At 34.1% G+C, this 40,955-nt stretch carries 28 protein-coding genes; 24 read left to right on the top strand and 4 right to left on the bottom strand.

Features of this window, described 5'->3' with window-relative positions:
• Positions 1-394 precede the first annotated feature (394 nt).
• Positions 395-1,978: a glycerol-3-phosphate dehydrogenase/oxidase gene (locus AC1DVP_RS14070; RefSeq protein WP_477184113.1), complete on the bottom strand. Its 1,584-nt coding sequence runs from the start codon at positions 1,976-1,978 to the stop codon at positions 395-397.
• A 340-nt stretch (positions 1,979-2,318) separates the two neighbouring features.
• On the opposite strand from AC1DVP_RS14070, the gene topA reads away from it, so the two are divergent.
• From topA to AC1DVP_RS14035, 7 genes are all read left to right on the top strand, one after another.
• Positions 2,319-4,838 carry a type I DNA topoisomerase gene (topA, locus tag AC1DVP_RS14065; protein ID WP_477184112.1) on the top strand — a complete coding sequence of 840 codons (2,520 nt, stop codon included), beginning with the start codon at positions 2,319-2,321 and terminating at the stop codon, positions 4,836-4,838.
• A gap of 73 nt (positions 4,839-4,911) precedes the next feature.
• Positions 4,912-6,063 (top strand): formimidoylglutamase, encoded by a 1,152-nt coding sequence (locus tag AC1DVP_RS14060; RefSeq protein ID WP_477184111.1) that lies wholly within the window; start codon positions 4,912-4,914, stop codon positions 6,061-6,063.
• A gap of 267 nt (positions 6,064-6,330) precedes the next feature.
• Entirely contained in the window at positions 6,331-7,734 is a 1,404-nt protein-coding gene (gene porK / locus AC1DVP_RS14055; protein ID WP_477184110.1) for a T9SS ring complex lipoprotein PorK/GldK, read from the top strand.
• 65 nt (positions 7,735-7,799) lie between these two features.
• Positions 7,800-8,429: a type IX secretion system motor protein PorL/GldL gene (gene porL / locus AC1DVP_RS14050; RefSeq protein WP_477184109.1), complete on the top strand. Its 630-nt coding sequence runs from the start codon at positions 7,800-7,802 to the stop codon at positions 8,427-8,429.
• A gap of 50 nt (positions 8,430-8,479) precedes the next feature.
• Complete coding sequence (gene porM, locus AC1DVP_RS14045; RefSeq protein ID WP_477184108.1) at positions 8,480-10,039, top strand: type IX secretion system motor protein PorM/GldM; 1,560 nt, start codon at positions 8,480-8,482, stop codon at positions 10,037-10,039.
• 46 nt (positions 10,040-10,085) lie between these two features.
• Positions 10,086-11,075, top strand: a complete 990-nt coding sequence (porN, locus tag AC1DVP_RS14040) for a type IX secretion system ring subunit PorN/GldN (protein ID WP_477184107.1) — start codon at positions 10,086-10,088, stop codon at positions 11,073-11,075.
• 78 nt (positions 11,076-11,153) lie between these two features.
• Entirely contained in the window at positions 11,154-12,212 is a 1,059-nt protein-coding gene (locus AC1DVP_RS14035) for an NAD(P)/FAD-dependent oxidoreductase (RefSeq protein WP_477184106.1), read from the top strand.
• Here AC1DVP_RS14035 and AC1DVP_RS14030 read toward each other — a convergent pair whose 3' ends face one another.
• Complete coding sequence (locus tag AC1DVP_RS14030) at positions 12,213-12,593, bottom strand: DUF983 domain-containing protein (RefSeq protein WP_477184105.1); 381 nt, start codon at positions 12,591-12,593, stop codon at positions 12,213-12,215.
• Between the two features lie 74 nt (positions 12,594-12,667).
• Between AC1DVP_RS14030 and AC1DVP_RS14025 the strand changes: the two genes are divergently transcribed.
• Entirely contained in the window at positions 12,668-14,575 is a 1,908-nt protein-coding gene (locus AC1DVP_RS14025; RefSeq protein WP_477184104.1) for an ABC-F family ATP-binding cassette domain-containing protein, read from the top strand.
• 90 nt (positions 14,576-14,665) lie between these two features.
• Here AC1DVP_RS14025 and AC1DVP_RS14020 read toward each other — a convergent pair whose 3' ends face one another.
• Positions 14,666-15,817 (bottom strand): GNAT family N-acetyltransferase, encoded by a 1,152-nt coding sequence (locus tag AC1DVP_RS14020; protein ID WP_477184103.1) that lies wholly within the window; start codon positions 15,815-15,817, stop codon positions 14,666-14,668.
• Positions 15,818-16,317: 500 nt separating this feature from the next.
• On the opposite strand from AC1DVP_RS14020, the gene AC1DVP_RS14015 reads away from it, so the two are divergent.
• Positions 16,318-16,599 carry a 4a-hydroxytetrahydrobiopterin dehydratase gene (locus AC1DVP_RS14015; protein ID WP_477184102.1) on the top strand — a complete coding sequence of 94 codons (282 nt, stop codon included), beginning with the start codon at positions 16,318-16,320 and terminating at the stop codon, positions 16,597-16,599.
• 53 nt (positions 16,600-16,652) lie between these two features.
• Here the strand turns inward: AC1DVP_RS14015 and AC1DVP_RS14010 are convergent, their stop codons facing one another.
• The gene (locus AC1DVP_RS14010) at positions 16,653-17,141 is read right to left on the bottom strand and encodes a DUF1761 domain-containing protein (protein WP_477184101.1); all 489 of its coding nucleotides are present in this window, start codon (positions 17,139-17,141) and stop codon (positions 16,653-16,655) included.
• A gap of 182 nt (positions 17,142-17,323) precedes the next feature.
• Between AC1DVP_RS14010 and AC1DVP_RS14005 the strand changes: the two genes are divergently transcribed.
• The 15 genes from AC1DVP_RS14005 (at position 17,324) to drt3b (ending at position 40,928) form a co-directional block, all read left to right on the top strand.
• Positions 17,324-18,178, top strand: a complete 855-nt coding sequence (locus tag AC1DVP_RS14005; RefSeq protein WP_477184100.1) for a leucine-rich repeat domain-containing protein — start codon at positions 17,324-17,326, stop codon at positions 18,176-18,178.
• Between the two features lie 834 nt (positions 18,179-19,012).
• Positions 19,013-22,144 (top strand): SusC/RagA family TonB-linked outer membrane protein, encoded by a 3,132-nt coding sequence (locus AC1DVP_RS14000; RefSeq protein ID WP_477184099.1) that lies wholly within the window; start codon positions 19,013-19,015, stop codon positions 22,142-22,144.
• A 16-nt stretch (positions 22,145-22,160) separates the two neighbouring features.
• Positions 22,161-23,633: a RagB/SusD family nutrient uptake outer membrane protein gene (locus AC1DVP_RS13995; RefSeq protein ID WP_477184098.1), complete on the top strand. Its 1,473-nt coding sequence runs from the start codon at positions 22,161-22,163 to the stop codon at positions 23,631-23,633.
• Positions 23,634-23,658: 25 nt separating this feature from the next.
• Positions 23,659-25,227 (top strand): arylsulfatase, encoded by a 1,569-nt coding sequence (locus AC1DVP_RS13990; RefSeq protein ID WP_477184097.1) that lies wholly within the window; start codon positions 23,659-23,661, stop codon positions 25,225-25,227.
• Between the two features lie 58 nt (positions 25,228-25,285).
• On the top strand, positions 25,286-27,202 hold the full coding sequence (locus AC1DVP_RS13985; protein WP_477184096.1) for an arylsulfatase: 1,917 nt from the start codon (positions 25,286-25,288) through the stop codon (positions 27,200-27,202).
• A 233-nt stretch (positions 27,203-27,435) separates the two neighbouring features.
• Positions 27,436-28,494, top strand: coding sequence for a sterol desaturase family protein (locus AC1DVP_RS13980; RefSeq protein ID WP_477184095.1), 1,059 nt, complete (start codon positions 27,436-27,438; stop codon positions 28,492-28,494).
• 11 nt (positions 28,495-28,505) lie between these two features.
• Complete coding sequence (locus AC1DVP_RS13975; RefSeq protein WP_477184094.1) at positions 28,506-29,219, top strand: rhodanese-like domain-containing protein; 714 nt, start codon at positions 28,506-28,508, stop codon at positions 29,217-29,219.
• A gap of 435 nt (positions 29,220-29,654) precedes the next feature.
• Positions 29,655-30,737 (top strand): formylglycine-generating enzyme family protein, encoded by a 1,083-nt coding sequence (locus AC1DVP_RS13970; RefSeq protein ID WP_477184093.1) that lies wholly within the window; start codon positions 29,655-29,657, stop codon positions 30,735-30,737.
• A 31-nt stretch (positions 30,738-30,768) separates the two neighbouring features.
• Positions 30,769-32,031 carry a YeiH family protein gene (locus tag AC1DVP_RS13965; protein ID WP_477184092.1) on the top strand — a complete coding sequence of 421 codons (1,263 nt, stop codon included), beginning with the start codon at positions 30,769-30,771 and terminating at the stop codon, positions 32,029-32,031.
• Between the two features lie 62 nt (positions 32,032-32,093).
• Positions 32,094-32,918 carry a serine O-acetyltransferase EpsC gene (gene epsC / locus AC1DVP_RS13960; RefSeq protein WP_477184091.1) on the top strand — a complete coding sequence of 275 codons (825 nt, stop codon included), beginning with the start codon at positions 32,094-32,096 and terminating at the stop codon, positions 32,916-32,918.
• 147 nt (positions 32,919-33,065) lie between these two features.
• Entirely contained in the window at positions 33,066-33,986 is a 921-nt protein-coding gene (cysK, locus tag AC1DVP_RS13955) for a cysteine synthase A (RefSeq protein ID WP_477184114.1), read from the top strand.
• A 137-nt stretch (positions 33,987-34,123) separates the two neighbouring features.
• Complete coding sequence (locus tag AC1DVP_RS13950) at positions 34,124-35,041, top strand: family 2A encapsulin nanocompartment shell protein (protein WP_477184090.1); 918 nt, start codon at positions 34,124-34,126, stop codon at positions 35,039-35,041.
• Positions 35,025-37,064, top strand: a complete 2,040-nt coding sequence (locus AC1DVP_RS13945) for a family 2A encapsulin nanocompartment cargo protein cysteine desulfurase (RefSeq protein WP_477184089.1) — start codon at positions 35,025-35,027, stop codon at positions 37,062-37,064. Before AC1DVP_RS13950 ends, AC1DVP_RS13945 begins: the two co-directional genes overlap by 17 nt.
• Before the next feature lie 206 nt (positions 37,065-37,270).
• Entirely contained in the window at positions 37,271-38,773 is a 1,503-nt protein-coding gene (drt3a, locus tag AC1DVP_RS13940) for an antiviral reverse transcriptase Drt3a (protein ID WP_477184088.1), read from the top strand.
• Positions 38,766-40,928 (top strand): antiviral reverse transcriptase Drt3b, encoded by a 2,163-nt coding sequence (gene drt3b / locus AC1DVP_RS13935; protein WP_477184087.1) that lies wholly within the window; start codon positions 38,766-38,768, stop codon positions 40,926-40,928. Before drt3a ends, drt3b begins: the two co-directional genes overlap by 8 nt.
• The last annotated feature ends 27 nt before the right edge of the window (positions 40,929-40,955 follow it).

Here is a 40,955-nt window from a genome sequence, read left to right as displayed (position 1 = left end):
AAAACATGGGATTAAAATGAAAGGATGTGTCGCCGTTCAGAGAAAGTTATTGGAATTGATTTATGTTCTTTATAAAAACAAAACAACTTACGACAAGGATTATAAAAAAAATAGCGTGCAAGCACAAAAGGCATAAGCACGCTATACAGTCTAGCTCTATGGCCGACTTAGAGGACAAATTTAATGATAAAAATTAAAAAATAAAATTTAGATTTATTAGAAAATCAACACAGAATCTTTCCGTTACAAGTCCTCGCAAAAAAGTAAAGTTTCCAAGTCCTAGAAAGAGCTTCCGTTGGTCGCTTTTCTAGAACAGGAAACTTTTACTTTTTTTGCTCCGGGCTTTTTACTTCACTCGGGGCTAGGGTATTTCGTTTTCAGAATTGTATTTTATTTATTTAACCCGAAACTCTTTCAATAAAAAGCCATTGGCAACAGTTTTGAACTCTGTTAATTGATTTTGAATCCAGTTTTCATCGTGTCCTAATTCTTTTGCCAGTAAATGTGCCACTTTATCGGCGCATGCAATAGCAACTCGTGCGTCTAAAAATAATAACCGAACACGTCTTGCTAAAACATCTTCAATAGTAGTAGCCATTTCTTCTCGAATAGCCCAGACAACTTCGGCTAAAGTGTAATTGTAATCAAGATGCAGTTTCTCTTTTAACTCGGGTTCGTTTTCCTGTAATTGCAGAATGGCTTTACTGTCCGTTCCGTAAATGAACAGGTGGTTTTCAAAATCGGTGTTACTGTTTTTCTTATTGCCGTGAATAGCCAGATGTTCGGTCACACATTTGTAATTGGGTAATTGATGAATGGCAATGGCTTTATTTACAATGTCTTCAGCAATTTTTCGGTAGGTGGTCCATTTTCCGCCGGTAATGGTGATTAATCCAGTCTCGGAAACAATTATTTTATGGCTTCTGGAAACTTCTTTAGTGCTTTGTCCTTTTTTTTCCGGCGCTGCCAAAGGTCTTAAGCCAGCAAAAACCGAAAGGACGTCTGCCCGTGTTGGTTTTTTTATCAAATATCTTTGCGCTGTTTCCAGCACAAATTCGATTTCTTCTTCCAAGGCTATTGGTTCAATATCCGATTTTTTGACTAAAGTATCGGTTGTGCCTACAACAATTTTATCATGCCAAGGAACTGCAAAAAGTACTCTTCCATCACTTGTCTTTGGAATCATTAGTGCATGGCCGCCTGGTAAAAAGGATTTATCAAATACCAAATGAATCCCTTGACTGGGAACGATGTATTTTTTATAAACTGTGTTATTCATTTTCATTATGGCATTGGTAAACACTCCCGTTGCATTAATTATAGCTTTGCCTTTTATGATGTGTTCTTCTTTTGTTTCCTGATCAACGGCAACAACTTCAGTGATTTGGTTTTTGTCGTTCTTGATTAATTGAATCACTTTGAAATGATTAAGTACGCAAGCTCCATTTTCAGCAGCGGTTTGAGCCAAATTAATAGCTAATCTGGAGTCGTCAAACTGTCCGTCATGATAGAGTACGCCGCTTTGCAGTTTGCTTGATTCAATTGAAGGGATTAATTTGAGTGTTTTTTTTCTGGATAAATATTTGGAACTTCCGAGACTTAATTTGCCAGCTAATAAATCGTATAATTTTAAGCCAATGGTATAAAAATAGCCAGCCCACCAATTGTAATTTGGTATAATGAAAGATTCATTTTTTACCAAATGGCCTGCGTTCTTTTCCATTAATCCTCTTTCTTTTAAGGCTTCGATAACTAGGGAAAGATTGCCCTGCTCCAAATAACGGACGCCTCCGTGAACCAATTTAGTACTTCGGCTTGATGTTCCTTTTGCAAAATCTACTGCTTCCAATAGTATGGTTTTAAACCCTCGGCTTGCAGCATCAACTGCAACTCCTAGTCCATTGGCGCCACCGCCAATAATGATAATGTCCCAATTTTGGTTTTGCTTGAGTTTCTCTAGCTGTTCGATTCTGTCCATTGGCTAGTTTTGTAGGTTCAACTTGGTTGTTTGTAGTAAATTTAACTAATTATTTAAAAGCATTAGCTTTTTGAAAATTTAAATTAGGATTTCTTTTTTATACCTATTTATATATACGTGAAATAGAATTATGTATTTTGTTGTTTTAAAGGGGTTTCTTGAGGTTAATGATTTTATTGGTTTAAAGTTGAAATCTGAATTGAATTATAATAAAGGATTGAGAATTGTGAAACTTTGTATTGTTTAATTAGTTCATTTACCGATTTAAAGTGTTTTTAAAATCAATGAAAGGTTGATATTTAAAAAAAAAAATTACTTTTGCGGTTCAAACAAAAGCAAAATGGCAAAGAATTTAGTGATAGTTGAGTCACCAGCTAAGGCGAAAACAATCGAAAAATTTCTAGGAAGTGAATATCAGGTTGAGTCAAGTTATGGGCATATCGCCGATTTACCTTCTAAAGAAATTGGTGTTGATGTCGAAAACGGATTTAAACCTAAGTACGAAGTTTCTTCGGATAAGAAAGCGTTAGTGTCCAAGTTGAAAACCTTAGCTAAAAATGCCGACATGGTATGGTTAGCAAGTGATGAGGACCGCGAGGGAGAGGCTATTTCTTGGCATTTGGCGGAAGAATTGAAACTTAAAAAAGAGAAAACAAAACGTATTGTTTTTCATGAGATTACAAAGACAGCTATTCTTAAGGCTATTGACAAACCTCGTGAAATTGATTATAATTTAGTTAATGCGCAACAAGCGCGAAGAGTTTTGGATCGTTTGGTTGGATATGAATTGTCACCTGTGCTTTGGAGAAAGGTAAAAGGCGGTTTGTCTGCAGGTCGTGTTCAGTCTGTTTCTGTTCGGTTGATTGTTGAAAGAGAACGCGAAATTCAAAACTTTACTGCAGTAGCATCTTATTCTGTAGTAGCTGAATTTACCAATGAAACAGGGAAGTCTTTCAAAGCAAAGCTTCCGAAAAATTTCAATACTAAAAAAGAAGCCGAAGATTTCTTAAAACAAAATATCGGTTCTATATATAAGGTAGCAGATTTAGAAACTAAACCTACCAAAAAATCTCCAACGGCTCCTTTTACAACTTCGACTTTGCAGCAGGAAGCGGCCAGAAAATTATATTTGCCTGTTGGGATCACGATGCAATTGGCACAGCGGCTGTATGAAGCTGGACTAATAACCTATATGAGAACGGATAGTGTAAATTTGTCCAAAGAAGCTATGGATGCAGCGCAGGCAGAAATTATTAAGTCTTATGGTAAAGAGTTTTCGAACCCAAGAATTTTTGCCAATAAAAGCAAAGGAGCACAAGAAGCTCACGAAGCAATTCGTCCTACTGATATGTCTCGTCATACCGTTAATATTGATAGGGATCAAGCGCGTTTGTATGATTTGATTTGGAAGAGAACTTTGGCTTCTCAAATGAGTGATGCCAAGCTGGAACGCACGAACGTTAAAATTGAAGCTAATAATCATGATGAAGTTTTTACTGCTTCGGGTGAGGTTTTGCTTTTTGAAGGATTTTTGAAAGTATATCTTGAAGGTCATGATGACGATGAAGAAGAGCAAGAAGGAATGTTGCCTGCAATGAAAGTCAATGAGAAGCTTGAAAACAATTATATTACTGCTACCGAAAGATATTCCAGAGCTGCAGCACGATACACAGAGGCTTCTTTGGTAAAAAAATTAGAAGAGCTAGGAATTGGGCGTCCTTCTACTTATGCGCCAACTATTTCTACTATTATCAACAGAAATTATGTTGAAAAAGGAAATTTAGAAGGCCAAGAACGAAATTATACGCAACTGACTTTGCAGTCAGGTAAATTTGAGGAGAAGTTACTCAAAGAAAATACAGGTTCTGATAAAGGAAAATTAGTTCCTACAGATATTGGTACGATTGTTACAGATTTTTTGGTTAAGAATTTTGGCAATATTTTGGATTATAATTTTACGGCCAAGGTAGAGCATGATTTTGACGAAATCGCTGAGGGAAATATTGAATGGACCACTATGATGCAGGAGTTTTACAATACATTTCACCCAACAGTGAAAGACGTTGAGGCCAATGCAGATAGAGAAAGCGGAGAAAGAATACTGGGGATTGATCCGGTATCTGGTAAGCCAGTTTCAGTTCGTTTAGGAAAATTTGGGCCAATGGCACAAATCGGAGATGCCGAAGACGAAGATAAAAAGTTTGCCAGTCTTAGACATGAACAAAATATTGGTAATATTACTTTAGAAGAAGCATTGAATTTATTTTTGCTTCCGAAAAATTTAGGTATATATAAAGGAGAAGAAGTAGAGGTGAGTAATGGCCGTTATGGTCCTTATGTACGACATGGAAGTGTTTTTATTTCTTTGCCAAGAGGGGAAGATCCTTTGGATGTGTCGATGGTTAGAGCTCAGGAATTAATTGATGAAAAAGCCATTGCAGATGCGCCAATCGCTGTTTACAAAGGTGAAGGTGTTCAAAAAGGGACTGGGCGTTTTGGTCCGTTTATCAAATGGAATGGCATCTTTATAAATGTAAGCAAGAAATATAATTTTGATAATCTTTCTCAATCGGATGTAGAAGCTTTGATTGAAGATAAATTGCAAAAGAATATTGATAAAGTGCTTCATAATTGGGAGGACGAAGGAATATTGGTAGAAAAAGCACGCTGGGGGCGTTCGGTTATAACTAAAGGCAAAATAAAAATTGAACTAAGCAAAGATGTAGATGCTGCAAAATTGACATTAGAAGAGGTCCAGGAAATGATTGCCAAAAAGACGCCGGCTAAAAAAGTGGCAGCTAAGAAAGCAGCTGCGGCAAAGAAGCCTGTTGCTAAAAAAGCTGTAACCAAGAAGAAATAGAGAATTTGATTCAGTTAATCTTGATTTTGTTTCAAGTAGTTAAAAGGATTAAGACGATAAAGAAATATAAAAAATGGAGTTTGATTTTTTAGTACCATTAGATAGTGAAATTCTAAAGCATATACAAGAATTGTCTGCTCAGTATTTGGGCAGCAAGATTGTATTGCATACTAATGATTCGATTCCTGATTTAGATAAAATTAACATTGCGATAATTGGTGTTCTTGATAACAGAGGTGATCGAAATGCTAAAGCAGATGTTGATTTAAATGCAATCCGAAAAGAATTGTACAGTATGTTTCCTGGTAATTGGAAGGCAAGTATAGCTGATTTAGGGGATGTCCTTGCTGGGAATTCAAAAGAGGATACTTACTTTGCGGTAAAAAAAATTACATCTGGATTAATAAAAAGAAAAATCATTCCAATAGTTATAGGCGGATCACAAGATATAACTTATTCACTTTATAGGGCTTACGATGATTTGGAGCAAATGGTGAACTTGGTTTCGATAGATAGTAAGTTTGATTTTGGAAAAGAAAACGAAGCAATAAGCTGTGATTCTTTTTTAACAAAAATTATTATTGATGAGCCTAATAATCTGTTTAATTTTTGTAATATTGGATATCAAACTTATTATAATTCTCAAGAGGAGATTGACTTGGTTGAGAAATTGTTTTTTGATGCTTATCGATTAGGGGAGGTCTCAAATAATATTTCAATTTCAGAACCAGTTTTTAGAGATGCTGATTTAGTAAGTATAGATTTGAAAGCTGTAAAATCTTCCGATTCGGGGAATTTTGTGGATTTTAATCCGAATGGTTTTAATGGTAAGGAAATATGTTCTTTGTCCAGATATGCAGGGATAAGTGATAAAGTAACATCATTTGGTGTTTTTAATCATAATTGTTCCAAGCAAGAGGCAGTAATTATTGCGCAGATTTGCTGGTATTTTATCGAAGGCTATCATTATAGGTCAAATGAATACCCTTTTGGAAGCAGAGAGAATTATTTGAAATATATTGTGCCGCTTGAAGAAGAGGATTTAGTATTTTATAAAAGTGATAAAACAGAGAGATGGTGGATTGAGATTCCACATGTTTTGAGCTCAAACAATAAATTGAAAAAAAACACGTTATTACCGTGTTCATATGAAGAGTATTTGGCAGCCTGTAATCAAGAAATGCCTGAAAGATGGTGGAAAGCACAAAGAAAAAATGTTGTGTGATTTTTTTGATTATTTATGATTAATAGTTTTTTAGCAAAAGCGTTAATTTTATGTGAATATTTTAATTAAATGAGTAATACTTACATTTTTTTCAAAAGTATGTTTTTTGTCGTTCTTATTTAGCTCTTCGGCGATAAAATATTTTTTTTTAAGAATTTTTAACATACATTTGACCAAATAATTTAAGGCTCTAAAAAGAATTGTTTTTTTAAAAAAAAATAAATAGGTTTACAGTCTGATAATAATGAATAGATAACCCCAATTTTTATGAAGAATTTCATTGCATTTACGGCAATTTTAACAGTATTGATTAGCTGTGGCAGATCAAGCGACAAAGGTGAGTTGGTTGGTGTGAAAGGAGCAAAGTGGCATCCTGAAAAACCTTATGGAATGACACTAGTACCTGGCGGATCGTATATCATGGGTAAATCTGATGATGATGTTGCCAATGTTGGTGACGCCCCAACAAAAACTGTTACTGTTAGATCCTTTTATATGGACGAAACAGAAATTACAAATAACGAGTATCGTCAGTTTGTGGAATGGGTTAAAGATTCTACAATCCGTTTGCGCTTGGCTATTTTGGCAGAAGACAGCGGACAGGGTGCAGCAACTGATGGAAAAGGTAAAGGAAAAAATTCAGGCAGTATAGCTGATTATTCTTTTAAAGATTCTAATCCTGAAAAAATGACTGCATACGATAAGTATATGTATGATAATTATTACAGTATTGGTACTGATAAGGATGCTAATGCTTTTAAAAGATTGAATAAAAAAGCAAAGCTTATAAAAGATGTTAAAAAATACCCAGATGAATATTATGTTGAAGTAATGGATTCTATGTATTTGCCACTTGAAGCTTCATATAATGGTTTGAGAACCATGGATGTGAATAAACTTAAATTCCGTTATAATTGGATGGATATTCAAGCTGCTGCAAAAGCGAAAGTTGGTAAGAGACAAGATTTTATAAGAACCGAAGAGGTAAAAGTATATCCTGATACTACAGTTTGGATTAAAGACTTTAGTTATTCGTATAATGAGCCTATGCATAATGATTATTTTTGGCATAAAGCTTATGGAGAATATCCAGTGGTAGGTGTAACATGGAAACAGGCAAAAGCTTTTTGTGAATGGAGAACCTTAAATAAGAATATTTGGCTGAAATCTAAGAAAAGCCATTTTGATAATGTAAATTCATTCAGATTACCTACAGAAGCTGAATGGGAGTATGCTGCCAGAGGAGGTTTGGAATCAGCAACTTTTCCTTGGGGCGGACCATATACAAAAAGTGACAGAGGCTGTTTCTTAGCTAATTTTAAACCTAATAGAGGTGATTATGCAGCGGATCAGGCTTTATATACAGTAGAGGCTAAATCTTATGAGCCGAACGGATATAATTTGTATAATATGGCAGGTAATGTTTCTGAATGGACAGATTCTGCTTATGATTCAAATTCATATGAGTTCATGTCTACAATGAATCCAGCAGTTATTGATAATTCAAATAAACGTAAAGTAGTAAGAGGAGGATCATGGAAAGATGTTTCTTATTTCTTGCAGGTAAGTACACGTGCATTTGAGTATTCGGATTCGGCAAGAAGTTATATCGGTTTTAGAACAGTACAAGATTACATGGGTACTCAAACTACTAAAAACGGTAAAAAATAATAAAAAAAAATCCTAAATCACTTAAATAAAAATAACCTATAAATTAACTTTAAAATTTTTAAAAGATGGCATTATTGAGCAAAAAAGCAATGAATTTTACCTATGGTATGGGAGCGGCAGTAGTAATTATTGGAGCACTTTTCAAAATTCAACATTATCCTGGGGCAAGTGCGTTATTAATAGTTGGTCTTTGTACTGAAGCTTTTATTTTTGCTCTTTCAGCATTCGAACCTGTAGATCATGAATTAGACTGGTCTTTAGTGTATCCTGAATTAGCGGGTGGTGAGAAAGCCGATAAAAAAGAAGTTGTTTCTGATGATGCTGACGGAATGTTATCTTCAAAATTAGATGCTTTATTAAAAGAAGCAAAAATTGACGGTGAATTAATGAGTAGTCTTGGTAATAGCATCCGTAATTTCGAAGATGCTTCAAGAAATATTTCTCCAACTGTTGATTCAATTGCTGCAACAAAAAAATACAGCGAAGAATTATCTATGGCAGCTGCCCAAATGGAATCTTTAAATAGTTTATATAAAATACAATTAGAAAGTGCTTCCAGAAATACTGAAGCAAATAAAGAAATAGCTGAAAACGCAAGCAAATTAAAAGAACAAATGCAATCAATGACTGCAAATATTGCTTCTTTGAATAATGTTTATGGCGGTATGCTTTCTGCAATGAGTAATAAAGGATAATTAGTTTTTTAACTATATTTTAATTTTAATAAATAAACTAATTAGAAAAAATGGCAGGAGGAAAATTAACCCCTAGACAGAAGATGATTAACCTTATGTATTTGGTTTTCATCGCGATGTTAGCATTAAATATGTCCAAAGAAGTTTTATCTGCATTTGGATTAATAAACGAGAGATTTGAAACTGCAAATGGTTTAGCATTAACTTCTAATGAGGCTATTTTAGCTGACTTAGATCTTAAAGCTCAAGATAAACCAGAGCAATATCAAGTTCCTAATGAAATTGGAAAAAAAGTAGCAGCAGCTACAACCACTTTTTATAAATATGTAGAATCGCTTAAATTAGGTTTTACTAAAGATATTGTAAGAGAAAAAGACGGTAAATTACCATATGAGACTATGGATAATTCATCAAAATTAGATGAATCATGGTTTAGCGGTGATGGATTGTCAGCAAAAGGTAAGGAAGTTGTAAATGCAGTTGAGACATATAAAACGGCCATTAAGTCTGCATTGGGTTCTGATCCTAAATTCCAGGATATCCTGACTGAATTTAATACTAAATTTAATACGGGTGATGTTAAAGATAAAGAAGGTGTTACTAAAAATAATTTAGATTATAATTTTAAGCATTTTCCATTAATCGCTTCAGTTGCAAAATTAACAGCTATTCAAAATGATGTTAATACTATTGAAAATCAAATTTTAGGCAGATTAACTGGTTCAACAGCTGTGGCTGCTGCATCGATGAAAAACTATACTGCGATTGTAATTCCTGAAAAATCAGCTTTCTTTGCTGGTGAAGCTGTAAAAGGAAAAATCGTTTTAGGACGTTTTGATAAATCTACAGTGCCAACTAAGGTTGTTGTAAATGGAGGTAATTTAAATTTGGCAACAGCATTACATGATGGTCAAGTTGATTTTAGTTTTGGTGCTGGAAATGTTGGAGAACACGACATTAATGGTAACTTTACTTTTATGGAAGACGGGAAGCCAGTAGCAATTCCTATTTTAGGAAACTATGTAGTTGTGCCAAAACCAAATTCAGCAACTATTTCTGCTGATAAAATGAATGTTGTTTATAGAGGTGTTATTAACCCAATGACTATTTCATTTGCTGGTGTTTCCGATGATAAAGTGAGTGCTTCTGCACCAGGATTAAGTCGTGCTGGTAAAGCTGGTAGTTATAACATGAATCCAGGTCAAGGTTCAGAGGTTGTAATTAATGTTACAGGAACATTGCCTGATGGTTCTAAAGTGTCTGATAAAAGATCTTTCAGAATTAAAGGTATACCTGCTCCAGTTGGTGCAATTGGAGGAGAAATGGGTATTGTTAAAGGTGCAAAATCCCGTTTAGAAGTTTCACAAGTTTCTGCTAAATTGCCAGATTTCGATTTTAATGTTAATTTGAATGTTGTTGGATTTACTTTAAAGGTAACTGGTCAGGCTGCAGTAATTGTATCAGGAGACAGAGTTAATGCTCAATGTAAAACAGCTTTAGCGAGAGCAACTAGAGGTGATCAAATCACAATCTCTGATATTAAAACTAAATTGGTTGGATCTGATATCATGCTTTCAAGAACTGCACCAGTAATTTACGAAATACAATAAATATTTAAGTTACTATTTTACTTAAATAACTTAATAATTAATAAAGATGAAGACTAAAAATTTAGTAGTGGTTATTGCATTAGTTGCAGGGAGTTTTTCTTCATTTGCACAGTCTAATTTGCTTAATGCTAAAACTCCTGAGCAAATAGGTGTAAAAACTAAATCTCAAATATCTCTTGATAATGATAAGCCTTTGGCTTATGGTTATGTTGATGATAGAGATATATTAATGGGAAAAACTACTTGGGAGATTATTGATTTGAGTGAAAGGTTTAATTTCCCTCTTTATTTTCCAATTGATTCTACTAATATAGGAAAAGACAGGAGATCATTATTTGATGTTTTAATTAAAGGTATTAAAGCTAATAAAATAACTGAAGTGTATGCTGATGATTATTTTAATACTAAAAAGACATTCAAAGACATGAGCAGTTCTTTTACTTACATTGATACTACAAATGCTGGTAGAGAAGAAGTAAATGCCAATAGAGATTTGTATTACCCAAAAGCAAAACCGTCGATTACTTATAAAACTGTTAAAGGTAAAAAAGTAAAAGTGGTTGGTCCTGCTACTGTTCCCGTTGCTAAAGTTTTAGATCCTCAATTTATTGATAAGAGAGAGCTTACGGCACAAGATATCACAGGATACAAATTAAAAGGGTATTGGTATTTTGATAAGCGTCAAAGTGAATTAAAGTATCGTTTATTAGGTATTTGTCCGATTGCTCCGGAAGCTAGAGAAGTTGGAAGTGAAAACCCTGATTATATCGATTTATTTTGGATATTTTATCCATCGATTCGGGATTATTTACATCAGTATTTAGCATTCAATGAGAAAAATTCTTCAATGCCAATATCTTTTGACAGAATTTTGGATTCACGTTTGTTTAGCGGAGTTATATACAAAGAAGAAAATGTTTATGGTGACCGTCTGATTACTGAGTATGTGAATGAAAACGCTTTGAACCAATTATTGGAATCGGATAGAATCAAAGATAAAATTCGTGACTTTGAACACGATATGTGGAATTATTAATTTCATAAATTATTCTAAAAGAAACTCTTACTTTATTTAAGTAAGAGTTTTTTGTTTTTCTTTAATATTTTTTTATTCATGATAGATTATATAATTGTTGGAGCTGGTTTGGCTGGGATTTCATTCTGTGAAAGAGCATTTTTACATGAAAAAAGTTTTATTGTTTTTAATAATAACTCTCAAAATTCATCGAAAATTGCTGGAGGGTTATACAATCCTGTTATTTTAAAACGATTTAGTGAAGTATGGCAAGCTCAAGAACAATTGGAATTAATGGCCGATTTTTATTTTAATTTATGTAATAGAATAGATAATAAGTTTGATTTTAAAATGCCCATATTGAGAAAGTTCTTCTCTATTGAGGAGCAAAATAATTGGTTTGCAGCCTCTGATAAAAAAGAGTTAGCTCCTTTTTTATCAACATCTTTATGTTTTAATAAATATGAGGGTATAGATTCTCCTTTCGGCTATGGCGAAGTGCTGCAGACTGGATTTGTAGATACTGCTTTGCTGCTTTCTGAGTATCATAATTTTCTGTTGTCTCGCCAACTTTTGCGAAACGAAACTTTTGATTATGATGCTTTAATTATTGAAGATGATAAAGTTTTATATAAGAATCTTGAAGCTAAGCATATTGTCTTTGCGGAAGGTTTTGGTTTACATGCTAATCCCTTTTTTAATGAACTTCCTTTAGATGGAACCAAAGGTGAATTGTTTATCATTAAAGCTCCTGATTTGAATCTTGATGTCATAGTCAATACGAGCGTTTTTATTTTGCCTTTGGGGAATGATTTGTTTAAAGTTGGGGCTACTTATAATTGGAAAGACAAAACTGATTTGCCCACAGAGGAAGGGAAAAAGGAATTAATTGACAGAATTAAAGAAATTATTTGCTGTGATTTTGAAATAATAGAACATTATGCTGGAGTCCGTCCAACTGTCAAAGACCGGAGACCATTAGTAGGGACGCATTCTGAGTATAAAAGGGTTCATGTATTGAACGGATTGGGAACTCGTGGCGTGATGCTAGGTCCGGCAATGGCCAAAGCATTGTATGATAATATCGAAAACGGGATTTTGCTGGATAAAGAAATTGATATCAAAAGATTTACCAATAAGCGAAAAAGAAAACCGTAATTAAATTTTAGTTGTCGGGTCGTATGAAATAAACATGTTTATGTAGATATTTCGGGACCAGCGCAATACAATTGGGAATAATAGAATCAAAGTAGCAATAATTGCAATAAATGATGTTTGTATGCTAGATTTAAATATAAGATAGGATATGATAAATGTTGCAATTCCAACTCCAACATTCAAACCATAGCTTACATACATTGCTCCATAAAAGAAAGAAGGCTCAATCTGATATTTTAGTCCGCAATGACTGCAGTGATCATTCATTTTGAGCACAGATCCTAAATGTAAAGGGTTTTTGTCAACATACATACTCTCATTCATGCATTTTGGACAAGTTCCTGTTAAAATGCTATATAGTTTGGATCCTTTTTTTAACATTTGCAAAAAATTTAATTTTTCTAATTTTAGAAAGTACAAATTTACTAATTCATAAAGGAATAAAACAATAATACATGCTTAATATACACAATTTATCGGTTTCGTTTGGTGGCTCTTATTTGTTTGAGGAAGTAACTTTTCGATTGGGCGCGGGTGACCGTGTGGGTCTTGTAGGAAAGAATGGTGCAGGGAAATCGACAATGCTTAAAATGTTGGCTAGAGATTTTGCTCCGGATTCTGGAGTGATTTCTCAAGAGAAGGAAATACGTTTAGGTTTTTTACGTCAGGATATCGATTTTGAGAGAGGAAGAACCGTTTTGGAAGAAGCTTACGAAGCATTTACCGAAATCAAAATTGTAGAGAAAAAGTTAGCTGAAATAAATCATCAATTGGTAACCCGAACCGATTATGAAAGCGAAGAATATAGTCAAATTATTGAAGATCTCTCTGATTATACTCATCGTTTTGAATTATTGGGAGGATATAATTATGTTGGAGATACTGAGAAGATTCTTCTAGGGCTTGGCTTCAAGCGTGAAGTTTTTGACAACCAAACCGAAACTTTTTCAGGAGGATGGAGAATGCGTATTGAATTGGCCAAATTGTTATTGCAGTCAAACGATGTATTATTACTGGATGAGCCAACGAATCACTTGGATATCGAAAGTATAATTTGGCTGGAAAGTTTTTTGCGTAATTACCCTGGAGTTGTTGTTATTGTTTCTCACGATAAAATGTTTTTGGATAACGTGACCAATAGAACTATTGAAATTTCGCTTGGTAAAGCTTATGATTTCAATAAACCGTATTCCCAATATTTAGAATTACGTCATGAAATTCGCGAAAAACAATTGGCTACCCAGAAAAATCAAGCAAAGAAAATTGAAGAAACTGAGAAGTTAATTGAGAAATTTAGAGCCAAAGCTTCTAAAGCCTCGATGGCGCAATCGTTAATCAAAAAGCTGGATAAAGTAGAACGCATAGAAGTTGATGAAGATGATAATTCGGTTATGAATATTTCATTTCCTGTTTCTAAAGAGCCGGGAAGGGTTGTGGTTGAGGCTGAAAATGTCACTAAAAGCTACGGTGATAAAACGATTCTTAAAGATATTAGTTTACTTGTAGAGCGCGGAAGCAAAATTGCTTTTGTCGGTCAAAACGGTCAAGGAAAATCAACCTTTATTAAGGCGATAGTTGATGAATTTGAATACCAAGGTTCGATTAAATTAGGACATAATGTACAATTAGGCTATTTTGCCCAAAACCAGGCCGAATATTTGGACGGCGAGATTACCTTGCTGCAGACTATGGAAGATGCTGCGATGGATACAAACCGAATGAAAGTGCGCGATATGCTGGGATCTTTCCTGTTTCGCGGAGATGATGTAGAGAAAAAGGTAAAAGTGCTTTCTGGAGGCGAAAGAAACCGTTTGGCGCTATGTAAATTGTTATTGCAGCCCATTAATGTTTTATTGATGGATGAACCAACGAATCACTTAGATATTAAGTCTAAAAATGTTTTGAAAGCAGCTTTGCAAAAATTTGGCGGAACATTGCTATTGGTTTCTCATGATAGAGATTTTCTTCAGGGAATGTCAAATATTGTTTACGAATTCAAGGATCAAAGAATAAAGGAATATTTAGGAGATATTAATTATTTCTTGGAACAGCGTAATTTGGAAAACATGCGTGAAGTTGAGAAAAAAGATATTGCAAAAGCTACGGCTCCTAAAGAAAGCAATAAAGCTTCCTATGAAGATCAGAAAAAAGGAAAGGCTTTGCAAAACAGATTAAGTAAAGTTGAAAGTCAGATTAAGCAATTGGAAAAAGACATTCTGCATGATGATAAAATGCTGGCCTCTAATTATGATAAGCATATTGAAGACGCTTCTTTTTTTATAGCATATAACAAAAAGAAAGCAGAGTTGGATAAATTGCTTTTAGATTGGGAAATCGTTCAGGAGGAAATAGATGCTTTATAGGCAATAGAATAAAGAAAATAGAACATAGAGAATAGAAATTAGATGTGAAATCTATATTCTATTCTCTTTTTTATTTATTCTAAAATCGGATTACGCCTTAAATGGATTTCTCTCCTGCCACACAATTTCAGGTTCCAATTTTGGAAATATTTTAGGGACATGTTTGTTTATTTTGGAATTGCTGTGTTCCATAAAACCAAACATTTCCATTGGCTTTGCCCCAACAGAACTTTTAATTTCCAAAGCCGTTCTGGAGAAAATAATTTCTTTGAATCCTTTGTTGATCGAATAGGCAATCATGTCATAAAGCATGTTTAAATACAGCATTTTTTCCCTTTGAACGGTATCGTCATAGCCTAAAAAATAGGTGTCTATCGTATTTCCATTTTTAATCAATGTGTTGAAACCTATGAGTTTGTCATCCAAAAAATAACCATAGAATAAGAAATTGTCTTTCAAAATTTCTTTAAAAATTCTAAAATGGTTTTTGGTCAGAAAAAAAGTATTGAAAGGCGCATTTTGGGCAACATGGTGGTATAGGTCATAAATAGCCGCTTCATACTTGATAATGTCTTCCAGATGTAATTTTCTTTTTTCAATTCCTTCCGCTTTTTTTCGAGCCCTTTTGTACTGATCCCGGTATTTTTTTGTCAATGAATTGATATAATCCTGTTCAGTCCTCCATTCATTCAGAATGGTAAAAGTCATGTTGGGCTGAATACGGTATTTATAGTCTTTTCTAAAGGCGTCTGTGGCGAAGTTTTCGGCATCTTTTTGTGTATAATCTTTAAAAGTGGTGATATGCACTTTTTTGCCCATCGATTTAAACTTTAATTTCAAATCGGCAGTTGCTTTTTTTAAGGTTTTAATGCCTTCTACTGGAGAAATTGAGTCCGAAAAAACATAAGAGTTTTGACCGGTAAGCATGTTGTTGCCTATAAGCAGCACATGAGAAGCAAAATTTTTCAGAACAAATTTCCGAACGCTGGCTTTAACGCATCGGTCTCTGTCGCCAAAAGATTCCAATTTATTTAAATCCAAAAATTGTGAGATTGCTATTCCTACTAAATCTCGATCTCTAAAAAGGCCGATATAATGGCAGATCATGTTACATGGAGCCGATTTTTCTAAAATTTCAAAATACTCCTTGGACAAAAAAATATTTTTACAGCCCAATTCATTCCAGTTTTCTGGAAGTTGAGCTGTGGTTTCGTAAATCTGATATGAAAGAGTTGTTTTCAAGCTGGGAAAGTATATTTTTCAAATTTAGCAATAAAGTTAGTTTAATGGAGAATAGTTTTAAAGTTTGTGAGTTACTAAGATTCTATGTCTCTAAGCTTAATTTGGAGCAGAAACATTTGGATTTTTTGGCAATATCATCCCGTTTTATGTTACAAACGAAGTTCACTGAACTCCTATGAAAATAAAAATTGAGTGAAGTAATCTATTGAGCCAAACCTCGGCACAATAGGATTTTCACTTCAATCGAGGCTAAGGGTTGTCATTTTTGCTTTTTTGCCATTATATAAAAAAAGAAAGATAGTAAACTAGTTACAGTATCTGGCAATTCTAAAAAATTAACCGCAAAGGGCGCAAATCGTTGCGTGCATAGCGCTTTCTTTTGTGTCTTTTAGATTAAAAATATTCGCTATAATTTTTTTAACTCGGAATTTAGCTTTTCAAAAACGCAGAGACTTAGCTTCTTAGAATCTTTTCCTTAACTTTATAGAAAATAAACGATTATGGAAACATTTACAGAAGAATCAGCAAGCCCTTTTTTGGATAATTTAAAAGATTGGCATTTCAAGAAAAATGCAATAGAAAAAGATTTTAAATTCAAGAATTTTACACAGGCACTTGGTTTTATAGTGCAGGTGGGGGTGTTGGCCGAAAAGATGAATCATCATCCTGAGCTTTTTAATGTATATAATAAAGTGAATATTCGTTTGAATACACATGATTCTGGAGGAGTGACATCAAAAGATTTTGAATTGGCCAGTCAAATAGAAGCGTTATTTCAATAAAAAAAGCCTTATTTCTATGCAACAAGAAATAAGGCTTTCTTTTTTACTTTGATTTAAACCCATCCGCAAATCAAAGATCCTATGATAGTCAAGCTAACTATCCAAAATCCTGCATGAATCCAAATATATTTCCAAGATTTTCTTTCAAATAAACCGTTTATTCCAATTATCGGTAAGGCAAAAAATAAGCCGGATATGAATCCATGTAAAGCGCCATGCTTGAATGTTCTGTAGGCGGTACCGTAATCGTCCATAAAAGCTTTAAAGGAAGGAAGTGCTTCATTAATTTTCTGTGGTCCTCCAATCATTCCCATCGCTCCAGTTTGGTGGATTGTTAATGACATTTCAATCATGACAATAAATAAAGAGAAAATATAGGTCAGACCAAAAATCTTCAGCATGTTTCCCTTTTGAAGTTCCTCTTGAGTGAGACCATTTTCTTTCATCCATATAGTTCCAAATACTTTTGGGTTATACCAGATAAATCCAACTACCAATGTGGTTAATGCGCTTACAAAAATTGCAATCCAATTCATTTCCATAATTAAAGTTTTAAGGTTATAGCCTCAAATTTAATTAAAATTTTGATACATAGTCATATTTTATTAAATATTGTAGCTATTGGATTATAATAAAAAAATAAAAGTGTATTTTATCGATAAAATTTGCATTTTAATGAATTTAAGAGTTACTTTATATAGTTATAACCTAAAAAATAAAGATGATGAAAAATTTTATTGCATTATTTTTGACGGTTTCGTTTTCTATTTCCTTATTAGCAAATGTTTCAAATAATGAGAGAAATATTTTGGTTAAGTTATATCAGAAAACAAATGGCAGTCAATGGATTGTAAAATGGGATTTAAATGCTCCTGTTTCGACTTGGCATGGAGTTAAAATCGAAAATGAACAAGTGGTAGGAATCAATCTTTCGGATAATAATTTAGTTGGGATTTTACCGATTGAGATAACTAATTTAAAAAATTTAACAGAATTAAATTTATTTAAAAATCAAATTTCAGGAACAATACCGCAAAATATTGGTAAATTAAAAAAACTGCAACAGTTAAATCTATCGTTTAATAAATTGACTGGCTCTATTCCAAATTCTATTTGTGAAATCCAGCATTTAAAAACTTTAATCCTTTTCATGAATAAGCTTTCTGGAGAATTGCCAAATGAAATAGGAAATTTAAAAGAACTGGAAGTTATTTCTTTATTTAATAATCAATTAACTGGAGAATTCCCTGTGTCATTATATGAATTGAAGCAGTTAAAAGAATTATCTGTAAGCAGCAATGAATTTTCAGGACATATTAGCAAGGATATTGAAAAGTTAGTTTTACTAGAAAAATTAAGCTTATTTGATAATAAAATGAGTGGACAAATCCCTTTCAATATTGCTAAGTTGGAGAATTTAGAAAAAGTGAATTTAGCTTATAATTCTTTTTCAGGTTACGTGCCTGCTATTTTGGCGGAAAAAAATGGTTTCAATCTTACAATGAGAAGTGAATCTGGCGTTGCATTCAAATTGGAAGTTATGAATACATCCAAAGGAGTTTTGGCAGTTGATGAATAAAAAAGGATGGTTTATAAAATTTATAAGTTATAACTTATAGTTTGATTTTGAGTTTTAAGCGTTATAATTTTTTTTTAAAATTATAACGCTTTTTAATTTAATATACTTCAGTGAGATTTGTGTCCATTCATTCTTTAAAAATTTACTTTTTTAGAAAAGAAAGGATTTTAAAATCAGAGATTTTTAAAATGTTTTAATGAAAATCCTACTTTATGTTTTTTTTCTTATAAATATTTTATTTAATAAAAATATTTAGTAACCAATTGTTTTTCAGTTTTTTAAGTCTTTAATTGGCCTGTATTAGTTTATTGCTTTGTCCTAATTAACAATTGGTTGGCAAAATGTTATGATTTTTTTTGGTGGTTTTAAATTTTAATTATAAGTTTGTCTATAGAAATAGTAGAGTTTAAAAAGCGATATTAATCATTAATACTAATATTTTGAAAACAATCAAAAGCACCTCTTTTTTGATCATGCAAGGATCCTTTTCATTCGACACTCTCCGTCGAATGTGTTGTTGCTGTTAGAGTTTTTCAATATATCTCTTTTATATTTATATACCAATTTACATTTTTTTGAATAATCTTTTTAAAGTAATTTATTTTGACAGATAAATTGTTTTGCAGTTTGTTTATATGCCTTTTCCTAAAAAATCAAATACTAATAATTAAAATTGAAATAAAATGAAAAAACTAATGTGTTGTAGATAAAAAAAAGCCATTTCTGCGGCAACAGAAATGGCGAGTTTAAAAAAGAAATGTTCATCTCAAAAAGGATAGAAAGCTGATTTAATCTGCCTTCAGGACTCCTTATTTATTAAACCAAAACAAAGTAATGAAAAAAATATTATATAATCTTTCTTGGCTAGGTATTTTTCTGTTTTCATTTGGAATCCAGGCACAAGATACGAAACCCCTTATTCAGTCTAAACTTGACGGAACAGTAGTTAATAAAATCTCAAATTTACCAGTAGCAGGAGCCTCTGTAATTATTAAAGGAACCACCCACGGCGTGGTAACCGATGCAGAAGGTAAATTTTATTTTCAAACTGGACAAAAATTTCCTTATACCTTAATCATAACTTATATTGGCTATAAAAAAGCTGAAGTTATTGCAGACGGAAGCCCACTTATTGTGAATTTGGAAGAAGATCTCCAAGAATTGAACGAACTTGTGGTTGTAGGGTATGGAACTCAAAAGAAAAAAGATATCACCGGTGCAATATCATCGATTCCAAAAGCAAATTTGGCACAAGTTACTTCTTCTGCAGATAATTTATTGCGGGGAGCGATTCCAGGAGTAGTTGTAACCCAAAGTTCTGGGCGTCCTGGTGCAACTTCAAGTGTTCGTATTAGAGGAGGCAATTCAATTACAGCAGGTAATGAACCGCTTTATGTTGTGGATGGAGTATTAATCTACAATGACAACAGCAATGGTACGGCTGGAGTAACTTATGCCGGAGCAGGAGTGAATGTACTGTCAACTATCAATCCTGCCGATATTGAGTCTATTGATGTATTGAAAGATGCATCGGCAACTGCAATTTATGGTTCTCGCGGGGCGAATGGTGTAGTACTTATCACAACTAAAAAAGGGACTAAAGGACAGGACAACATTTCCTATCAAGGCTATTTTGGAATTCAAAATGTTTCAAAAAAGATAGGCTTATTAGACGCGAGCCAATGGGCAAGCCTGCGCAATGATGTTCAGGCGAGCATAGGCCAAGCGCCTTCTTTTACGGCCGCCCAAATTGAAGCTCTTAAAACTTCTGGAGGATACGACTGGCAGTCGGCGGCTTTTAATTCGGCAGCTCCGGTTCAGAATCACCAATTGACATTCTCGGGTGGTGATGACCGCTCCAGATATGCAGTTTCATCAGGTTATTTTAATCAGGAAGGAATTGTAATTGGGTCAGATTTTAAACGAATTTCGCTTCGTGCCAATTATGAAAGAAATTATTCTCAGGCTTTTAAATTTGGGGTAAATGCCAATTATAGCAATTCAATATCAAATGGAGTGGGAACTAATGGAGGTGCTGCTGCCGGCAGAAATCCAAATCCATTGGTTAGTATTCTGCTAACGGCGCCGGTAGTTCCAATCAGAAATGCTGACGGGAGCTATAATGTGACTAATAATCCTTATGCTACATCAGTTAACGGTTACGTACCCAATCCAATTAATGATTTGGAAAACACTGTAAACGAAACTAAAATCAACAGAATTTTGACCAGTTTGTTTGGAGAATACAAAATCAACAAAGAAATTACGGCCAAAGTTGCAGTGAGTGGAGACGTAATTAATACCAAACAAAACTATTATGCGCCATCCAATACTACCACTGGCGCTCCAACCAAAGGGCTTGCATCTTCCGGTGACAGATTGGTAAGTTCTGTATTGAATGAAAACACGCTGAATTACAATACTCATTTTGGAGAAGATCATAAATTCTCTGCTTTGGCAGGTTATACGCTTCAATATACACAAGGAGAGGTGGTTAATGCTGGAGCCAATACTTTTGTAAATGATGCTAATACTTACAATGCGTTACAGGATGGTGTGGCTGTAAAACCCTACACTGAAGCCTTCGAAAGCGTATTGAAATCGTGGCTGGCCAGAGCGAATTATTCTTATAAAGGGAAATACAATTTAACGGTATCAGCTCGTGCGGACGGTTCTTCTAGATTTGGTACTGAATCACTTTGGGGTTATTTCCCTTCAGCTGGATTTTCTTGGAACATCATTGAAGAAGATTTCGCCAAAAACATTAAAGGTTTAAGTGATGCAAAACTTAGGCTGAGTGCAGGAACTACAGGAAATCAGGAAATAGGTAATTATCTTTCTTTAGCTTCTATAGGTTCTGTTAATTATTCTTTTGGAGGTACAGTGCAAACTGGATTGGCGCCAACCCGTTTGGCAAATCCAGATTTGAGATGGGAAAAAACAGATCAGTATAATATTGGTTTAGATTTATCATTATTGGACAGAAAAATAAATTTTGTTTTTGATGCATATTACAAAAAAACAAATGATCTGCTTATCAATGTGCCAGTTCCATTGACTTCAGGATTTGCTACAGTTCTTCAAAATATTGGGGGTGTAGAGAATAAAGGCATTGAAATTGGCCTGATAACCGAAAACATAAAAACAGAAACGTTTTCATGGAATTCTAACTTTGTCTTTTCGGCCAACAGAAATAAAGTGCTTGAAATCGGAAATGGAGTAAATCAATTTTTCCCGATAGTGCCAAATGGCTCTTTATTGCAGCAACAGCCTGTAACGGTAAAGGTAGGATTGCCATTGGGAACTTTCTGGGGATACAGAACCAACGGAATTTTTCAAACTCAGGAAGAAGTTAATACCCAGCCAAAAATTAACAGCTTTGCCAATACAAAAATTGGAGACAGAAAATATGTAGACACTAATGGTGACGGAGTAATTACTGCTCTTGACAAAGGAGATCTTGGAAGTTCACAGCCTAAATTTGTTGGAAGTTTCAGTAACACGCTTTCTTATAGTAACTTCGATTTGAATTTTTCGTTCCAAGGTTCTTATGGGGGTGAAATATTTAACGCGCTAAATCAGCAATTGGAAATTTCTACTCTTGGAACCAATGCTGCAGCTACTTTATTAGATCGTTGGACTCCAGCTAATCCAAGCAATGAAATCCCAAGAGCAACAAGTTCTCCGCTTGGAATTGTATCAGAACGCTATGTAGAAGATGCTTCTTTCTTGAGGTTAAAGCTAATCACCTTAGGATATACTTTCCCTAAAAGCATTTCTTCAAAAATTGGAACTAAAAGCATTAAGGTATACGTCTCTGCCGAAAATTTATTTACATGGACAAAATACACGGGCTATGATCCAGAGGTAAGTTCTTATGAACAAAATAATTTATATCCCGGAATTGACTTTGGCGCTTATCCAAATTCTAAAACATTCATTACGGGCTTGAACGTAACTTTCTAAGTAAAAAAATATAACAATGAAAAAGACAATAATAACATTCATATTAAGTGCAGGTTTATTTGTATCATGCACGGATCTGGAGGTAACACCAACCTCTTTTATAACCGAGGAAAATTTCTTTAAAACGCAGGATGATGCTGTTGCAAGTGTGACTGCAGTTTATGCCTCCTTGAGTCTTGACCCGGGAGAGCAAAGTTTATTCGGAAGAAATCTTTATTTCTTGACAGACATGGCTTCTGATTATGCCGCAGCCGGAGTTTCGGCAACGAATCCTCAGGTAAGAGCATTGAGCAGTTTGACTCATGATGCCACTTCAGATCGCGTTCAGGTGGCTTGGCGCCAAATTTATGCTGGCATAAACAGAGCCAATATAGCAATTGATAATATTCCTAGAGCAGCTGGCTCAGATGTTATAAAAACCAGATTGATTAACGAAGCCAAATTCATCAGAGGGTTGCTGTACTTTCAGGCTGTCCGTCTTTGGGGCGGGGTTCCAATCGTTTTGCATGAGCCGACTTCGATACAGTTAGAGAGTCTAAAATCTAAAAGAGCCACTGTAGAAGAAGTTTACGCTCAGATTATTTTGGATTTAAAAGCAGCTGAAAGCTTACCGTCAACTTATCCTGCTAATGAAGCAGGAAGAGCTACATCGGGTGCGGCAAAAGCTATTTTAACGAAAGTATATCTGACCAGAAAAGATTGGCCAAATACTATTCTTAAAGCCAAGGAAGTCATTAATGGAGGCTATGGATACGCACTTTTTGAAAATTTTGCAGACATATTCAATAAAACGAAAAAGAACGGGAAAGAGCATATTTTTTCAGTTCAGTTCGAACCAAATCAAGCAGGAAACGGTTCCAGCGGAAGTACTTTTCAAGCGACCTCTTTTACTGGATTTACCGCAACAGAACCAGCAGATATTATTTCGGATGTGGCTTTGTTTTATGATATTTATGCGGCTGGCGATACCAGAAGAGATGTGAGCTATAAAAAACAGTTATTGAATCCGGCTACTGGAATGCTGTATACTTTTCCAAAGCCAATTTTTAGCAAATATCTTGATTTGAACAATTTAGCTACACCGTCAAATGTGGCCATCAATTTCCCTTTAATTCGTTATGCCGATATCTTATTGTCGTTAGCAGAAGCGATTAATGAAAAAGACGGGGCAACATTAGAGGCTCATGAGCTTGTAAATCAAGTAAGAAGAAGAGCTTTTGGGAAAGCAATCTCAACACCGGATGCAACTGTGGATTTAATAGGCCTTACAGCTTCTCAATTAAGAGGTGCCATTCGTGAAGAGCGCAAAAAAGAATTCGTTCAGGAAGGACAAAGATGGTTTGATTTAGTACGCTGGGGAACTTTGGTTACCGAAATAAAAAAGGTAACAGCCAAAAACTCTGTTTCGGAAAAAAATAATTTGTATCCAATTCCTCAAAGTGAGCGAAATATCGATCCTGTAGGTTTGCCTCAGAATCCAGGTTATTAATAAAAGGCTTATATACGTAAATAAAATGATTAAAAAACTGTTCATTCTTGCCCTATTGGTTGTTGCACAATTGCAGCTATCTGCACAGAAAAAGCAACCTAACATCATCGTCATTTTGGCGGATGATTTAGGTTTCTCAGATATTGGTGCTTTTGGCTCAGAAATTAAAACTCCAAACTTGGATAAACTCGCTAAAAACGGGCTTATTCTAAAGCAGTTTTATAATGCAGGGCGTTGCTGTCCTTCCCGGGCTTCGTTACTCACGGGCTTGTATTCGCACCAAGCAGGTGTTGGGGACATGGTGCAGGACAAGGGGTTTCCTGCTTATCAAGGGTATTTAAACGAGCATTGCATCACGATTGGGCAAGCACTCAAACAGGCAGGATACAACACTATTGTTTCCGGAAAATGGCACGTTGGTTTAGTACCATCAGCCTGGGCGGTTAATCGGGGGTTTGATGATTCTTTTACTTTACAAAACAATGGGAGCAGTTATTTCAACTCAGAACCTTTGTATAATGACGGAAGAAAAGTCACTTTTTTGAAAGGAGATAAAGAAATTATTCGCACGGATACTTCTACTTATCTGACTCAGAAGATTACCAATTTTGCCATTAGTTCTTTGGAAAAACAGCGAAATCAGGAACAGCCTTTTTTTCTTTATGTTGCTTATAATGCCCCGCATTGGCCCATTCAGGCATTACCGGAAGATATTGCAAAATACAAAGGCAAATATCTGGAAGGCTGGGATAAATTGAGAGCAAGACGTTTTAAAAAGCTAAAAGAACAAGGAATTATTGATAAAGATTGGGACTTATCAAATCGTTTTGAAAAAGTGCCGGATTGGGAAAAACTAAGTGCTGAAGAAAAAGATAAATGGGATACCCGAATGGCAATTTACGCCGCCATGATCGACAGAATGGATGCTGGAATTGGAGAAATCCTGCAGAAAGTAAAGTCTTTGGGAGAAGAAAATAATACCCTTGTTCTTTTTCTTTCTGATAATGGCGGAAGTGCCGATGATGTAAAAAATTGGAATTATGTTACACAAAAAAATGGAACAGCAGGTTCGGTTGCATCGATTGACAGTTATGAAAGTCCGTGGGGAAATGTGAGCAATACGCCTTTTCAATTATTCAAAAAGAACACCCACGAAGGTGGCATTGCTTCCCCTTTTATTGCTTATTATCCGAAGCATATTAAGGCAGGTACACTAAGCAACAGAGTAAGCCATTTGATTGATATTTTTCCAACTTGTCTGGAGTATGCCGGTTTTCAGTATCCCGATTTTTTTCGAGGAAAAAACCTCATACCCTTAGAAGGCATTAGCTTAAAAAAGGAATTTGAAGGACAACAATCTGATGCACATGAAGCCTTGTTTTGGGAACATGAAGGCAGCAAAGCAGTAAGAAAAGATCAGTGGAAAGCAGTAGCCGAAAACAATCAGCCTTGGGAATTATATAATCTTGCTACAGACCGGACAGAAACAAAAAATTTGGCAAAATTAAAACCAAAACTGCTCCAGACTCTGATTGAATTGCATGAACAATGGTCGGTAAAAGTAGGTGTTGAAGATTGGAATAAAATAAAATAAAATTTTAGTTTAAAATTACACTAAATCCATAGAATAAATAAATATTAAAAAAGAAATTATGAAAAAAATTAAAATTAACTCAAAAATTAATAGCCCTCAAAAAGGACTTTTGCTTACGGCTTTACTTGTTGCACAACTTGGCTTTGCCCAAAATAAGCCAGATGCAGATTATAAAGGAGTTGTTGGTAAAACATTAGCAGAATCAAAAGAATATTGGCCAGAACCTGTAAAAGCCCCAAAAGGCGCTCCTAACGTAGTTTGGATATTACTTGATGATGTAGGATTTGGCGCTTCCAGTGCTTTTGGTGGATTAATTCAAACGCCAACTTTTGATGCTTTAGCCAATAACGGACTGCGATATACCAATTTTCATACAACAGCTATTTGTGCGCCAACACGTGCGGCATTATTGACAGGCAGGAATTCAGGAAGAGTTCATGTCAGCGGATTTTCGCACACTATTTTATCAGCGGGTTTCCCAGGCTGGGACGGAAGAATTCCATCGGATAAAGGAACAATTGCTGAGATTTTAAGAGAAAATGGATATAACACATTTGCAGTAGGTAAATATGGTGTAACGCCAGACGAAGATGCTACCGATGCAGGTCCGTTTGACAGATGGCCAACAGGTAAAGGATTTGATCACTTTTTTGGATTCTTAGGATCACAAACCGATCAATACAACCCAGATTTAGTAGAAGATCAAGCACATGTTAAGCCAGACGGAAGACATTTGACGGATCAAATTACGGATAAGGCAATCAGTTATATTCAAAAACAGCAAAAAGCAGCGCCAGGAAAACCATTCTTTTTATACTATGCACCAGGGGCTGTTCATGCACCACACCAAGTTGAAGCTTCTTGGAGCGATGCTTATAAAGGAAAATTTGACGAAGGCTGGGATGTTTACCGTGAAAAAGTATTGGCAAATCAAAAGAAATTGGGCGTGATTCCTGCTAATGCTGTATTGCCAGAACGCAATGCGCTTATCGCTGAGTGGAAAAAATTATCTCCAGACCAAAAGAAAGTATATGCAAGATTTATGGAAGTATATGCAGGATATTTGACTTATACCGATCACGAAATTGGAAGAGTGGTAAATTATTTAAAGGAAACCAATCAATTGGATAACACTTTGATTTTTGTTGCGATTGGTGATAATGGAGCTAGCAAAGAGGGTAGTCAGGTAGGTACAATCAGCCAAAATCTTTTTGCTCAAGGTGTATCTGACGAACAAAATCTTCAGTCGAATTTAGAGAAAATCGGAGAAATTGGTACAGCAAAAGGTTTAAATACAAATTATCCTTTAGGTTGGGCGCAAGCGACCAATGCACCATTCAAAAACTGGAAACAAGATGCGCAGTCCGAAGGAGGAACACGTAATCCTTTGATTGTTTTTTATCCAAAAGGAATTAAAGAAAAAGGCGGGATTAGAAATCAATACAGCCATGTAACGGATATTCTTCCTACTACACTGGAGATTGCAGGAATCAAATCTCCTGAAACAATCAAAGAAATTAAGCAGGATATTATTCAGGGTTCTTCTTTATATGCTTCTTTGAATGATGCTAAAGCCGAATCATTACACAAAGTGCAGTACTATTATATTTTCGGGAACAGAGCTATTTACAAAGACGGATGGAAAGCTGCTGCAGCACATCCAGATCCATTTGCCTTACTAAAAACTGCTGGTAAAAATCAGCCGCCAGCACCAAGCAATTTTGATAATGATGTTTGGGAATTATACAACTTGAATGAAGATTTTAATGAGCGCAATAACTTGGCTCAAAAATATCCTGAAAAATTAGCGGAGCTTAAAAAACTGTTTGACGAGCAAGCCAAAGAGAACAACGTTTATCCGTTAATCGACTGGCAGGATGTATTAGGCAGAAAGATACATAGCGCTTCAGGAGACAAAAATCAAAACCTTCAGGAATTGATTCATAAAGCAACCCAAGCAGGAAGCACAAATTAATAAGGTTAGTGCTTAGTGAATAGTAAAGAGCGATTAGTTTTTCGAATCTAATTGCAAAAAAAACTAATCACTAAGCGCAATTACTAATCACTTAATAAAAAATAAATATGAAACTAATAGATTTTCAAATAATAGGGAAAAAAATTGTCGTTGGGATAATTGTTTTTTTAGTGCCATTAGTCATTTTGGCTGGAGGTTTAGCATTGGTAAATCAAATTTTAAAATAAGAAATCATGGCATTAGATCAAAAAAAACTAACAAGAGATTTGGGTATAAGTCTTTTCATTTATAGTTTGCCGGTATTGGCAATTTACCTTTATTTTAAACTGAATAATGGTATCATAGCAGAATCACATATTTCGTTACCGTCATTTTTGGAATTTGCAAAACCCGCATTCGAGAACATCCGCACTTGGGGATTAATCGTTTTTATGCTGATTTTGGGAGCGGTTGAATTTGCCGCAGGTTTATATGACGATCAATGGACTGGCACGGAACGCAAAATAGATATTATTTGTTTTTTGGCTCCAAAACTGCTTTTGCCTCCGGTAATTGCTTTTTTTAGCTTAACTGCGTTACCGTATTTAATTCCTAATCTTGCCAATACATTATCTTGGATTCCTTTTTGGGGAGGTTTTTTCCTGATTGCAATTGCCGATGATTTAACTCAATATTGGTATCATCGTCTGCACCACCAAGTGCCGTTTTTATGGCGTTTTCACAGAACTCACCATTCAGCTCCATATATGGGAATGGCGATGGCTTCGAGACAAAACTTTATTTACACCGTGTTTTTCTCTCAAATTTACTTGACAGCAACGTTAACGTTTTTAGGGTTAGGATTACCGGCTTTGTTTGTTACCGTGATAAAAAGCATCATTACTTTAGCAGCGCACTCTAGTCTTGCTTGGGACAAACCGTTTTACAAGTACAAAGCATTGCATCCAGCCGCATGGGTTTTAGAACGTTTTATTTCTACTCCGGCTACACATCATGCACATCATGCGGATACAAGCGGCGACGGAGTTGGGCACTTTAAAGGCAACTTCGGAAATATGTTTTTCTTATGGGATGTGATTTTCAAAACAGGTTTAATTACACGTAAATTTCCTGAGTCCTATGGAACGAAATCATACAAAAGTGAAGAATGGTATGCACAATTTCTTTGGCCAATATTCAAATCTAAAATAGAAGGAAGTCCTTTGGCTGATGGTGTTCGTGCTCTTCCAATTTCTCAAAAAAAGGAATCAGTTCCGTCAAATCAAAATTACTTCGAACCAGTTGAATCATAAAGAAAATTGCTATGAAAAATAATATCTTAAGAAATAGTATCACGGCAATAACCTTCTTCTTTGCAGTTGTCGGTTTTGCTCAAAATCAAAACGCATTTACATTAAAAATTGATTCCTTTTCTGCAAAAATTAAGGAGCAAAAAAAGCCGCAGCTAATTGATGCGCGAGATCCTGAAGAGTTTGCGCTGAACCATATCAACGGAGCTCTTAATTTTAATTTGGAAACGGAGAATTATGCTAAATATGCAGCTGCTCTTGATAAATCAAAACCAGTGTTCATTTACTCTATTGGTGCAGGAAGAAGCGGTCAGCTGGCAAAAGAATTATTAAAAAACGGTTTCTCGGAAGTACATGATTTAGAAGGTGGGATTGCTGCCTGGATAGGATCAGGAAAGCCTTTTTATACTAATTTGAAAAGTAAATTGGCTTTGGCTGAATACAAAAAAATTATAACCGATAACAATATAGTTTTGGTTGATATTGGTTCTAGATATTGTGGTGCCTGCAAAAAAGTGAAACCTGTTTTGGAAAATATCAGAACAGAATATGGAGCTAATTTAAAAATCATCGAAATTGAATTAGAAGAAAGCCCGCAAGTTATAGCCGATTTAAAAACAGTAACAGTTTTTCCAACTTTGATTTTATACAAAAGCGGTAAAATTGTTTTTAAAAAAGACGGTTTGGGTGATTTGAAAAAAGATGTTGATGTGGCTTTGGCTCATTAAAAATATGCTATGTATTGTTCAGATAAATGTATTGTTATAAAGACACTTAATTGCTCTTGTTTTTGTTAGTGGAGATTTAGCAAATTTTTACAGTATCGTTTGTGAGTTTGTTAAATTTTATGTCTTTTTTGCAAATTTTGTTATTTGTCTAGAAAACTTACAGGAATTTCAAACTCTAGTTGTGTCTAAGTTTTTGAAAAATAGTTAATTGTGTGAAAATTATATCTGATATTGTTTTTTTTAAACAGAAACTGGGAATAACATATTTGGAAGTCTATATTTTTAATATATCTTTGTTCTATCGAATTAGTAGAGATTTAATTTTTTAAATATAAAATTTAGCAGTTTTTTTGAAAGAAGCTCTTTTGAAATAGACATTTGTTATGTCACAGGTGCTATGTTTTATTTATTTTTCACTTACAGATTATGAATTTCATGAATATAAAAAATTACAGTTCAATTGTGATGATTATTTTATCTGGTTTGTTTTCGGCTTTTGGGCAGGAAAATAAAACTGCGTCAGTAGCGGCAACCAATTGTCAGGTCATGTGCAAGGCAAATACGTCCAAAAAAGCATTGCTGCTCCAGTCAGTTAAGATTAATAACAAAGAGAATGCAGCTGGATCAGGGAAAGAAATGGTCTGGGTTGCCGGAGGTGAATTTAGTATGGGAACTAATGATTATCCAGATGCAAAACCCATCCATAAAGTAAGCGTAAAAGGGTATTGGATTGATGAACACGAGGTGACAAATGCTCAATTTGCTGCCTTTGTGGCGGCAACTAAATATGTGACAATTGCAGAAAGACCATTGGATCCAAAAGATTATCCGGGTGTTCCGCTTGAAAATTTAGTGCCAGGTTCAGCTGTATTTGTGCCTCCAGCAGGAAAGGTGGCCTTGGATAATATCCAGCAATGGTGGCAATATGTTCCAGGGGCTAATTGGCAGCATCCAACTGGGCCAGAAAGCAGTATTGTTGGATTAGAAAATAATCCAGTGGTTCAGGTTAGTTATCTAGATGCTAAGGCTTATGCGGAATGGGCAGGAAAACGACTTCCAACTGAGGCCGAATGGGAGTTTGCAGCTAGAGCTCAAAGACCATCTACTAAATATTATTGGGGAACTGATCTTAAGCCAAATGGTAAATGGGCAGCTAATATTTTTCAGGGAAGTTTTCCAAATAACAATACTGCCGAAGACGGTTTTGCAGGAGCAGCTCCTGTAAAATCTTTTCCTAAAAACCCATTCGGAATTTATGATTTGGAAGGGAATGTATGGGAATGGTGTAACGATTTATATCGTGATGATTATTATAAAAGCAGTGCCAATGATAATCCGAAAGGCCCTTTGACGAGTAATGATCCCGAAGAGCCAGGAGTAGAAAAACATGTTCAAAGAGGAGGCTCTTATTTATGCAGCGATCAATATTGTATCCGATATGTGGCGGGGAGCCGCGGTAAAGGAGAAACAACAAGTGCCTGTAATCACTTGGGATTTCGTTGTGTAAAGGATAAATAATAGAAATTAAAGTTTAAAACAATAATTTATTATGTCATCAAAAACAAAACAATATACCATTCATGAAGATTGGGCAGTAGTATTTTTAGGCTTTTTGATAATTGGAATCTCTCTCTTTATTTATCTGCCTTCGGTTCCTGTATTTAAGTGGTCAAACCCCGCGGATTTACAAAATGACGTATTTGATATAAAGAATATAAAAGAACTTTTTCAGCAGTTTATTTACTTTTTTAGTATTGGAATTATAGGGATTTTTTTGATTGGGAAATCGGTTAAGAAATTTTTATTAGGCTTTCCTATTGTGTTTGCTTTAACAGTTGTAGCATTGATTATTGCGGGGAATACGGTAATTAAGGGACTCAATTTGGAGGCGGTTATTTTTAGCTTGATTATAGGCTTGTCTATAGGTAATTTTTTCAAGCTCCCAGAATGGTTTCGGACAGCGCTTTCAACCGAAATTTTTGTAAAAATAGGATTGGTATTATTAGGAACCAGTGTTATATTCTCAGATATACTGAAGGCGGGTTCTCTAGGACTGATTCAGGCTCTAGTAGTTGTTCTGTCAGTTTGGTATTTTGCTTTTTGGGTGTGCAAAAAGCTAAAAGTAGATGAGGAATTAGCGTTAATGATTTCCAGTGCTGTTTCCATTTGCGGCGTTTCGGCGGCTATTGCAACATCTGGTGCGATAAAGGGGGATTCGAAAAAGCTTTCTTATGTAATTTCAATGGTATTGGTAACAGCCATTCCAATGATGATTTTTATGCCAATCATTGCAAAGCATTTTAACTTTACAGAAGAAGTTACAGGAGCTTGGCTGGGTGGCAGTATTGATACTTCGGGTGCTGTTGTGGCTTCGGGCTCATTGGTTGGGGAAACTGCTTTGAAGATTAGCACGATTGTCAAATTTTCTCAGAATGTATTGTTAGGATTAGCTGCTTTTGCCATATCGGTTTATTGGACGTATGCCCAAAATAAATCATCGGATGCCGTTGTGGCCAAGCCAACTTTAGGAGTTATTTGGGAACGTTTTCCAAAGTTTGTGATTGGTTTTATTGTTGCTTCTTTGGTTTTTTCTTTTCTGATTCCATCTGAAACAAGAGATACGGTTAAAGACAGTTTGAAGAATCTGCAGGGACTTTGGTTTGCTTTGGCTTTTACCAGTATTGGCTTAGAAACCAATTTCAAGGATTTGTTTAATAATAACAGTAAAAAGCCATTGTATGCTTTTTTGACTGCCCAGCTGTTCAATATTATTATCACGCTTATCATTGCTTTTTTATTGTTTGGCAAATAATAGAAATAAGCTTGCCAGAATAATTTCAAAAAAATGATTTTCAAAATATAAAAATAGCCGATATGAAATCTTTTTATCAAGAAATAGCCAAACAGCATCAGGATTTATTGATTTTGCCAAAAAAGAAATTAATTCACCAATTTATAGATGAATTGTTTTCTGTTTTGTTCTCAAACACGTCAAAATCTTTTGGAGATGTAACTATAATTCAAGATAAATTCACAGAATTAGAATTGCTGTTCAATGAACTGGTATTGGATTTTACGTCTAAAAATGGAAAAAGCAAGCAACAGACCCAAACTTTTTTTGAAGAATTGCCCAGTTTGTATCAAAAGGCATTAAACGATGCCAAAACTATTTTAGCAAAAGATCCAGCGGCAAAATCTTTAGAGGAAGTTCTGTATACCTACCCAGGCTTTTTTGCAATAGCCATTTACCGTTTTTCACATCAGATTTGGAATCAGGATTTGAAACTTTTGGCACGAACTATTTCGGAATATGCGCATAGTAAAACCAGTATTGAAATTCATCCCGGGGCACAAATAGGAGATGATTTTGCCATCGATCACGGAACTGGAATTGTAATTGGAGAAACCGTAATCATTGGGAATAATGTGCAGATATACCAAGGAGTTACGCTTGGCACTTTGAGCGTAAAAAAAGGAGAAGCATCAATAAAAAGGCATCCAACTATTGAAAATAATGTAATTATTTATGCTAATAGTACTATTCTTGGAGGGCAGACTACAGTTGGGAGAGATTCTATCATAGGAGGAAATGTCTGGCTGACATATACCATTCCTTCAAACTCGGTGGTGTATCATAAAAACGAAATAAAGATTAAGGATAATAATCCTTTTCCAGAGCCTATTTTTTATTCTATTTAAAAAATAAAATTAAGGTTTTTAAAATTGGGAACCATTAAGAGATTAAGAAAATTAAGGCATTCTTTATCCTTTATGAATCTTAATATCTTAATGGTTTAAAAAAAATTAATGTTCGAACTATTTTCAGCAGTACTAAAAAATAAAAACATGAAATATCAAAGTATTTTAGAAACCATAGGGAACACCCCACACATAAGACTTAATAAACTGTTCAAAACGCATCAGGTTTGGGCAAAATTAGAAAGAGCAAATCCTGGTTCAAGTATCAAAGACAGAATTGCGCTTGCAATGATTGAAGATGCAGAGGAGAAAGGCTTGCTAAATCCTGATTCTGTTATTATAGAGCCGACTTCTGGAAACACTGGAATTGGACTGGCACTGGTAGCAGCAGTTAAAGGATATAAAGTGATTTTGGTAATGCCAGAATCGATGAGTATCGAAAGAAGAAAAATAATGAACGCTTATGGTGCTGAATTTGTTTTGACTCCAAGAGGAAAAGGAACTGCAGGTGCTGTAGAAAAAGCACATGAATTAGCGGCTTCAACTCCAAATTCATTTGTGCCATTGCAATTTGATAATCCTGCGAATGTTGAAGTTCATGAAAGAACAACAGCTCAGGAAATTTTAAATGATTTTCCTGATGGTATTGATTATTTAATAACTGGAGTAGGAACGGGCGGGCATATTACCGGAGTTTCAAAAATTTTAAAGCAGCATTTTCCAAAACTGAAAACTTTTGCGGTAGAACCTTCTTTGTCTCCGGTTTTGAGCGGCGGATTGCCTGCGCCACATCCGATTCAAGGGATTGGTGCCGGATTCGTACCAACAGTTTTTAACAGGGAATATATAGATGAGGTTATTACTGTTGAAAAAACAGATGCATTTGCGTACTCAAAAAAAATCACCAAAGAAGAAGGAATTTTTGCAGGTATTTCTACAGGAGCATCTTTGGCTGCTGTTGCAAAAAAAATAAGCGAGATACCGAATGATGCAGTAATCCTGACATTTAATTATGATACAGGAGAAAGATATTTATCGGTAGATGAATTATTTGATACCGCTTTATAATCGTTTGTCCTGTTTATTTTAAAGATCAAAAAAAAGAATTGATATTGTTGCTAATTATTTGAAATACACTAAATTAGTATGACAGTATTTTCTGTTAAATTGAATTTCAAGTATAAATATAAATTAAAACAAAAAAAATGGCAGAATTAAAAAAACAGCAAACTGCGTTAGGAGACGTAGCTGCAAGACAATTAGCAATCGCTACACGTTCAGTGCCGACAATGGCAACAAGTCCAAGATGGCTTACGCATCTTTTGCATTGGGTTCCGGTAGAATCTGGTGTGTATCGTTTGAATAAAGTAAAAGATGCAAATCACATTGAAGTAGATTGTTCTGCAAGAGATGAGAGAACTTTGCCTAATACATTTGTTGATTATATTGATAATCCCCGTGAGTATAATTTGGCGGCAGTTCAAACTATTGTTGATGTACATACTCGTGTTTCAGATTTGTACAGTAAGCCATACAATCAAATTTCAGAACAATTGCGTTTGGCTATCGAAACAATTAAAGAGCGTCAGGAAAGCGAATTAATTAACAACAAAGAATATGGTTTGCTAAATAGTGTTGCGCCTTCACAAATTATAAAAACACGTACAGGAGCTCCTACGCCAGACGATTTAGACGAATTGCTGACAAAAGTTTGGAAAGAGCCAGGATTTTTCCTGCTGCACCCATTAGCGATTGCAGCATTTGGCCGTGAGTGTACGCGCCGTGGCGTGCCGCCTCCAACAACTTCTTTGTTTGGATCTCAATTTTTGACTTGGAGAGGAGTTCCGTTAATCCCATCTGATAAATTACCTATAAAAAACGGTAAATCTAAAATTATTTTATTGCGCACAGGTGAAAGCCGTCAAGGTGTAATTGGTCTTATTCAGCCAGGTTTGCAAGGGGAGCAGTCTCCGGGATTATCAGTACGTTTTATGGGAATAAATGAAAAAGCCATTGCTTCTTATTTAGTATCATTGTATTGTTCATTGGCAGTAACTGTGGATGATGCTATTGCGGTATTAGAAGACGTAGAAATAGGCAAGTATCATGAGTACAAATACTAACACAGCAGGATTGCCAAATATTGATGACTTGGAAAAGTTAGCCAATGAGCTGTTCAGTGCATTGCCCAACGAATTTCCAAAAGAAATTTCTTTGAGCCCTAATGCAAGTGAACATCCCCGCGCTACAAAAATTGCCGAAACGCTGCTTGCTGCAGGTAATTTGGGAGGAGTTGAAACACTATTTCCAGTTAGCAACCACGATACTTTGGTGGCACAATCTGGTTTAGCTCCATTGGCAACTCCAGCTGTTTCAGCCAGTCCGATAGGTTCCGTGCAAACACCGCCTTCATTTGGTGGTTTTGGAGGCTCGCCTTCGGTTGCTCAATATGGGAAAGCGCCAAGCTTTGGAGGATACTCTAATGCTTTTTCTGATTCTAGTATTCAAGATATTTCGCAATTAAGTGATTTGAATTTGGGTATCCACGAAGGATTTTCTTCTGCTCCAGTTTCAGGAAGCGGAGCCGATCCATTTGCTGTAAATAATGGGAATAATATCAATGCAGATAATCCGCAAACGAGTTTTAATGATCCTAATCTGAAAAATAGCGGCGGTAATTCGCCGTCTAATCTGAATCAGAATTATTTGCCATTTGAATTCGGGCATTCTTCTTTTGAAGCAGAGTTAAAAACGGCTTTAGAGGCTCTTAATTCCAGTTTCGGGATTCCGCCTCTGGTAACCGCTCCAAGCATAGTTGATACGCCGAGTTCATATTATTTCTTGAATGAAAATCCTTTTGGTTCTGATTCTATAAAGGCAGCAGTTCCATCAGTAAAACATAATGAATTTGAGGGATTTGGAGGCTCAAATTTCAATGCTCATTTAATCAAGAAAGATTTTCCAATCTTGAGTGAAACGGTAAATGGAAAGCCATTGATTTGGTTTGATAATGCCGCTACAACTCAAAAGCCACAATCTGTTATTGACCGAGTTAGTTATTTTTATGAACACGAGAATTCGAATATTCATCGTGCAGCGCATGAACTGGCAGCCAGAGCTTCTGATGCTTATGAAGCAGCACGCGAAAAAGTAAAAGTGTTCTTGAACGCAAGTTCCGTAAATGAAATAGTTTTTGTCCGCGGTGCGACAGAAGGCATCAATTTGGTTGCTCAAAGCTGGGGAGATCATAATTTGGTGGCTGGTGATGAAATTGTTGTCAGTAATTTGGAACATCATGCCAATATTGTTCCTTGGAAACGTCTAGCCGATAAAAAAGGCTTGAAATTAAGAGTGATTCCTGTTGACGATGATGGACAAATTCTGCTTGATGAATATGCTAAACTGCTGAATTCTAAAACAAAGCTGGTTGCTTTTACTCAGGTTTCAAATGCCTTGGGAACAGTAACTCCTGCTAAGCAAATGGTAGAAATGGCACATGCTGCTGGCGCCAAAGTGCTTTTGGATGGTGCGCAATCTGTTTCGCACATGAAAGTGGATGTTCAGTATCTGAATGCTGATTGGCTGGTTTTCTCTGGTCATAAATTATTTGGACCAACGGGAATTGGCGCTGTTTATGGTAAAGAAGATTTGCTAAACGAAATGGAACCGTATCAATCTGGAGGCAATATGATTCAGGATGTAACTTTTGAGGAGATAAAATACCATAAAGCACCGAATCGTTTTGAAGCTGGTACTGGTAATATCGCCGATGCCATTGGTCTTGGAGCAGCGATTGATTATGTTTCGAAAATCGGAATAGAAGCAATCGGGCAATACGAGCATTATTTGTTGGAATATGCTACTAATTTATTAAAGCAAATTCCAGGTGTCAGATTAATTGGAACTGCTGCGAATAAAGCGAGTGTTCTTTCTTTTAACCTGCAGGGTTTTACCAATGATGAGGTAGGACAGGCACTAAATAAAGAAGGAGTTGCTGTGAGAACCGGACATCATTGTGCACAGCCTATTCTGAGAAGAATGGGAGTAGAAACTTCTGTTCGACCGTCTTTGGCTTTTTACAACACAACTCAGGATGTAGATGTTTTTATAGAAACGCTCTGGAAGTTAAAATCCGGAAAGAAATAAAAAGCAAAAGCCCAGGATTTAATTCTTGGGCTTTTTTTGTGTTAATTCTTATCAATTAACAGATTTATTAACTTTTTGTAGATTACTCTAATTTTAAGAAAAATATTATAATTATATTTGAAAAGTGAGTTATATTGTGGCAAAATTTTTTTTCGAAAGTAAGTTTTAATTACAATTACTTTTTAAAATTTTAAATCTATTTAAGAATGCTAGATCAATCATTTTCAGGTTCCAATTTTAATATAATTTTTCTAAAAGAAAACAGAAAAGGAAATATAAAAAATAGACATTTAAATCAAGCATATTTTGATAAGCATGATGAATTTAATACTGTTTTAAATGAAAAAATAGATTTAAAAAAGACTAGGACACTTTCTATTGAAGAATTAGATTCTTTTGCTGAAAAGCTTGAAGCAATAAACGATGCTAAAGAAGAAATTAGAAACAACCTATTTTCTGAATATGCTACTGTCGTTAATAATGAAAAAACTCCATTTTGTTTTGATATTAAATATGATGTGCAAAATAAAATTTACACAACAAAAAAAGACGGAGTTCATTTTTTTGCTATTAAGCAACTTCAACAAAATTTAAATAAAACTTTTAAAGTAATTCAGGCAGACAGGAACAAAATAATAAAGCAAACTTATAATTTAATTTCTGATGGTTTTCCAAAAACAGTAATTCGTACTGATATATATAATTTTTACGAATCAATTCCTCAAAATAAACTTTTTGAAAAATTAGATAATAACACTTTACTATCTCCTCTTTCTAAAAAACTTTTAAAAAGACTTTTTTATGAATTTGAAAGAATTAAAGATGCATCAATAATGGAACCAAAAAAAGGAATACCAAGGGGTTTTGGGGTGAGTGCCTATCTTTCGGAACTATATATGAGAGAAATAGACAATGAAATAAAATCATTACCTGACATTATTTATTATGCAAGATATGTTGATGATATTATTGCCGTTTTTTCTCCCAAAACTAAAAGCCAAACAAAAGATTATCAAGAATTAATAAAAAAGATAATAAACGCAAATGAACTTCAAATAAATGATAATCTAGAAGGACGGAAAGATAAAACAAAATCTATTGAGCTATTTTTTGATAAAACCCAAAACAAAACTTTTAAGGTACATGAAAAAATAACTTTTTTAGGCTATTTGTTTGATATTGAACATTATCCTAAAGGTTACAGTACATGTTCTAAAACAATTGTAAAAATTGAAATTTCTGAAGAAAGGCAACTTAGATATAAACAACGGATTATTGATTCAATTTCAGCATATAATAAAGACTCAAATTATAATGAGAATATAGCAAGAAAATTATTGTTTGATAGGTTTAAATTTCTGTCTGGAAATTTTCATCTAAATCATAGTAAAAAAAATATATCTGCTGGAATTTATTATAATAATAAAATGCTCGAATTAACTGGACATGAATTGTCTTTGTGTAAAATAAATGATAATTTAAACATTGCGTTAAATGATTTATCACCACCAGTTAAAATAGGAATTGATTTAGAGAATTTAAAAGGATTTATAAAAAATAAAATTTGTTTTCTTAAGGGCTTTGAAGAAAAAGAAAAGAAATTCTATTCATTTAAGTTTACACCTAAAGAGCAAAAATATTACAATAAAAAGTTTGAAAGAGTGACCAATAAATTTGAAGTAATTAAATCAATCTGGCAAAATGAGTAAGAAGAAAAAATATATTCAATATCCAAAAGAGAGAGCAATTTTGTCTGATGTGTTGCCTTATGAGATTCCTATTACTTTTTCAAACAGGTATCTATATAGATTTTTGGTTGAGAATAATATTTGTCTGGATGGTGAAAAGATTGTTTTTAATAATGATTTTAGTGGGGATAATTTGATAGCTTTTAAAGAAATTTTAAAAATACTATTTCATCCTCAGTATGATAATAATGAAGATTATAAATTTAGAAGAGTTCCTTTTACATATAGAATTACACACAAGGAAAAAGATTTTAGGGAATTAGCATTAATACATCCAATTAATCAATTAAAATTAATCAAACTTTACGAAGACTTTAAAGAATCTGTTTTGTATTCATGTTCAATTAGTAATTTTAGTATTAGAAAACCTGTTGAAGTTGCAAAATTCAGCTTTTTTAATGATAAATTACATCAATTAAATAAAGGTGATAAAAATGATTTTTTAGAATTAGACGGTAGAGAATATGAAGATTTAAAGACCTATTTTTCATATAAGAAGTATACAAATATCTATAAGTTTTATGAAGATTACCGGTATCATCGAGCTGAGAAAAAATATAATTTTCTTTTCAAATTCGATATTTCAAAATGTTTTGATAGTATTTACACACATTCAATATCTTGGGCAGTTTTAGGATTAGATAATGTAAAAGAAAATGTTGACGCTTCAAAGAAAAACTTTTCTGGGATATTTGATAAATTCATACAATATTCAAATTATGGTGAAACAAATGGTATTTTAATTGGTCCCGAATTTTCTCGAATTTTTGCAGAAATCATTCTTCAAAGAATTGATAAAATCGTCGAAGAAAAAATTAAGTTAAAAGGTTTTATAAATAAAATTGATTATGAATTGTACAGGTACGTAGATGACTATTTTTTATTTTGCGATGATGATTTATTAAAAGAGGAAATTTTTAAAATATTTAAACACGAGTTAAAAGAGTATAAATTGTCTATTAATAATTCTAAAACAATTGAATATAAAAAGCCCATCATTACAGAAATTACAATTGCTAAAGAAAAAATAAATAAATTGTTTTTAGAAAACCCTAGATTTTCAATTAAAGAATTAGAAAAAAAAGAAAGTTCAATTGATGAAAATAAAGAGGATGTTGAAATATTAAATCATAAGTTTTCATTTTACTTTAATCCTAATAATTTAATAACTCAGTATAAGATTTTGATTAAAGAATCATCTGTTGATTACAAAGATGTTTTGAATTATAGTTTGGCTCTTTTAAATAATATTATTGAAAAGAATCTTGTTATTTCTGAAAGAGTTTATATTGATTATAGGTTAAAAACAATGACAGGTGAAATTGCAGATAAAACTGTTATAAATAAATTAGATAAAGTTGAAGATGAATTGACTTCACATTTGATAAACTTTATAGATTTTGTTTTTTTTATTTATTCAGTTTCACCCAGAGTAAACTCAACTATTAAAACTTGTCATATTTTATCTAAAATACTTGTTTTTTATAAACTAAAGCGAAAATCAGATAAAGAGTTTATTCTAAGCACTAATAATAGGAATAGAATTTTTAAAAAGATACTTGATGAATCAACTTTAATTATTAAAAAGAACTCAATTAATGAATATGCTCAGATTGAAACACTTTATCTTTTGACTGTGATTAGGGAGTTAGATAGAGAGTTTAGAATACCTGAAGTTTTATTAGAGAAATTCATAGGTTTTGACAATGAAAAAAATGAAATTCCAGATTGTCAATTAAATTATTTTTCAATAATGGTATTGTTGTTTTATTTTGGGCATTCAAAAAAATATACTAAAATTAAGGTTGCATTGAAAAAATACATTGAAAACTATATCAAAAGTTTTCCAGTTGAGAAAAGAAATAAATCTTCTGAATTAACTCATCTAATGCTTGATTTAATTGCTTGTCCGTTTCTTATTAGACAGGATAAAAGAAGATTTTTTGCCATATATAAAAACAGTAAAAATGTTAGCGAATTAAAAAACGATTTTGAAACTTTAGATAAAATTCGTTTTTTTCAAAAAAGACACATGAAATATGGATTTACTAAATGGGAAAGGTTTAATTTAGCAAAGGAATTAGAATATAAAAAAAGTCAAGAGGTTTACTCTTAAAAATATTGTCAACACCGATCTCCAGTT

The sequence above is a fragment of the Flavobacterium sp. P3_A6 genome, assembly GCF_056403035.1.
The sequence above is the reverse complement of the archived record's forward strand: the minus strand, read 5'-3'. Positions and strand labels throughout refer to the sequence as shown.

What these genes read in the sequence shown, in the direction of transcription:
- AC1DVP_RS14070 (WP_477184113.1), bottom strand. Translation starts at nt 1,978, where the DNA reads ATGGACAGAATCGAACAGCTAGAGAAACTCAAGCAAAACCAAAATTGG.
- topA (WP_477184112.1), top strand. Translation starts at nt 2,319, where the DNA reads ATGGCAAAGAATTTAGTGATAGTTGAGTCACCAGCTAAGGCGAAAACA.
- AC1DVP_RS14060 (WP_477184111.1), top strand. Translation starts at nt 4,912, where the DNA reads ATGGAGTTTGATTTTTTAGTACCATTAGATAGTGAAATTCTAAAGCAT.
- porK (WP_477184110.1), top strand. Translation starts at nt 6,331, where the DNA reads ATGAAGAATTTCATTGCATTTACGGCAATTTTAACAGTATTGATTAGC.
- porL (WP_477184109.1), top strand. Translation starts at nt 7,800, where the DNA reads ATGGCATTATTGAGCAAAAAAGCAATGAATTTTACCTATGGTATGGGA.
- porM (WP_477184108.1), top strand. Translation starts at nt 8,480, where the DNA reads ATGGCAGGAGGAAAATTAACCCCTAGACAGAAGATGATTAACCTTATG.
- porN (WP_477184107.1), top strand. Translation starts at nt 10,086, where the DNA reads ATGAAGACTAAAAATTTAGTAGTGGTTATTGCATTAGTTGCAGGGAGT.
- AC1DVP_RS14035 (WP_477184106.1), top strand. Translation starts at nt 11,154, where the DNA reads ATGATAGATTATATAATTGTTGGAGCTGGTTTGGCTGGGATTTCATTC.
- AC1DVP_RS14030 (WP_477184105.1), bottom strand. Translation starts at nt 12,593, where the DNA reads ATGTTAAAAAAAGGATCCAAACTATATAGCATTTTAACAGGAACTTGT.
- AC1DVP_RS14025 (WP_477184104.1), top strand. Translation starts at nt 12,668, where the DNA reads ATGCTTAATATACACAATTTATCGGTTTCGTTTGGTGGCTCTTATTTG.
- AC1DVP_RS14015 (WP_477184102.1), top strand. Translation starts at nt 16,318, where the DNA reads ATGGAAACATTTACAGAAGAATCAGCAAGCCCTTTTTTGGATAATTTA.
- AC1DVP_RS14010 (WP_477184101.1), bottom strand. Translation starts at nt 17,141, where the DNA reads ATGGAAATGAATTGGATTGCAATTTTTGTAAGCGCATTAACCACATTG.
- AC1DVP_RS14005 (WP_477184100.1), top strand. Translation starts at nt 17,324, where the DNA reads ATGAAAAATTTTATTGCATTATTTTTGACGGTTTCGTTTTCTATTTCC.
- AC1DVP_RS14000 (WP_477184099.1), top strand. Translation starts at nt 19,013, where the DNA reads ATGAAAAAAATATTATATAATCTTTCTTGGCTAGGTATTTTTCTGTTT.
- AC1DVP_RS13995 (WP_477184098.1), top strand. Translation starts at nt 22,161, where the DNA reads ATGAAAAAGACAATAATAACATTCATATTAAGTGCAGGTTTATTTGTA.
- AC1DVP_RS13990 (WP_477184097.1), top strand. Translation starts at nt 23,659, where the DNA reads ATGATTAAAAAACTGTTCATTCTTGCCCTATTGGTTGTTGCACAATTG.
- AC1DVP_RS13985 (WP_477184096.1), top strand. Translation starts at nt 25,286, where the DNA reads ATGAAAAAAATTAAAATTAACTCAAAAATTAATAGCCCTCAAAAAGGA.
- AC1DVP_RS13980 (WP_477184095.1), top strand. Translation starts at nt 27,436, where the DNA reads ATGGCATTAGATCAAAAAAAACTAACAAGAGATTTGGGTATAAGTCTT.
- AC1DVP_RS13975 (WP_477184094.1), top strand. Translation starts at nt 28,506, where the DNA reads ATGAAAAATAATATCTTAAGAAATAGTATCACGGCAATAACCTTCTTC.
- AC1DVP_RS13970 (WP_477184093.1), top strand. Translation starts at nt 29,655, where the DNA reads ATGAATATAAAAAATTACAGTTCAATTGTGATGATTATTTTATCTGGT.
- AC1DVP_RS13965 (WP_477184092.1), top strand. Translation starts at nt 30,769, where the DNA reads ATGTCATCAAAAACAAAACAATATACCATTCATGAAGATTGGGCAGTA.
- epsC (WP_477184091.1), top strand. Translation starts at nt 32,094, where the DNA reads ATGAAATCTTTTTATCAAGAAATAGCCAAACAGCATCAGGATTTATTG.
- cysK (WP_477184114.1), top strand. Translation starts at nt 33,066, where the DNA reads ATGAAATATCAAAGTATTTTAGAAACCATAGGGAACACCCCACACATA.
- AC1DVP_RS13950 (WP_477184090.1), top strand. Translation starts at nt 34,124, where the DNA reads ATGGCAGAATTAAAAAAACAGCAAACTGCGTTAGGAGACGTAGCTGCA.
- AC1DVP_RS13945 (WP_477184089.1), top strand. Translation starts at nt 35,025, where the DNA reads ATGAGTACAAATACTAACACAGCAGGATTGCCAAATATTGATGACTTG.
- drt3a (WP_477184088.1), top strand. Translation starts at nt 37,271, where the DNA reads ATGCTAGATCAATCATTTTCAGGTTCCAATTTTAATATAATTTTTCTA.
- drt3b (WP_477184087.1), top strand. Translation starts at nt 38,766, where the DNA reads ATGAGTAAGAAGAAAAAATATATTCAATATCCAAAAGAGAGAGCAATT.